Source organism: Streptococcus canis, assembly GCF_900636575.1.
In the GTDB taxonomy this organism is placed as follows: domain Bacteria; phylum Bacillota; class Bacilli; order Lactobacillales; family Streptococcaceae; genus Streptococcus; species Streptococcus canis.
The window spans coordinates 115,344-171,661 of sequence record NZ_LR134293.1 but is presented as its reverse complement, the minus strand read 5'-3'; the positions used below and the strand labels follow the sequence as shown (position 1 = coordinate 171,661).

At 39.9% G+C, this 56,318-nt stretch carries 66 protein-coding genes, 2 pseudogenes and 1 riboswitch (2 of these 69 cut by a window edge); of the genes and pseudogenes, 56 read left to right on the top strand and 12 right to left on the bottom strand.

Annotation, left to right across the window (positions count from 1 at the left end):
- Positions 1-216, bottom strand: the 5' portion of a protein-coding gene (gene rsmG, locus EL097_RS00860) for a 16S rRNA (guanine(527)-N(7))-methyltransferase RsmG (RefSeq protein ID WP_003046751.1). It extends 498 nt beyond the left edge of the window; the window shows 216 of its 714 coding nt (coding positions 1-216); the start codon lies at positions 214-216; the stop codon falls past the left edge of the window.
- Between the two features lie 149 nt (positions 217-365).
- Between rsmG and EL097_RS00855 the strand changes: the two genes are divergently transcribed.
- The 16 genes and pseudogenes from EL097_RS00855 (at position 366) to greA (ending at position 17,644) form a co-directional block, all read left to right on the top strand.
- Positions 366-923, top strand: a complete 558-nt coding sequence (locus EL097_RS00855; RefSeq protein ID WP_003046754.1) for a LemA family protein — start codon at positions 366-368, stop codon at positions 921-923.
- Between the two features lie 47 nt (positions 924-970).
- Positions 971-1,873, top strand: coding sequence for a zinc metalloprotease HtpX (htpX, locus tag EL097_RS00850; protein WP_099982901.1), 903 nt, complete (start codon positions 971-973; stop codon positions 1,871-1,873).
- 274 nt (positions 1,874-2,147) lie between these two features.
- Positions 2,148-2,681 (top strand): YceD family protein, encoded by a 534-nt coding sequence (locus EL097_RS00845; protein WP_003046759.1) that lies wholly within the window; start codon positions 2,148-2,150, stop codon positions 2,679-2,681.
- Between the two features lie 260 nt (positions 2,682-2,941).
- Complete coding sequence (gene covR, locus EL097_RS00840) at positions 2,942-3,628, top strand: two-component system response regulator CovR/CsrR (protein ID WP_003046762.1); 687 nt, start codon at positions 2,942-2,944, stop codon at positions 3,626-3,628.
- A gap of 5 nt (positions 3,629-3,633) precedes the next feature.
- Entirely contained in the window at positions 3,634-5,136 is a 1,503-nt protein-coding gene (locus EL097_RS00835) for a HAMP domain-containing sensor histidine kinase (protein WP_003046765.1), read from the top strand.
- Between the two features lie 218 nt (positions 5,137-5,354).
- Positions 5,355-5,849 (top strand): transcriptional regulator NrdR, encoded by a 495-nt coding sequence (gene nrdR, locus EL097_RS00830; RefSeq protein WP_003046767.1) that lies wholly within the window; start codon positions 5,355-5,357, stop codon positions 5,847-5,849.
- Entirely contained in the window at positions 5,833-7,002 is a 1,170-nt protein-coding gene (locus tag EL097_RS00825; RefSeq protein WP_003046769.1) for a replication initiation and membrane attachment family protein, read from the top strand. The genes nrdR and EL097_RS00825 overlap by 17 nt, the downstream gene beginning before the upstream one ends.
- Positions 7,003-7,905 carry a primosomal protein DnaI gene (gene dnaI, locus EL097_RS00820; RefSeq protein WP_003046771.1) on the top strand — a complete coding sequence of 301 codons (903 nt, stop codon included), beginning with the start codon at positions 7,003-7,005 and terminating at the stop codon, positions 7,903-7,905.
- A gap of 58 nt (positions 7,906-7,963) precedes the next feature.
- On the top strand, positions 7,964-9,274 hold the full coding sequence (gene der / locus EL097_RS00815; RefSeq protein WP_003046772.1) for a ribosome biogenesis GTPase Der: 1,311 nt from the start codon (positions 7,964-7,966) through the stop codon (positions 9,272-9,274).
- Between the two features lie 219 nt (positions 9,275-9,493).
- Positions 9,494-12,586 (top strand): DEAD/DEAH box helicase, encoded by a 3,093-nt coding sequence (locus tag EL097_RS00810; RefSeq protein ID WP_003046774.1) that lies wholly within the window; start codon positions 9,494-9,496, stop codon positions 12,584-12,586.
- 266 nt (positions 12,587-12,852) lie between these two features.
- Entirely contained in the window at positions 12,853-13,455 is a 603-nt protein-coding gene (locus EL097_RS00805; RefSeq protein WP_003046777.1) for a hypothetical protein, read from the top strand.
- 42 nt (positions 13,456-13,497) lie between these two features.
- Positions 13,498-14,829 (top strand): UDP-N-acetylmuramate--L-alanine ligase, encoded by a 1,332-nt coding sequence (gene murC / locus EL097_RS00800; protein WP_003046780.1) that lies wholly within the window; start codon positions 13,498-13,500, stop codon positions 14,827-14,829.
- Positions 14,830-14,874: 45 nt separating this feature from the next.
- Entirely contained in the window at positions 14,875-15,357 is a 483-nt protein-coding gene (locus EL097_RS00795; protein ID WP_003046782.1) for a GNAT family N-acetyltransferase, read from the top strand.
- A gap of 110 nt (positions 15,358-15,467) precedes the next feature.
- Positions 15,468-15,669, top strand: a pseudogene (locus EL097_RS11175) (endolytic transglycosylase MltG); the annotation flags it as partial.
- Positions 15,670-15,908: 239 nt separating this feature from the next.
- Positions 15,909-17,087: pseudogene (gene mltG, locus EL097_RS00790) on the top strand (endolytic transglycosylase MltG); the annotation flags it as partial.
- Positions 17,088-17,161: 74 nt separating this feature from the next.
- Positions 17,162-17,644 carry a transcription elongation factor GreA gene (gene greA / locus EL097_RS00785; protein WP_003046783.1) on the top strand — a complete coding sequence of 161 codons (483 nt, stop codon included), beginning with the start codon at positions 17,162-17,164 and terminating at the stop codon, positions 17,642-17,644.
- A gap of 213 nt (positions 17,645-17,857) precedes the next feature.
- Here the strand turns inward: greA and yidC are convergent, their stop codons facing one another.
- Together yidC and EL097_RS00775 are read right to left on the bottom strand one after the other, a co-directional pair.
- Positions 17,858-18,781, bottom strand: coding sequence for a membrane protein insertase YidC (gene yidC, locus EL097_RS00780; RefSeq protein ID WP_003046785.1), 924 nt, complete (start codon positions 18,779-18,781; stop codon positions 17,858-17,860).
- 82 nt (positions 18,782-18,863) lie between these two features.
- A complete protein-coding gene (locus tag EL097_RS00775; protein WP_003046786.1) occupies positions 18,864-19,142 on the bottom strand; it encodes an acylphosphatase in 279 nt (92 codons plus the stop codon).
- A gap of 319 nt (positions 19,143-19,461) precedes the next feature.
- Here EL097_RS00775 and EL097_RS00770 point away from each other — a divergent pair, with 319 nt between their 5' ends.
- The 26 genes from EL097_RS00770 to EL097_RS00645 all read left to right on the top strand — a co-directional run bounded on the left by EL097_RS00770 (position 19,462) and on the right by EL097_RS00645 (position 37,623).
- A complete protein-coding gene (locus EL097_RS00770) occupies positions 19,462-19,830 on the top strand; it encodes a TlpA family protein disulfide reductase (protein ID WP_003046789.1) in 369 nt (122 codons plus the stop codon).
- Between the two features lie 64 nt (positions 19,831-19,894).
- Positions 19,895-20,632, top strand: coding sequence for a TrmH family RNA methyltransferase (locus EL097_RS00765; RefSeq protein WP_003046791.1), 738 nt, complete (start codon positions 19,895-19,897; stop codon positions 20,630-20,632).
- 38 nt (positions 20,633-20,670) lie between these two features.
- A complete protein-coding gene (locus EL097_RS00760) occupies positions 20,671-21,171 on the top strand; it encodes an HD domain-containing protein (protein ID WP_003046793.1) in 501 nt (166 codons plus the stop codon).
- Between the two features lie 14 nt (positions 21,172-21,185).
- The gene (locus tag EL097_RS00755) at positions 21,186-21,875 is read left to right on the top strand and encodes a Bax inhibitor-1/YccA family protein (RefSeq protein ID WP_003046796.1); all 690 of its coding nucleotides are present in this window, start codon (positions 21,186-21,188) and stop codon (positions 21,873-21,875) included.
- 196 nt (positions 21,876-22,071) lie between these two features.
- A complete protein-coding gene (locus tag EL097_RS00750) occupies positions 22,072-22,314 on the top strand; it encodes a YneF family protein (RefSeq protein WP_003046797.1) in 243 nt (80 codons plus the stop codon).
- A 179-nt stretch (positions 22,315-22,493) separates the two neighbouring features.
- Entirely contained in the window at positions 22,494-23,288 is a 795-nt protein-coding gene (racE, locus tag EL097_RS00745) for a glutamate racemase (protein WP_003046800.1), read from the top strand.
- On the top strand, positions 23,285-24,274 hold the full coding sequence (locus EL097_RS00740) for a nucleoside-triphosphate diphosphatase (RefSeq protein WP_003046803.1): 990 nt from the start codon (positions 23,285-23,287) through the stop codon (positions 24,272-24,274). Before racE ends, EL097_RS00740 begins: the two co-directional genes overlap by 4 nt.
- The gene (locus EL097_RS00735; protein ID WP_003046806.1) at positions 24,250-24,771 is read left to right on the top strand and encodes a metallophosphoesterase; all 522 of its coding nucleotides are present in this window, start codon (positions 24,250-24,252) and stop codon (positions 24,769-24,771) included. Before EL097_RS00740 ends, EL097_RS00735 begins: the two co-directional genes overlap by 25 nt.
- Positions 24,768-25,229 (top strand): cyclic-di-AMP-binding protein CbpB, encoded by a 462-nt coding sequence (cbpB, locus tag EL097_RS00730; protein ID WP_003046808.1) that lies wholly within the window; start codon positions 24,768-24,770, stop codon positions 25,227-25,229. Before EL097_RS00735 ends, cbpB begins: the two co-directional genes overlap by 4 nt.
- Positions 25,226-25,972: a site-specific tyrosine recombinase XerD gene (gene xerD, locus EL097_RS00725; RefSeq protein ID WP_003046810.1), complete on the top strand. Its 747-nt coding sequence runs from the start codon at positions 25,226-25,228 to the stop codon at positions 25,970-25,972. Before cbpB ends, xerD begins: the two co-directional genes overlap by 4 nt.
- Positions 25,972-26,679, top strand: a complete 708-nt coding sequence (locus EL097_RS00720; protein ID WP_003046812.1) for a segregation/condensation protein A — start codon at positions 25,972-25,974, stop codon at positions 26,677-26,679. The genes xerD and EL097_RS00720 overlap by 1 nt, the downstream gene beginning before the upstream one ends.
- Complete coding sequence (gene scpB / locus EL097_RS00715; protein ID WP_003046814.1) at positions 26,676-27,227, top strand: SMC-Scp complex subunit ScpB; 552 nt, start codon at positions 26,676-26,678, stop codon at positions 27,225-27,227. Before EL097_RS00720 ends, scpB begins: the two co-directional genes overlap by 4 nt.
- A gap of 119 nt (positions 27,228-27,346) precedes the next feature.
- A complete protein-coding gene (locus EL097_RS00710; RefSeq protein WP_003046815.1) occupies positions 27,347-28,069 on the top strand; it encodes a pseudouridine synthase in 723 nt (240 codons plus the stop codon).
- Positions 28,066-28,317, top strand: coding sequence for a membrane protein insertion efficiency factor YidD (gene yidD, locus EL097_RS00705; protein ID WP_039994775.1), 252 nt, complete (start codon positions 28,066-28,068; stop codon positions 28,315-28,317). The genes EL097_RS00710 and yidD overlap by 4 nt, the downstream gene beginning before the upstream one ends.
- A gap of 190 nt (positions 28,318-28,507) precedes the next feature.
- The gene (locus EL097_RS00700; protein WP_003046819.1) at positions 28,508-29,053 is read left to right on the top strand and encodes a tRNA (cytidine(34)-2'-O)-methyltransferase; all 546 of its coding nucleotides are present in this window, start codon (positions 28,508-28,510) and stop codon (positions 29,051-29,053) included.
- 413 nt (positions 29,054-29,466) lie between these two features.
- Complete coding sequence (locus EL097_RS00695; RefSeq protein WP_003046823.1) at positions 29,467-29,703, top strand: hypothetical protein; 237 nt, start codon at positions 29,467-29,469, stop codon at positions 29,701-29,703.
- A 3-nt stretch (positions 29,704-29,706) separates the two neighbouring features.
- Positions 29,707-30,012: a hypothetical protein gene (locus EL097_RS00690; protein ID WP_081587253.1), complete on the top strand. Its 306-nt coding sequence runs from the start codon at positions 29,707-29,709 to the stop codon at positions 30,010-30,012.
- 9 nt (positions 30,013-30,021) lie between these two features.
- Entirely contained in the window at positions 30,022-30,294 is a 273-nt protein-coding gene (locus tag EL097_RS00685; protein WP_081587254.1) for a GBS Bsp-like repeat-containing protein, read from the top strand.
- A gap of 90 nt (positions 30,295-30,384) precedes the next feature.
- Positions 30,385-30,509: riboswitch (FMN riboswitch) on the top strand.
- 77 nt (positions 30,510-30,586) lie between these two features.
- Entirely contained in the window at positions 30,587-31,150 is a 564-nt protein-coding gene (locus EL097_RS00680; protein ID WP_093998448.1) for an ECF transporter S component, read from the top strand.
- Position 31,151: 1 nt separating this feature from the next.
- Positions 31,152-31,805 carry a phosphatase PAP2 family protein gene (locus tag EL097_RS00675; protein WP_172636368.1) on the top strand — a complete coding sequence of 218 codons (654 nt, stop codon included), beginning with the start codon at positions 31,152-31,154 and terminating at the stop codon, positions 31,803-31,805.
- A 173-nt stretch (positions 31,806-31,978) separates the two neighbouring features.
- Positions 31,979-32,899, top strand: coding sequence for a TIGR01212 family radical SAM protein (locus EL097_RS00670; protein WP_003046834.1), 921 nt, complete (start codon positions 31,979-31,981; stop codon positions 32,897-32,899).
- Positions 32,900-32,937: 38 nt separating this feature from the next.
- Positions 32,938-33,492, top strand: coding sequence for a tRNA (mnm(5)s(2)U34)-methyltransferase (locus EL097_RS00665; RefSeq protein ID WP_003046836.1), 555 nt, complete (start codon positions 32,938-32,940; stop codon positions 33,490-33,492).
- 131 nt (positions 33,493-33,623) lie between these two features.
- Positions 33,624-34,958, top strand: a complete 1,335-nt coding sequence (locus tag EL097_RS00660) for a hemolysin family protein (RefSeq protein WP_003046839.1) — start codon at positions 33,624-33,626, stop codon at positions 34,956-34,958.
- A gap of 77 nt (positions 34,959-35,035) precedes the next feature.
- A complete protein-coding gene (gene pflA, locus EL097_RS00655; RefSeq protein ID WP_003046843.1) occupies positions 35,036-35,827 on the top strand; it encodes a pyruvate formate-lyase-activating protein in 792 nt (263 codons plus the stop codon).
- A gap of 132 nt (positions 35,828-35,959) precedes the next feature.
- Positions 35,960-36,895 carry a manganese-dependent inorganic pyrophosphatase gene (locus EL097_RS00650; RefSeq protein ID WP_003046847.1) on the top strand — a complete coding sequence of 312 codons (936 nt, stop codon included), beginning with the start codon at positions 35,960-35,962 and terminating at the stop codon, positions 36,893-36,895.
- A 74-nt stretch (positions 36,896-36,969) separates the two neighbouring features.
- On the top strand, positions 36,970-37,623 hold the full coding sequence (locus EL097_RS00645; RefSeq protein WP_003046849.1) for a DUF1803 domain-containing protein: 654 nt from the start codon (positions 36,970-36,972) through the stop codon (positions 37,621-37,623).
- A gap of 46 nt (positions 37,624-37,669) precedes the next feature.
- On the opposite strand, the gene EL097_RS00640 is transcribed toward EL097_RS00645, so the two are convergent.
- From EL097_RS00640 to EL097_RS00620, 5 genes are all read right to left on the bottom strand, one after another.
- On the bottom strand, positions 37,670-38,671 hold the full coding sequence (locus EL097_RS00640) for a FecCD family ABC transporter permease (protein WP_003046853.1): 1,002 nt from the start codon (positions 38,669-38,671) through the stop codon (positions 37,670-37,672).
- On the bottom strand, positions 38,668-39,657 hold the full coding sequence (locus EL097_RS00635) for a FecCD family ABC transporter permease (protein ID WP_039994940.1): 990 nt from the start codon (positions 39,655-39,657) through the stop codon (positions 38,668-38,670). The genes EL097_RS00640 and EL097_RS00635 overlap by 4 nt, the downstream gene beginning before the upstream one ends.
- Before the next feature lie 46 nt (positions 39,658-39,703).
- Positions 39,704-40,642 (bottom strand): iron-hydroxamate ABC transporter substrate-binding protein, encoded by a 939-nt coding sequence (locus EL097_RS00630; RefSeq protein WP_003046860.1) that lies wholly within the window; start codon positions 40,640-40,642, stop codon positions 39,704-39,706.
- Positions 40,643-40,666: 24 nt separating this feature from the next.
- Complete coding sequence (locus tag EL097_RS00625) at positions 40,667-41,449, bottom strand: ABC transporter ATP-binding protein (protein ID WP_003046863.1); 783 nt, start codon at positions 41,447-41,449, stop codon at positions 40,667-40,669.
- Between the two features lie 248 nt (positions 41,450-41,697).
- Positions 41,698-43,143: a UDP-N-acetylmuramoyl-L-alanyl-D-glutamate--L-lysine ligase gene (locus EL097_RS00620; RefSeq protein WP_003046866.1), complete on the bottom strand. Its 1,446-nt coding sequence runs from the start codon at positions 43,141-43,143 to the stop codon at positions 41,698-41,700.
- Between the two features lie 87 nt (positions 43,144-43,230).
- On the opposite strand from EL097_RS00620, the gene EL097_RS00615 reads away from it, so the two are divergent.
- From EL097_RS00615 to EL097_RS00560, 11 genes are all read left to right on the top strand, one after another.
- Entirely contained in the window at positions 43,231-44,865 is a 1,635-nt protein-coding gene (locus EL097_RS00615) for a putative polysaccharide biosynthesis protein (RefSeq protein ID WP_003046868.1), read from the top strand.
- Between the two features lie 199 nt (positions 44,866-45,064).
- Positions 45,065-45,694: a uracil phosphoribosyltransferase gene (gene upp, locus EL097_RS00610; RefSeq protein ID WP_003046872.1), complete on the top strand. Its 630-nt coding sequence runs from the start codon at positions 45,065-45,067 to the stop codon at positions 45,692-45,694.
- Positions 45,695-45,914: 220 nt separating this feature from the next.
- Positions 45,915-46,505, top strand: a complete 591-nt coding sequence (locus EL097_RS00605) for an ATP-dependent Clp protease proteolytic subunit (protein ID WP_093998442.1) — start codon at positions 45,915-45,917, stop codon at positions 46,503-46,505.
- Positions 46,506-46,793: 288 nt separating this feature from the next.
- Positions 46,794-47,240 (top strand): YlbF family regulator, encoded by a 447-nt coding sequence (locus EL097_RS00600; protein ID WP_039994942.1) that lies wholly within the window; start codon positions 46,794-46,796, stop codon positions 47,238-47,240.
- Positions 47,240-47,527, top strand: coding sequence for a YlbG family protein (locus EL097_RS00595; RefSeq protein ID WP_003046884.1), 288 nt, complete (start codon positions 47,240-47,242; stop codon positions 47,525-47,527). Before EL097_RS00600 ends, EL097_RS00595 begins: the two co-directional genes overlap by 1 nt.
- Positions 47,528-48,272: 745 nt before the next feature.
- Positions 48,273-48,908, top strand: coding sequence for a dTMP kinase (gene tmk, locus EL097_RS00585; RefSeq protein ID WP_003046895.1), 636 nt, complete (start codon positions 48,273-48,275; stop codon positions 48,906-48,908).
- A 15-nt stretch (positions 48,909-48,923) separates the two neighbouring features.
- Positions 48,924-49,796 carry a DNA polymerase III subunit delta' gene (locus EL097_RS00580; protein WP_003046898.1) on the top strand — a complete coding sequence of 291 codons (873 nt, stop codon included), beginning with the start codon at positions 48,924-48,926 and terminating at the stop codon, positions 49,794-49,796.
- Entirely contained in the window at positions 49,793-50,593 is an 801-nt protein-coding gene (gene ricT / locus EL097_RS00575) for a regulatory iron-sulfur-containing complex subunit RicT (protein WP_003046901.1), read from the top strand. Before EL097_RS00580 ends, ricT begins: the two co-directional genes overlap by 4 nt.
- Entirely contained in the window at positions 50,586-50,909 is a 324-nt protein-coding gene (gene yabA, locus EL097_RS00570; RefSeq protein WP_003046904.1) for a DNA replication initiation control protein YabA, read from the top strand. Before ricT ends, yabA begins: the two co-directional genes overlap by 8 nt.
- 4 nt (positions 50,910-50,913) lie before the next feature.
- Positions 50,914-51,777, top strand: coding sequence for a 16S rRNA (cytidine(1402)-2'-O)-methyltransferase (gene rsmI, locus EL097_RS00565; RefSeq protein WP_003046907.1), 864 nt, complete (start codon positions 50,914-50,916; stop codon positions 51,775-51,777).
- Positions 51,778-51,804: 27 nt separating this feature from the next.
- Positions 51,805-52,200: a DUF5684 domain-containing protein gene (locus tag EL097_RS00560; protein ID WP_003046911.1), complete on the top strand. Its 396-nt coding sequence runs from the start codon at positions 51,805-51,807 to the stop codon at positions 52,198-52,200.
- 45 nt (positions 52,201-52,245) lie between these two features.
- On the opposite strand, the gene EL097_RS00555 is transcribed toward EL097_RS00560, so the two are convergent.
- The gene (locus EL097_RS00555; RefSeq protein ID WP_003046913.1) at positions 52,246-52,875 is read right to left on the bottom strand and encodes a copper homeostasis protein CutC; all 630 of its coding nucleotides are present in this window, start codon (positions 52,873-52,875) and stop codon (positions 52,246-52,248) included.
- 347 nt (positions 52,876-53,222) lie between these two features.
- On the opposite strand from EL097_RS00555, the gene EL097_RS00550 reads away from it, so the two are divergent.
- From EL097_RS00550 to EL097_RS00540, 3 genes are all read left to right on the top strand, one after another.
- Complete coding sequence (locus tag EL097_RS00550; RefSeq protein WP_003046916.1) at positions 53,223-53,774, top strand: GNAT family N-acetyltransferase; 552 nt, start codon at positions 53,223-53,225, stop codon at positions 53,772-53,774.
- 68 nt (positions 53,775-53,842) lie between these two features.
- On the top strand, positions 53,843-54,340 hold the full coding sequence (locus EL097_RS00545) for a methylated-DNA--[protein]-cysteine S-methyltransferase (RefSeq protein ID WP_003046921.1): 498 nt from the start codon (positions 53,843-53,845) through the stop codon (positions 54,338-54,340).
- Positions 54,337-54,693 carry an arsenate reductase family protein gene (locus tag EL097_RS00540; protein ID WP_003046924.1) on the top strand — a complete coding sequence of 119 codons (357 nt, stop codon included), beginning with the start codon at positions 54,337-54,339 and terminating at the stop codon, positions 54,691-54,693. The genes EL097_RS00545 and EL097_RS00540 overlap by 4 nt, the downstream gene beginning before the upstream one ends.
- A gap of 52 nt (positions 54,694-54,745) precedes the next feature.
- Here EL097_RS00540 and EL097_RS00535 read toward each other — a convergent pair whose 3' ends face one another.
- The 3 genes from EL097_RS00535 to EL097_RS00525 form a co-directional block, all read right to left on the bottom strand.
- On the bottom strand, positions 54,746-55,168 hold the full coding sequence (locus tag EL097_RS00535) for a VOC family protein (protein ID WP_003046926.1): 423 nt from the start codon (positions 55,166-55,168) through the stop codon (positions 54,746-54,748).
- Between the two features lies 1 nt (position 55,169).
- Positions 55,170-55,559, bottom strand: a complete 390-nt coding sequence (locus EL097_RS00530; RefSeq protein ID WP_003046928.1) for a glyoxalase/bleomycin resistance/extradiol dioxygenase family protein — start codon at positions 55,557-55,559, stop codon at positions 55,170-55,172.
- A gap of 96 nt (positions 55,560-55,655) precedes the next feature.
- Positions 55,656-56,318, bottom strand: partial view of a LacI family DNA-binding transcriptional regulator gene (locus EL097_RS00525; RefSeq protein WP_003046931.1) — the 3' portion only. It continues 273 nt past the right edge of the window; 663 of the gene's 936 nt are visible here — the last part of the coding sequence; its start codon lies beyond the right edge, outside the window; its stop codon occupies positions 55,656-55,658.

Genomic DNA, 56,318 nt, shown 5'->3' with positions numbered 1-56,318 from the left:
AACAGGATCGTTAGATAAAAAACCTTGGAGAATAGGAGCGATAGAATCATAGAAGTGTTTAAGGTAAACGTCATTTTCTTCTGTGATAGCTGTTAAATTAATCTTAGTATTCCATTCCACTAGTAATTTGAAGTAGGTGTCAAATTGCTCTTTTTGCTTAAGAGATAAGGAAAAGCCATCTTCTTCTAATGTGTGGTAAAAATCTTGGGGTGTCATCTGTATCCTCTGTCTTTGATTATTGCTACCATTTTACCATAAAATAAAGGATAGTAAAATCCAATAAATCATTAGAAATAGTCCCTCATTACTTGCTATTAGTCTAGAAATTGCTATAATTGAGACACAAAGATTAAAGGAGACACACTATGCCAACAGCTTTGATTATTTTAGTCGTTTTAGGGGTGCTTGCTCTGTGGTTAATGATTAGCTACAATAGCCTGGTTAAATCTCGGATGCACACAAAAGAAGCTTGGAGTCAAATTGATGTGCAATTAAAACGTCGTAATGACTTGATTCCAAATCTTATTGAAACTGTAAAGGGATATGCTAGCTACGAGCAAAAAACATTTGAAAAAATCACTGATTTGCGTGCGCGTGTTGCGAATGCCTCAACTCCTCAAGAAACCATGGCGGCTTCTAATGAATTGAGTAAACAGGTGACCAATTTGTTTGCCGTTGCTGAAAATTACCCAGACTTAAAAGCTAACGAAAACTTCTTGACATTACAAGAAGAGTTGACAAATACTGAAAATAAAATCTCGTATTCTCGTCAACTATATAATTCAACAACATCTAATTATAACCTTCAATTAGAATCTTTCCCAAGCAATATCGCAGGTAAACTATTTGGTTTTAAACCAAGTGAATTCTTACAAACGCCAGAAGCTGAAAAAGAAGTTCCAAAAGTAGAGTTTCATTTTTAAGTGATGTCAGGTCACCAACAAGAATTTTTTTAAGAAAAAGGAGACGCATGCTTTACCAACAGATTTCACGAAATAAGCAGCGCACCGTTGTGTTATTAATTGTTTTCTTCATTCTCTTAGCGCTTATTGGGGCTTCAGCAGGCTATCTTTTAGTGGATAATTACATGATGGGACTAGCTCTAGCTCTTATCATTGGTGCTATCTATGCAGTCAGCATGATTTTTCAATCCACCAGTATTGTGATGAACATGAATTTTGCTAGAGAAGTCAGTGAGGCAGAAGCTCCCTACTTTTATCATATTGTCGAAGATATGGCTCTGGTGGCTCAGATTCCGATGCCGAGAGTTTTTATTATTGACGATCCTTCTTTGAATGCCTTTGCCACAGGTTCTAGCCCTAAAAACGCTGCTGTTGCGGCTACAACAGGCTTACTTGAAGTGATGAATCGTGAGGAACTTGAAGGGGTAATCGGTCACGAAGTTAGCCATATTCGTAATTATGATATTCGTATTTCTACTATTGCAGTAGCCTTGGCTAGCGCTATTACCCTTATTTCTAGTATTGGTGGACGGGCGCTTTGGTACGGCGGTTCTCGCAGACGAAATAGCGATGGCGATAGCAATAGTGACAACGGTTTAGGAATTATTCTCCTATTCTTGTCACTTTTGTCCTTGATTTTAGCGCCGTTAGTGGCAAGCCTGATTCAGCTAGCTATCTCACGTCAAAGAGAATATTTAGCTGATGCTAGTTCAGTTGAACTGACTAGAAACCCTCAAGGAATGATTAAGGCGCTTGAAAAGCTACAGTCATCTCAGTCGGTGAAATATCCTGTTGATGATGCTAGTGCGGCTCTGTATATTAATGAGCCACGAAAAAAAGATGGTCTCAGTTCCTTATTTAGTACCCACCCTCCTATTGAAGAGAGGATTGAACGACTGAAACACATGTGAGCGTTTGGCGTCAGCTCAAGCCTCACTTTTTCTTTTTTTTTTTTCGGTTTTTAATGTTCAGAAAAACAATTGCTTGGATAAGGAAACCATTTTATTCTATTAGTTGATACTGCCAGAATTGTCTGTATGACATCCCTAAAATGAGTAAAACGAAGTTGAAAAATGAGATTATCTAACTTTTGAAATTAAAAAATGTAAGAAAATTGTCATAAATCTATTGACAAATCACGGATATAATAGTAAAAATAGATTAGAGTTTTATTAGGAGAAAATGATGTTAGTTATTTCTGAAATCCGAAAATGCCCAGACGGTCTTTCTTTTGACCGAGTATGTGATGTCAAAGCAAAGTTACTTGAACGTAATCCCCAGATTATTGACCTTAAAAATGTTAGGGTCGTTGGTAATGTTCACCATGATGCTGGTCTTTATTTGTTGCAATATCAGCTTAGCTATGAGCTAACCTTACCTTCTAGTCGATCCATGACTCCTGTCAGTTTAAACGAAGTTCAACAGGTTCAAGAATTATTCATTGAAGCTGCAGATTTGGTAGATAAGCAGGATATGGTGGATGACAATCTGGTTTTGGTTTTAGAAGATGACAAGATTGACCTAGAAGAAAGTATTGTGGACAATATTTTATTAGCCATACCATTGCAGGTCTTGACGGAGGAAGAAAAAAATTCCCAAGACTTGCCAACGGGTCAAGATTGGACAGTCTTGACGGAGGAACAGTATCAGTCACTTAAAGAAGAAAAGCAAAAAGAAAATAATCCGTTTGCTAGCTTGCAAGGATTGTTTGATGAATAAAGCTGAATATTAAAGATGTCTGTAATTTTTATTTGAAAAAAGGACTTTTCTTTGATATACTCTTTAGAGAATGTGGTTATTCACTTGTGTGGGGCATTTGTTGGCCACAAAGGGGTGAAGAAGGTAATACTATCAGAAACTTTCGTACTCATTAGGTGACTATTTGAGCCTTGGAACTCAAATATTATAAAAATTAGATGGACCTCGTGGTTTTCTTTCTGGGAGAGAAAGAGTTCATAAGAGGATAAGGGTTGGTGTAGATGACAAAGAAAATTTTAATTATCGAAGATGAAAAAAATCTCGCAAGGTTTGTTTCACTTGAACTGCAACATGAAGGTTATGAAGTAACCGTTGAAGTAAATGGTCGTGAAGGGTTAGAAACTGCCTTGGAAAAGGATTTTGATTTAATCTTGCTTGACTTAATGCTTCCTGAAATGGATGGTTTTGAAGTGACCCGTCGCTTACAGACTGAAAAAACAACATATATCATGATGATGACTGCACGTGATTCGATTATGGATGTGGTGGCAGGCTTGGACCGTGGTGCGGATGACTATATTGTTAAGCCATTTGCGATTGAAGAATTGTTGGCTCGTATTCGTGCAATTTTCCGTCGTCAAGATATTGAATCTGAAAAGAAACTGCCTAGTCAAGGAATTTATCGTGACTTGGTCTTGAACCCGCAAAACCGTTCGGTTAATCGTGGGGATGATGAAATTCCCCTCACTAAACGTGAATACGACTTGCTTAGCATTTTGATGACAAACATGAACCGTGTGATGACACGTGAAGAATTGCTCTCAAATGTTTGGAAATATGATGAGGCAGTTGAAACAAACGTTGTTGATGTTTATATTCGTTACCTTCGTGGTAAAGTTGACATCCCAGGTAAGGAATCTTATATCCAAACCGTTCGCGGCATGGGATATGTTATTCGTGAGAAATAATTAAGATGGCAAATCAGAAGCAGAAACAAAAGAAATATAAAAAATCGTTACCAAAACGTTTATCCAATATCTTTTTTGTTCTCTTTTTCTGCATTTTCTCTGCCTTCACGCTGATTGCTTATAGTTCAACAAACTCTTTCTTGTTGAAAAAAGAAAAGCAATCGGTCTTTCAAGCTGTAAATATTGTTAGAGTTCGTCTTTCTGAGGTGGACTCTAATTTTACATTAGAGAACTTAGCAGAAGTTTTGTATAAAAATGATAAGACACATCTGAGAATTGATGATAAAAATGGTAGTCGAGTTATCAGAAGTGAGCGAGACATTACCAATACACTTGATGCCAATCAGGATATTTATGTTTACAATGTTGATAAGCAGATGATTTTTACGACAGACGATGAGGAAGCCTCTCCTGGCTTGAGAGAGCCTATTGGTAAGGTTTTTCATGATCATATCGAAGACAAGTATCGTGGTTTTTCCATGACCCAAAAGGTTTATTCTAACCAAACAGGAAAATTTGTTGGTTATGTTCAAGTCTTTCATGACTTGGGGAATTACTATGTCATCAGAGCGCGTCTCTTATTCTGGTTACTAGTAGTTGAACTATTTGGGACCAGTCTGGCTTATTTGATTATTTTGATTGCTACTCGTCGTTTCTTGAAACCGTTGCATAATTTGCACGAAGTCATGCGCAACATTTCTGAAAATCCTAATAATTTGAACCTGCGATCAGATATTTCATCAGGAGATGAAATTGAAGAATTATCAGTTATTTTTGATAACATGTTGGACAAGTTAGAGACCCACACCAAGTTGCAATCTCGTTTTATTAGTGATGTGAGCCATGAGTTGCGAACGCCAGTGGCCATTATTAAAGGACATATTGGTCTTTTGCAACGGTGGGGCAAGGATGATAGTGACATTCTTGAAGAGAGTTTGACCGCGACAGCCCATGAAGCCGATCGTATGGCTATCATGATTAATGACATGTTGGATATGATTCGTGTCCAAGGGTCTTTTGAAGGACATCAAAATGATACAACCGTTTTAGAAAACTCTATTGAAACTGTTATTGGTAATTTTAGGGTGTTGAGAGAGGATTTTGAATTTACCTGGTATTCTGAAAATCCCGAAACCTTAGCGCGCATCTATAAAAATCACTTTGAGCAGGCTTTGATGATTCTTATTGATAATGCGGTGAAATATTCACGTCAAGATAAGAAAATTTCAATTGATCTTAGAGTGAATAACAAGCAAGAAGCTATTGTCCAGGTTCAAGACAAGGGTGAAGGGATTTCCAAAGAGGACATCAAGCATATTTTTGAACGCTTTTACCGTACAGACAAATCTCGTAATCGGACAAGCACTCAAGCCGGGTTGGGGATTGGTTTATCGATTCTCAAACAGATTGTGGATGGCTATCATTTACAGATGGAAGTTGAGAGCGAATTGAATAAAGGATCGGTCTTTATTCTTCACATTCCCCTAGCAACGGCAAAGAAAAACTAGGAATTGCTTTTTAAGCAATCGCTATCCGATAAAGAGTGAACTAAATTTTTGAGTAAGAATGGTATCGCTTGTGGTGCCATTCTTTTTGTTGCTGTTATTTTTAAATAGGAGCAAAAAAGAGACGGGGTGAAAGCTTTCCCTTGACATATTCTTTTGTTATCCTTGAAATTATGGTAGAATAGAGTACTAGATTATTTTGATAGAATTGGGGTGTTTGCGTGCGTTGTCCAAAATGTAATTATAATAAATCGAGTGTTGTTGATAGCAGACAAGCTGAAGACGGCAATACTATTCGTCGTCGGCGAGAATGTGAAAAATGCCATACCCGTTTTACAACATTTGAACGTGTGGAAGAACTCCCCTTGCTAGTGATTAAAAAGGACGGGACGAGAGAACAGTTTTCAAGGGATAAAATTTTGAATGGGGTTGTTCAAAGTGCTCAAAAGAGACCTGTTTCGAGTACGGATATTGAGAATTTGATTTCGCGTATTGAGCAAAGGGTTCGTACCACTTACGAAAATGAAGTCTCAAGTACGGTTATTGGTAATTTGGTGATGGATGAATTGGCAGAGCTAGATGAAATCACTTATGTGCGCTTTGCCAGCGTCTATAAGAGTTTCAAAGATGTCGATGAAATCGAAGAGCTCTTGCAACAAATCACCAATCGCGTGCGAGGAAAAAAGAAGAGTGGTTTAAATGATGAAACCCATTGATACCTTTACCTATCTTAAACGAAACAAGGTTCTTTATGATTCGACCAGCCTAGTTCAGTTGTATTTTCCGATTATCGGAAGCGATGCAGTTGCTGTTTACCAGTACTTTGTTCATTTTTTTGATGATGGTGCCAAGTCACACAAATTTAGTGATGTTTTAAATCATTTGCAATTTGGTATGAAGCGTTTTGAGGACGCTTTGAGAATGCTGACAGCGATGGATTTGATGGTCTTGTATCAACTACCAGATAGCTATTTGATTAAGTTGCAACAGCCGTTAGCTCATGAAGCTTTTCTCAAGCAACCGGTTTATTCTCGGTTGTTGGAACAAAAAATTGGGGATGCAGCTGTGTCAGAGTTACAGGTAACCATTCCTAGTCAAGCAAGAAATATTTCAAAACGCTTTTCTGATGTTTTTGGAACTGAGGGTATTCCTGTTACAGTATCTCAGAGCTCCAAAAAATCATTTGATTTGGATAGTTTTCAACAGTTGATGGTTCGGGATGGGTTACAATTTGAAGACAATCAAAAAGATGTGGTCAGCCTCTACAGTATTGCAGAGCAATACGACATGAACTGGTTTGATACCTATCAATTGGCAAAAGCTACTGCTGTTAATGGGAAAATCCAACCCAAACGCTTGTTGGCTAAGAAAAAGCAGGCAGTTAGGGAACCGAGTAAGGAGCAGTTTTCGCAGGCTGAACAAGTGATCTTGCGAGAAGCTAAGCAAGATAGTGCTCTTGTTTTCTTAGAAAAGATAAAAAAAGCAAGGCGGGCAACTGTTACTAAGGATGAAAAAATCTTATTGCAAACCTTGGCGAAGATGGACTTTCTGGATGATGTTATCAATGTGATGGTGCTTTATACCTTTAATAAGACAAAATCTGCTAATTTACAGAAAAGTTATGTATTAAAAATGGCCAATGATTTTTCTTACCAAAAGGTATCAACGGCTGAAGAAGCTATGTTGACCTTGCGGGCTTTCACAGGTCGCCAAAGTAGTCGTCAAGCAAAAACAGGTCAGAATAATGTGCCTAAGTGGAGCAATCCTGACTATCAAGAAACAACAAGTCAAGAAGAGCAGGCTAAACTGGATCAGTTCAAGCAGGCTGCTTTGAAGAGATTAGAAAACCTCAGAAAGGGTGGTGACTAGATGGAAAAGATTGGAGAAACCATGGCAAAATTGGGTCAAAACAATCGTGTTAATAGTGACCAGTTGATTCAAACCATTTTAGCGGATCCCGAAGTAGCAAGTTTCATCAGTCACCATCACCTATCACAGGAGCAAATTAAGCTTAGCTTGTCCAAGTTCAATCAGTTTTTGGTGGAACGCCAGAAGTATCAGCTCAAGGATGCTTCCTATATTGCTAAGGGGTATCAGCCTATTCTGACGATGAATGAAGGCTACGCGGATGTGTCTTATTTGGAAACCAAAGAATTGGTAGAAGCCCAAAAACAGGCAGCTATCTCAGAACGAATACAACTGGTTAGCCTACCAAAATCTTACCGACACATTCATTTATCAGATATTGATGTTAATAACACCAGTCGTATGGAAGCCTTCTCTGCTATTTTGGATTTTGTGGAGCAATACCCATTAGCAGGGCAAAAAGGCTTGTATTTGTATGGAGATATGGGGATTGGCAAGTCTTACTTGTTAGCTGCCATGGCTCATGAATTATCTGAGAAAAAAAGCGTGTCAACCACTCTTTTACATTTTCCGAGCTTTGCCATTGATGTAAAAAATGCCATTTCAAACGGCTCTGTTAAAGAAGAAATTGATGCGGTCAAAAATGTACCAGTGCTCATTTTAGATGATATTGGTGCAGAGCAGGCCACTTCCTGGGTTCGTGATGAAGTTTTGCAGGTGATTTTACAATACCGCATGTTAGAGGAATTGCCAACCTTCTTTACCTCTAATTATAGTTTTGCGGATTTGGAGCGGAAATGGGCAACCATCAAAGGAAGTGATGAAACTTGGCAGGCCAAACGTGTCATGGAACGCGTGCGTTATTTGGCTAAAGAGTTCCATTTGGAAGGGGCTAATCGCCGCTAGATGAGTGATAAACGTCAAGAAGAATAGCTACACGTGTGAGTGAAAGAAAAGGAGAATCATGGTTTTACCTACCGTTGCCATTGTGGGCCGTCCAAATGTGGGCAAGTCCACCTTATTTAATCGGATCGCAGGAGAGCGCATTTCAATTGTTGAAGATGTTGAAGGGGTTACCCGAGACCGCATTTACGCTACTGGAGAATGGCTTAATCGCCAATTCTCATTGATTGATACAGGTGGTATTGATGATGTTGATGCCCCGTTTATGGAGCAAATTAAGCACCAGGCTCAAATTGCCATGGAAGAGGCGGACGTTATCGTCTTTGTTGTTTCAGGCAAAGAAGGGGTTACAGACGCGGATGAATATGTGTCGAAAATCTTATATCGAACCAATACTCCAGTGATTTTAGCTGTGAACAAAGTGGATAATCCTGAAATGCGTAATGACATTTATGATTTTTATTCTCTTGGTTTGGGTGATCCGTATCCTATTTCTTCTGTTCACGGTATTGGAACAGGAGATGTCTTGGATGCTATCGTTGAAAACTTGCCAGTAGAAGAGGCTGAAGAAAATGATGATATTATTCGCTTCAGTTTAATCGGTCGTCCCAATGTCGGGAAATCTAGCTTGATTAATGCTATCTTGGGTGAGGATCGCGTTATTGCTAGCCCTGTCGCAGGGACAACACGTGATGCGATTGACACGCATTTCACTGATGCTGACGGTCAAGAATTTACCATGATTGACACAGCTGGGATGCGCAAATCTGGCAAGATTTATGAGAACACCGAAAAATATTCTGTGATGCGTGCCATGCGTGCCATTGACCGCTCTGATGTGGTCTTGATGGTTATCAACGCTGAAGAGGGAATCCGTGAGTACGATAAGCGAATTGCTGGTTTTGCACACGAAGCTGGTAAAGGAATGATTATTGTCGTTAACAAATGGGATACCATTGACAAGGATAACCATACCGTTGCCAAGTGGGAAGCGGATATTCGGGATCAATTCCAATTCTTGACTTATGCTCCAATTATTTTTGTATCAGCTTTGACAAAGCAGCGCTTGAATAAATTACCGGAATTGATTAAAGGCATTAGTGACAGTCAGAATAAGCGTATCCCATCTGCTGTCCTCAACGAAGTTATCATGGATGCTATTGCCATTAACCCAACACCAACGGATAAGGGCAAACGCTTGAAGATTTTCTATGCCACTCAAGTGTCAGTAAAGCCACCAACATTTGTTGTCTTTGTTAACGAGGAAGAATTGATGCACTTCTCATACTTGCGTTTCTTAGAAAATCAAATTCGTGCAGCCTTTACCTTTGAAGGGACACCTATTCATTTAATTGCGCGTAAACGGAAATAAGAAACGAGCATCAGCTAAGGTGATAACTAAAAAAGACATTATTAGTTGCTGATAAGGATTGTGTTCTGTATGTTACAGGAGACAATCCTTTTTATGATACCTTTAAGGGTGCAGATGAGGGATTAGTAGCAAACAAAGAAGACAGGAAAAAGGATTTTTACAAGAAATCTCATGTGATTTTTGTTATAATCAAAGGATAAGCAAAAAGGTGGGGAAAATATGGCTAGATTAATTCCAGGACGTGTACGGAATGAGGGGATTGAGCTTTATGAACAAGGTTTAGTCACACTGCTAGATGAAAAAGAAGGGCTTCTTCAAGTGGAAGTTGATCCCTATCAGGTGCAGTATGGTGCTGACGATGAGGATATTACTTGTCAATGTGATACCTTTAAGGCAAGACAATATTGTAAGCATATCGCGGCTGTCGAGTATTTTTTGAAGAATAACCAAGAAGGGAAGCGTTTTTTGGAGCACTTGACTGGTCAAACGGAAACAAAAGCAGAAACTCAAAAAATGACTTCTTTTGGTAGTCTCTTTTTGGATAATTTAGCTATGAATGAAGATGATTCTGTTAAATATAGGCTGTCTGCTCTTGGTAGTCGAAGCCCTTTTTCGTCAGATTACTGGTGGAGTCTGAAAATCAATCGTTTGCCAGATGAGCGTTCTTATGTGATTCGAGATATTAAAGGTTTTTTGCAGCTTGTTAAAAAAGAAGGATTTTATCAAATTGGGAAAAATTATTTTGAACAACTCTCATGGCTGCAGTTTGACCCTTCCAGTCAAGACCTCATTGAGTTTTTATGGCGCCTGGCGTCTGATGCTGACAAAGGGGATAACGATAGCATTTTTCCAAATCATGCAAGGTATTTGCGCTTACCTAGTGGTTTTTTTGAAGAAGGCATTCACCTTTTAACTTCTCTTTATGACTTTACTTTTGAGGGACCTTCTCAAACCTATCATCATCTTTTTGTCCGTCCTTTGGAAGCAGAGGCAGGCCTTTATGAGTTTAAAGTGGAAGTGCACCGCAAATCTATTGAATTGCAAATTACTGAAAAAAATGTGCAATACCTCTTTGATAATGATTATCTTCTTTATCAAGATACCTTTTATCACTTGACGTTAAAGCAACGAAAAATGGTTCAGGCTATTCGTAGCTTGCCCATTGAGGCCGACTTGGCTAAGCATATTCATTTTGACTTGGTTGATCAGGCTAAATTGGCTGCTAGCCTACTTGACTTTAAACAAATTGGAATCGTTCAGGCACCTAAAAGTTTCACCATTCGAGACTTTGATGTAACCTTCCAATTTGACTTGGCAACTCAAGATGAGGTTAGCTGCCAGCTTATGTTTGATTATGGCAATTACCAAGTCAGTGATAAAGCAAGTTTAGCTCATTTGCCTTTTGCCAGTAATTACAAGAAAGAAGAAAAAATCAATCGCTCTCTAAAAGCCTGTGGCTTTTCTCCTCAATTTTATTCTAAAAAACGTCTAGTTAGCACAGAAGACCGGTATGCTTTTTTCGCAGAGATACTTCCTTATTTTGAACGTTTAGGAACTGTGCAAGTCAGTTCAGCCGTACAGGGATTACGATTTAAAGAAACACCTAGAATTGCGATTGAGCGTAAGGGGGGCTTACTGGATATTTCCTTTGATTTTTCCACCATTGTCGAAGATGATATTGATGATGCCTTGACTGCCCTTTTCCAAAATAATCCCTACTTTGTGAGCCAAACAGGGCAACTGGTTGTATTTGATGATGAGACGCAAAAGATTAGTCAGAGCCTGCAAGAATTACGGGCTAGACAATTGAAAAATGGTCACATGCAACTGGATGGCATTGCAGCATTGCAGGTGTCACAGCTCTTTGATGGCATGACTTCTGTGCACTTTTCAAAAGAGTTGGAAGAATTAGCGCATCATTTGCAACATCCAGAAACGTTTGCTGTAAAACCTCCGGCGGTTCAGGCACAGGTGAGGGACTACCAACGTCAAGGAATTCAGTGGTTGTCGATGTTAGACCATTATGGTTTTGGAGGTGTTTTGGCAGATGACATGGGGCTTGGAAAAACTCTCCAAACCATTGCTTTCTTATCAAGTCAGTTAAGACCAGATAGTAAGGTACTCATTTTGTCGCCGTCAAGCCTGATTTACAATTGGTTGGACGAGTGTCAAAAATTCACTCCTCAGCTAGATGTTGTCGTCTCTTATGGGCTTAAACAGGTTAGAGACCAAATCATTCAAGAGGGTCACCAAATAACCATTACCAGCTACTCCTCTTTTAGGCAGGATTTTGAAGCCTACCAAGATTTTCAGTATGATTATCTTATTTTAGATGAAGCGCAACTGATTAAGAATGCTCAGACGAAAATTGCACAATGTTTGCGTGCTTTTAATGCCACAAATTGCTTTGCCCTTTCCGGAACTCCCATTGAAAATAAATTGTTAGAAATTTGGTCCATTTTCCAAATTGTTTTACCAGGTCTTCTTCCAGCTAAGAAAGATTTTTTGAAAATGAGTGCCAAGCAAGTGTCGCGTTACATCAAGCCTTTTATCATGCGTCGTAAAAAGGAAGACGTCTTACCAGAATTACCTGATTTGATTGAAATGACTTATGCAAACGAAATGACCGATAGTCAGAAAGCTATCTATTTGGCACAGTTAAGGCAGATGCAAGATCAGGTTCGTACGGCCAGTGATGCTGATATTAACTGTCGTAAGATTGAAATTCTATCAGGGATTACTCGCTTGAGGCAGATTTGTGATACCCCGAGCCTCTTTATGACTTATGATGGAGAAAGTGGTAAGGTAGACAGTTTGAGAACTTTATTACTGCAAATCAAGGAAAACGGCCACCGTGCATTGGTTTTCTCTCAATTTAGGGGAATGCTGGATTTAGCCAAGCAAGAAATGGACGCTCTAGGATTGACCTCTTATCAAATGACAGGATCTACCCCTGCTAATGAACGACAAGAAATGACCCGAGCCTTTAATAACGGCTCCAAGGACGCCTTCTTGATTTCCCTCAAAGCAGGTGGAGTTGGGCTCAATCTAACAGGGGCGGATACAGTTATTTTGATTGACTTGTGGTGGAACCCTGCTGTTGAAATGCAGGCCATCAGTCGCGCCCATCGTATTGGTCAGGAAAGTAATGTAGAAGTTTACCGTTTGATTACTCGAGGAACAATCGAAGAAAAGATTTTAGAATTACAAGAAAGTAAGCGTCACTTGGTAACCACCGTCTTGGACGGTAATGAGAGTCGCGCAAGCATGTCTATTGAAGAAATTAAAGAAATTTTAGGACTAGAATCCTAGTCAAAAAAGCCAGTTTCGCAGGTAGAAACTGGCTTTTTGTGATGATTTAAATGAGTTGAAAATAAAAAAGTAAAATTTAGCTTTTCAATAGTTCAAATAGCCAAAAAGGGCAGAGTTGTCGATGTCAGTTTGGGAAGACCAGGAATTTCTGACTTGACCATTTTACTAAGTTGTTTGCTGGATAGAATGATATAGGAATACTTTGAAAAATAAGAGTATTTACGTTATAATAGGGAATGCTACAAGAAGGGAGAAGCAAAAAAAGGATGACAAACAATCAATTTCCTCTGGTTGCAGATGGTGTTCCGATTATTGATACAGCTAAGCAAATGGCTTTGTATGACAACGAAGACCTCATCACCAATATCCATGGCTATTATCAAGACAAGGATTATGATGATGTCACCAAAAATTATCAATTTGCGGATCAAATAACCTCTCACCAATCCCTTTCAACTCACCGTCTTCAAACCATTAATGAAGGCCGTAGTTATGCCAAAGAGGCACGTCAAAAAGCAAAGAAAGATCTCAAGAAAAAAAGACAGGCCTACCTTGCAAAAGACAGGCCCTATGTTTCTAAGCAAGTCACTAAGAAAAGCCATTCAATTGAGTCTCCCCTCCCTAAAGAGAAGCCAGTGACAGAAATGAGCCGTTTTACCAATAAGTTTCATCAAGAAAATTATATTTTAGCAGAGCTTCCTCGTGAGTACAAAGAGCCTCAAAATCCGTCACAGCAAGGTTCTGCCAAGAAAAATAATTATGATTTTTTAAAGCGCAGTCAAATTTATAATAGCAAAGAAACTAGAGAACAACGGGAAAAAACAATTGCGCAAGAGCTTAATCTAAGTCGCTTTGAAGACCTTGAATAAAGGGAAATGACTAGGTGAAAGCAGGATAACAAAGGAGTTAAGATGTCAAAAACTTATCATTTTATCGGAATTAAAGGGTCAGGAATGAGTGCCCTAGCCCTTATGTTGCATCAGATGGGACATAAGGTGCAGGGAAGTGATGTGGAAAAGTATTATTTCACCCAGCGTGGTTTAGAAAAAGCTGGCATCACCCTTCTCCCATTCAGTGAGGATAATATCACTGAGGATATGGAACTTATTGCAGGAAATGCCTTTCGTGAAGATAATAATAATGAAGTAGCTTACGCTATTCACCATCACATTCCTTTCAAACGTTATCATGAGTTCTTAGGGGAGTTTATGAAACAATTTATCAGTTTTGGTGTGGCGGGTGCCCATGGCAAAACCTCTACCACTGGTTTATTGTCACACGTTTTAAAAAACATTACAGATACCTCTTACCTCATCGGTGATGGTACTGGTCGTGGTTCGGCTAAGGCCCAATATTTTGTCTTTGAATCAGATGAATATGAGCGTCATTTCATGCCTTATCATCCAGAGTATTCCATCATTACTAATATTGATTTTGACCATCCTGACTATTTTACAGGGATTGATGATGTGCGAAATGCTTTTAATGACTATGCTAAGCAGGTGAAGAAAGCCTTGTTTGTCTATGGTGAAGATGAGGAATTAAAGAAAATCACAGCCGATGCTCCGATTTACTACTACGGTTTTGAAGCTGGAAATGATTTTGTGGCTTTCGACATTACACGTACCACAAATGGTTCAGATTTTAAGGTTAAACACGATGGTAAAGTGATTGGTCTGTTTCATGTCCCTGCCTATGGACGCCATAATATTTTAAACGCTACAGCGGTTATTGCCAACCTTTTTGTCGCTGGGATTGACATGGCTCTAGTGGCAGAGCATCTTAAAACGTTCTCGGGTGTGAAGCGCCGTTTTACAGAGAAAATTATCAATGACACCATTATTATTGATGATTTTGCCCATCACCCAACAGAAATTGTTGCAACGATTGATGCGGCTAGACAAAAGTACCCAAGTAAAGAAATTGTGGCCGTTTTCCAGCCGCATACCTTTACACGAACCATTGCCTTGCTAGATGATTTTGCCCTAGCTTTAAATGAAGCTGACAGTGTTTATCTTGCACAAATTTACGGTTCTGCTCGTGAAGTGGACAAAGGGGAAGTTAAGGTCGAAGACCTAGCGGCTAAGATTATCAAGCCATCTCAGGTAGTGACAGTCGAAAACGTTTCACCTCTACTTGACCATGACAATGCCGTTTATGTCTTTATGGGAGCTGGAGATATTCAGTTGTACGAACGCTCCTTTGAAGAATTACTTGCAAACCTCACCAAAAATAATCAATAAAAATTCCTGCCCCAGGCAGGTTTTCTCGTCCTAAAGGAGTTTAAGATGTTAATTAGACAAGTCCAAGAATCTGATTGGGAAGCCATTAGCGCTATTGAGCATGATAATTTTTCGCCGCAGGAAGCGACTACAAAGGAAGTTATTAGAGAGCGGACCCGGCTTATCCCTGATACTTTTTTAGTGGCTCTTATTGACCAAAAACTTGTCGGTTATATTGAGGGTCCAGCTATTGCTAAGCCAATTTTACAAGATCATCTCTTTCACGGTGTTAAAGAGAACCCACAAAAGGGTGGCTATATTGCCATTACCAGCCTCTCAATTGATAAGGCTTTTCAGCAACAGGGAATTGGAATTGCTCTTTTGGCGGCTATGAAAGATTTAGCAGTAACTCAGGAAAGGGAAGGCATTATTTTGACTTGTCATGATTACCTTATTCCCTATTACGAGATGAACGGTTTTAGCAATCAAGGTCTTTCAGAATCAGAGCATGGTGGTGCCGTTTGGTATCAAATGATTTGGAAACCCTAAATAGAAGTTAGCTTAACTGCTTATTTGTTAAGAATAGGTAACAAACACGTGATTTAATTGCATTTATAGTGCTTTTAAGTTATAATGGCGGTTGATTATATTTAGGAGGATTGGCTTTGACCGATTTTAAGGATGATGAGCAACAAAACCAGCAACGAAGTTTTAAAGAACAGATTCTTGCTGAGTTGGAAAAAGCAAATCAAATCAGAAAAGAAAAAGAAGAAGAGCTTTTTCAAAAAGAATTAGAAGCTAAAGAAGCAGCTCGACGCACAGCCCAGCTTTATGCTGAATATAAAAGGCAAGATTTCTTAAAGAAGAAAGCAGAGACATCGAATACTGCAACAGATGAAAAGCTAACTAAAAAGCTCCCTTTAGAGGATAAGCTGGCTACTCAGGAAGACTTGCTAGCGTCCAGGACAGTTGACTTCAATGAGGATAGGACTAGAGAAGGTCTAGTCGATCAGGAGATGTCTTCTTTAGCAAAAGACAGTGAAACCATTCAGGAAAAAGAGGTTTCTCAAGACATTATTCCTGAAGCCACTCAAGGACAACGAACAACTGAGAAAGGCGATGCCGTGAGACGAACAGCAAACAAACGCCAACAGACCGATCGAATGGCTAAAAAGATTTCAACTATTTTGATTAGTTCAATTATCCTTGCCATCTTAGGTATTGGTCTGGCAGGGACCGTTTATGTTTATAGCGCCCTCAACCCTGTTGATAAAAACAGCAAGGAATTTGTCCAAGTTGAAATTCCATCAGGATCAGGGAATAAATTAATTGGACAGATTCTTCAAAAAGACGGTCTGATTAAAAATAGCACTGTTTTTAGTTTTTATACTAAATTTAAAAACTTTACGAATTTTCAGAGCGGTTACTACAACCTGCAAAAAAACATGAGCTTGGAAGAAATCGCCAAAGCCTTGCAAGAAGGTGGAACAGCAGAGCCTACCAAGCCTTCGCTTGGGAAAATTCTTATCCCAGAAGGCTATACCATTAAGCAAATTGCCAAAGCTGTTGAACGCAACAGTAAAGGAAGAAGCAAAAACGCTAAAACACCATTTCATGAAAAAGACTTCTTGGATTTGGTAACAGACGAAGCTTTTATTCAAGATATGGTGAAAAAACATCCTAGGTTACTAGCAAATATTCCGACAAAAGAAGCTGCAGTTTACCGTTTGGAAGGTTACCTTTTCCCAGCGACTTATAACTACTACAAAGAAACCACAATGACAGATCTTGTAGAAGACATGTTAGCGACTACAGATGCTACTTTAGCCCCTTACTATGACCAAATTGCAGCAAGTGGCAAGACGGTCAATGAGGTGTTGACCTTGGCATCTTTGGTTGAAAAAGAAGGAGCGACAGATGATGATAGACGTCAGATTGCCAGCGTCTTTTACAATCGCCTTAACAATGGCATGGCCTTACAATCAAACATTGCCATCTTGTATGCTATGGGGAAACTTGGCGAAAAAACGACCCTAGCTGAGGATGCGACTATTGACACAACCATCAATTCTCCTTATAATATTTATACCAATACAGGATTGATGCCTGGTCCAGTTGATGCCTCAGGGCTTTCTGCTATTGAAGCGACCCTAAACCCAGCTTCAACGGATTACTTATACTTTGTGGCCAATGTCCATACTGGTGAAGTTTACTACGCAAAAACATTTGAAGAACATTCTGCAAATGTTGAGAAATATGTAAATAGTCAAATTCAGTAAATACAAACATGATGTCTAGGCATCATGTTTGTATTTCTGATTCGTTAAAAAGAAAAAGAAAAGAGAAAACAACCATGGCTGAAAAAACCTACCCAATGACCCTAACCGAAAAAGAACAACTTGAGAAAGAATTAGAAGAATTAAAGCTTGTTCGTCGCCCTGAAGTTGTAGAACGTATTAAAATCGCACGTTCTTATGGGGATCTTTCAGAAAACTCTGAGTACGATGCTGCTAAAGATGAACAAGCCTTTGTTGAAGGTCAAATTTCAACCCTTGAAACTAAAATTCGCTATGCTGAGATTATCGATAGCGATGCTGTCGCTAAGGATGAAGTTGCTATCGGTAAAACGGTTGTTGTTCAAGAAGTAGGCACTACAGATAAAGATACTTATCATATTGTTGGTGCTGCAGGAGCAGATATTTTTTCAGGAAAAATTTCAAACGAGAGTCCAATTGCTCAAGCCTTGATTGGAAAGAAAACAGGGGATAAGGTGAGAATCGAATCACCAGCTGCTACTTATGATGTTGAAATCATCAGTGTTGAAAAAACGAATTAATCACACAAAGTCATTATTTGCCTAACCATTAAGTGTTTTGGCCGCTAATGGCTTTTTTAGTATCTTCAAGTGAGATTAACTTATGGCAAGGCAAGCATTGGTGGCATCAGTGATGAGTCAAGAGGATTACAGGTCAGAGATTGTTTTCAATGATTATTGAAGGACAAGAGAAAAGACCAGCACTTTAACCGTGCTAGTCTTTTTTTACCTTTCTTAACGTTTTCGCTGTTTTCCAGCATTACGGTTTGATTTTGCTTTTTTAGTCATGATCGCTTGTGCCATATCTTGTGAAGGGGTCACATCCTTACGAGGAGCTGTGGCTTGATATGCCTTAGGCGGGTTCTTAGCGTACTCTTCTTCGATTTGCTTATGCAAGCGAGGTTTCAAGAAGTAAGTTGTGATTAACTGCTGAATAATACTAAAGAAACCACCAACTAGCCAGTAAAGGCCAACACCAGCAGGAAGTGAGAAGGACATGAAAATCATCATGATAGGCATGGTGTACATCATCGTCTTCATTTGCTCACGTTGTTCTTCTGAAACAGCCATCATTGATAACCATGATTGGAAGAAGTAAAGGGCAGCAATAATTGCCGTTAAGACTAAACTACGACTACCAAGATCAATTCCCATAAAGGTACTTGTTGAGACACCTTTGGTATACTGAGCGGCAAAATACATGGCAGAAAAGAATGGCATTTGAATCAGAAGTGGCAAACAGCCAATTCCTCCAAGAGGGTTGATGCCATGAGCACGCTGAGCAGTCATTAATTCTGTTTGCGCAGCCATTTTTTCTTCTTGACTACTTGCCTGTTTGATGCGTTTGTTGATTGGTTCAAAGACAGGTTTTAAGAAGGCCATTTTCTCAGATTGATAACTTGCCTTCCAAGATTGGTAAAGTCCCAGAGGTAAGATAAGTGTTCTCACGACAATGGTAACAATGATAATAGCAAGCCCATAACCTAGTCCTGCATTGTTTGCAAAGTAATTAATAAAGTAGGACATGGGTTTTCCAAGAAATTCCCAAACCATACCTTTTGGATTTCCGTGAGCGTCTCTTCCCACACAGCCTGTCAAGGTGAACAGGATGGACAGTGCTAGTCCTGAAAAGAGGATGCGATTTAATTTTAGTTTCAATGTATTTATCCTTTAGTTTTTAATATACTTATCTATTTTACTGTTTTTTTCAGAAATTCACAATAGTTCTGAAGTCCGATTTTTAATTGCCTATTCTAAAATCCTGAAAGTCTTCGAAATTAGCCAAGGTAACATCTACATAAGTGACTTTTGCCCATTTAGATGGTCCTTTACGGACCTCTTGAATAAATTTGGCTATTTTATCTGAATATTGAGATTGGGCTAGAACTTCAACGGTACCATCGCTGTTATTCCAAACACGACCGTAAATATCTCCCATTTCTAAGGCTAAGGCATAGGTGGCATAGCGAAAACCAACTCCCTGAACGCGACCAGAGACCAGTAAGCGAACTTTTTGCATAAGAAGGACCTCCTCGTCATTATTATACCACATGCTTAGCAGGAAATCCCATCTGCTACTTGCTGGCTTTGGTTATTGTATTAGAATAGAGATGCAAAGCAAGAGAGGACCAAGTAGGTATTGTACACTACTTGGCCTTATTTGTAGAAGGCTTTTTATCTTTTTGTCCTATGTTTTCCCAGTCTTTTCTGTTTATTTGAGGTTGTTAGCAGGATAGGTTGGTGAAAAGGCTGGAAAAATGGTTCCAAATTTTCAGGTAAAGACTTCAGATGGACAAGTTGTTAAGCATAGTGATGTCAAGAGGAAAAAGTTTGCATAAATGTTTGGGATAATTTGGGATAATTGGTGTAGGGCTTGTCGCTATGAGATACCCGAATTAGAAAAGGTTTATCAACAGATTAAACAAGACAAAGAGTTGCTCTTTTTATCAGTCACCTTGCCTAAAGATAAGGCATTAAAAAATAAGAAGCCTGCCGATGATACCAAGGCAGCGATTCTAACAGCTGCTAAAAAAGAAAGCATTACTTATCCTGTTTATGTTGATTGTGAAGATAAGGCTATGGAAGAATTTGGTATTAGAGCATCCCAAACGCATATTTTCAGTGATCGCGCTGGCAAACTCGTGTCCCCTGTGCCAGAAGAAGGATTTGGAGGTGGCCTTTTGCATATACTGAAAACATTGAAATAGTTAAGGATTGACCTTCTAAGAAGTTTAAGCTTTCAAATACTGTCGTGTATGATATAATAGGCGCATGGTTATTACATCAAAAGCAAATCAATTAATTAAGCAAACAAAAAAATTATTGCAGAAAAAGCATCGAAAACACTCCTATTTGATTGAAGGTTGGCACCTCTTTGAAGAGGCCAAAAAATCAGGACAGGTTTTTCGCCATATCTTTGTTTTAGAGGAAATGGTGGAGCGTCTAGCAAGTGAGCAAGAGCTAGTTATGGTTAGTTCGGAAGTGCTCAAGGAGTTAACTGATTCTCCTAGTCCACAAGGCATTGTTGCTGAGGTAGAAATGCCAGAGTTGACTCTGCCAACAGACTATCGAGGGAAATACTTGATTTTGGAGGACGTCCAAGACCCAGGGAATCTTGGTACGATCATTCGAACAGCAGATGCCGCTCGGTTCGATGGGGTCTTTCTTTCTGAAAAATCAGCAGATATTTATAATCAAAAAACCCTACGTTCCATGCAAGGTAGCCATTTTCATTTGCCAATTTGGCGAACGGATGTCTATCAGCTTTGTCGAGAGCTGCAAGAATATAAAACGCCTATTCTAGCAACAACCCTATCAAAGGAATCTGTTGATTATAAAAGCCTTCCACATTATGAAAGGTTGGCTTTGGTGATGGGGAATGAGGGAAGTGGCATAAGTGAAGAGATGGCAACTATGGCTGACCAACTGGTGCATATTATGATGCCTGGTCAGGCGGAAAGTTTGAATGTTGCCGTAGCAGCAGGAATCCTCATTTTCAGCTTGATTTAAGCTAATATGGTATAATAATGACGTGAGGTGATTATGTTATGCATTACACAGAAGATAAAGAGTATATGGAACACGTCGGTCATTTGATTGCTCATCCTCGCTTTCAAAAATTGAGTCATATTATTCAGCACCAGCATTCAACGCGCCTTGAACATTCTGTCAATGTCTCTTATTCAAGTTATAAATTAGCCAAGCGATTTGGTTGGGATGCCAAAAGTACAGCCAGAGGCGGCTTGCTTCATGATTTCTTTTATTATGATTGGCGCGTGACCAAGTTTAATAAGGGGCATGCTTGGGTTCATCCTCGTATTGCTGTACGAAATGCGAAAAAGTTAACAGAACTCAATAAAAAAGAAGAGGATATCATTCTAAAACACATGTGGGGAGCGACCATTGCTTTTCCGCGTTACAAGGAAAGTTATATTGTGACAATGGTAGACAAATACTGGGCTGTCAAGGAAGCGGTGACGCCTTTGAGACAAAAGTGGTCCAATCGACGGTTTCTTCGTCGCAAGACTCTCCAAAGTCATAATCGTTAAATAAAGGAGTTATTATGAACAATCAAGTCATTTATACGCAATCAGACGCAGGCCTGAATCAATTTTTTGCAAAAATTTATAGTCTGGTGGGGATGGGAATAGGTCTCTCGGCTTTTGTGTCTTATTTGATGCTCTATCCCTTTAGAGCTAACTTAGTGTCTATTATTACCAACCACCCAATGGTTTATTATGGGGCCGCAATTAGTGAACTGATTTTGGTTTTTGTGGCTAGTGGAGCTGCTCGTAAAAATACACCGGCTGCTTTGCCACTCTTTCTCATTTATTCGGCCTTAAATGGTTTTACACTAAGTTTCATTATTGTTGTTTATACGCAAACAACAGTCTTTCAAGCTTTTGTCTCTTCAGCTGTTGTTTTCTTTGCCATGTCGGTCCTTGGAGCTAAGACCAAGCGTGATATGACTGGTTTAAGAAAAGCTATGTTTGCTGCCTTGATTGGTATTATTGTGGCCAGTCTAATTAATCTCTTCATTGGTAGTGGTATGATGAGTTATGTGATTAGTCTTATTTCTGTTTTGATTTTCTCTGGGCTTATTGCCTCAGATAATCAAATGATTAAGCATGTTTATCAGGCGACAAATGGTCAGGTAGGAGATGGTTGGGCTGTTGCTATGGCTTTAAGCTTGTACTTAGACTTTATTAACTTATTTATCAGTCTTCTTCGTATTTTTGGAAGAAATGATTAATTAAGGCAAGTGAGTGTTTTAACACTCGCTTTTCCTTTACCTCTGTTTAAAAATAACCAAGAGAGGAAGAAAAGGGGCTCTTAGTAGCAAAGACACAACTGACCAAAAAAAGCAGGATAAATAGGTGTTAATTTGTAAACTCTTCCTTTTTTTGATATACTATAAAGGATTAAAAACTAGGAGAATTTAGATAAATATGTCAACAACTATTTGGATTTTATTACTTATTGTTGCCCTTGGATTAGGTGTTTTGGGTGGAATTTTTATTGCCCGTAAACAAATTGAAAAAGAAATTGGTGAACACCCACGTTTAACACCAGAGGCTATCCGTGAAATGATGAGCCAGATGGGGCAAAAACCAAGTGAAGCAAAAATCCAACAGACTTACCGTAATATTGTCAAACAATCAAAAGCAGCCATTGCCAAAGGTAAAAAATAAGGAACAATTGCTATAAGGAACCTTGTTAGTATCGTTTAAGAGTGAACAGTCTTTGATTTTCAATGTTCAGTAGAACTTATCTTATCAGTTAGATTTGTCAACTGTTCAGGGTTTAAAAAAGAACTCAGTTGGCTATTACCAACTGAGTTTTTCATATTGTCAGTAAGGAAGTAATGGTGATGGATACAAGACCAATTGGTTTTTTAGATTCTGGTGTGGGCGGCTTGACCGTGGTTCGGGAATTGATGCGGCAGCTACCACATGAGAAAATTGTCTATATCGGTGATTCAGCAAGGGCTCCTTACGGACCAAGGCCAGCTGAGCAAATCAGAGAATACACATGGGAATTGGTCAATTTTTTATTGACCAAACAGGTCAAAATGATTGTTTTTGCATGTAATACCGCAACAGCAGTAGCTTGGGAAGAGGTAAAAGCAGTTCTAGATATTCCTGTTTTAGGCGTTGTTCTGCCGGGGGCAAGCGCAGCTATTAAGTCAACGACAAAAGGTCAGGTTGGGGTTATCGGTACTCCTATGACCATAACATCTGACATTTACCGTCAAAAAATCCAATTATTAGCACCATCTGTGACAGTCACAAGCTTAGCCTGTCCTAAATTTGCACCTATTGTTGAGTCAAATGAAATTCATTCTAGTGTGGCTAAAAAAGTGGTTTACAAAAGCTTGGCTCCTTTAGTTGGGAAGGTAGATACTTTAGTACTAGGGTGTACTCACTATCCCTTGTTACGACCGATTATCCAAAATGTTATGGGACCGTCTGTTAAGTTGATTGACAGTGGAGCAGAGTGTGTTCGAGATATTTCTGTTTTGTTAAATTATTTTGAAATCAATGGTAGTCGTTGTCAAGAAAAGGTGAAGCACCATTTTTATACGACAGCAAGTCCTGAAACCTTTCAAGCTATTGCCTCAGTGTGGTTGAATCAAAAAATAAATGTGGAGCATATAACCTTATGAGTGATAAAATTTACGAATATAAAGATAGGAATAACTGGTTTATTGGAAAGATGACCGGTCATAATTTAATATCAGGCTGGGGAGTTGATCACACAGTCATCAAAAAAATAGATAATCTTTTAGATGGATTGTCTGAAAAATTAGACTGGGAAAACCTTAAGGGCTATGATGTCACAGTAATTCGTTATCAGTCTCCTTTTGCCCTACTGTCATTTTTGGTGGATATGATAAATCAAGAAACCAAGCGTGACATTAAGGTAGTTCGTCATGCAGGTGCAATCCTACTAACGGAAAAGGAAAATTTGCTGGCGGTTTATCTCCCAGAAGGTGGAGTTTCAACAGCTACATTTTTTGCTACCAGCGAGCAGGGATTTGGGGATACCATTTTAATCGCTACACGAAACGAGGGGAAAACCAAAGAGTTCCGCAGTCTATTTGGTCAGCTAGGGTATCGTGTGGAAAACCTCAATGATTATCCTGATTTGCCAGATGTTGCAGAAACGGGTGTCACCTTCGAAGAAAACGCTCGTTTGAAAGCAGAAACGATTTCACGCCTAACAGGAAAAATGGTATTAGCAGACGATTCAGGACTAAAGGTTGATGCCTTGGGTGGTTTACCTGGGGTTTGGTCAGCTCGTTTTTCTGGTCCAGATGCTACAGATGCCAAGAATAATGCCAAACTCTTACACGAATTAGCGATGGTGTTTGAACAAAAAGATCGTTCAGCACAATTTCATACCACTTTGGTAGTGGCTGCTCCAGATAGAGAGAGTTTGGTTGTCGAGGCGGAGTGGCCAGGCTATATTGCCACACAACCTAAGGGAGACAAGGGGTTTGGCTATGATCCGCTCTTTATTGTTGGAGAAACAGGACGGCATGCAGCTGAATTAGAGGCCGATGAAAAAAATCAATTATCACACAGAGGTCAAGCTGTTCGAAAATTAATGGAGGTCTTTCCATCATGGCAAGTAAAACAATCATTGTAATGAGTGATTCTCATGGTGATCGAGATATTGTGCAAGCTATTAAGGACAAGTATCTAGGTCAAGTTGATGCCATTTTTCATAATGGAGACTCTGAATTGAAAAGTTCAGACCCTGTTTGGGATGGAATTTATGTGGTCGGTGGGAACTGTGATTATGATACTGGTTATCCAGACTACTTAGTAACGACACTAGATACCGTTACCGTTGCTCAGACACATGGTCACTTGTACCACATTAATTTTACTTGGGATAAGCTAGATTATTTTGCTCAAGAAGCCGAGGCTGACCTTTGTCTTTATGGTCACTTGCATCGGCCAGCAGCTTGGCAAGTTGGAAAAACCCTTTTTATTAACCCAGGTTCAGTATCACAACCTCGTGGTGAGATTAATGAAAAATTGTATGCCCGAGTTGAAGTGACTGATGATGTCATTAAGGTTGATTATTTTACTCGAAACCATGACCTTTACCCATTACTATCTAAGGAATTTAAACGATGATTGCAAAAGAATTTGAAACGTTTTTAATTAGCCATTTGGATAGCTATCTGATTCCAGCAGAAGACTTAGCCATTTTTATCAATACTCACAATGCAGACCACGTCATGTTGCTATTGGTCAGCAATGGTTTTTCAAGAGTTCCCGTTATTACGCGGGAAAAAAAATATGTGGGAACCATTAGCATTTCTGATATTATGACCTATCAAGCTAAGAGACAGTTGACTGATTGGGAAATGCGTCAAACAGATATTGGTGAGATGGTGAATACTAAAATTGAAACCATTAGTATCAATGCTAGCTTAACAGAAATCATGCATAAGTTGGTTGACTATCCTTTTTTGCCAGTAGTAGATCAGTCTGACCGCTTTGTGGGCATTATCACTCGAAAATCTATTTTAAAAGCCGTCAACAGTCTTTTGCACGACTTTACAGATGATTATACCATTACTAAAAAATGATGACTTATATTGAAGCCTTTATTGCAAGCAAATCTTTATCTCAGAATAGTCAAAAGGCTTATCGGTATGATTTGCAGCAATTTTATCAGATTATTGGCGACCGAATTAATCAGGATAAATTATCTCTTTATCAGAACGCTTTATTGGATTTAAGCCCGTCAGCCCAAAAACGAAAACTTTCTATCGTTAATCAATTTTTATATTATCTGTACCAAGAACATCACCTGACTCATTATTTCAGGATGACAGACCAGATCAAACTATCTCGAATAGAAAAGCGGCAACCTGTTTTAATTGATCAAGGTCTCTTTTATCAGGAAACTGCTTTTGAAGCAGGGCAGTTAATTGCTTTATTAATTTTAGAATTAGGTCTAACACCTAGTGAAATAGCGGGTATTACTGTAGCTAACTTGAATTTGAGTTTTCAAGTGTTAACATTGCAGACGACAAAAGGTGTTCGAGTGTTGGCTTTACCGAAAGATCTGCTCATTTTTTTAGAAAAGCAAGTAATTGGTAAAGAACAATACCTCTTTGAGCATCAGGGACAGGCCTTTTCTAGGCAGTGGTTCTTTAATCAATTAAAAGCTTTTCTCGAAAGTTTGGGGCGTAGGGACTTAACAGCACAAAAATTACGGGAGCAATTTATTTTAAAGGAAAAATCAAAAGGAAAATCGATTATTGAGCTTAGCGAGCTTCTTGGTTTGAAAAGCCCGATAACTTTAGAAAAGTATTACAAATCATAATGGATATAAAAGTTAAAGATTTTGAAGGTCCCCTTGATTTGCTTTTGCACTTGGTGTCTAAGTACAAGGTTGATATTTATGAGGTTCCTATTGTTGAGGTGATTGAGCAATATCTTGCCTATATTGAAACCTTGCAGGCTATGAAGCTAGAGGTAGCTGGTGAATACATGCTGATGGCGAGTCAACTCATGCTGATTAAGAGCAGAAGATTACTTCCCAAGGTTGTTGAAGAAATTCCCGATGAAGAGGATCTGGAGCAGGACTTGCTAGGTAAACTTGAAGAATATAGTCGCTTCAAGGCCCTTAGTCAGGAGTTGGCTCAGCAGCATGATCAGCGGGCAAAATTCTATTCAAAACCTAAGCAAGAATTGATTTTTGAAGATCTTGTCTTGCAAGAGGATAAGACAGTTATGGATTTATTCCTGACCTTTTCAAAAATCATGACCGCTAAGCGAGAAGCCTTTAAAAATAGTCATACAGTAATTGAACGTGATGATTACCGCATTGAGGACATGATGACTTTGATTGAAAAGCGGTTGGATAAAGACGAGGTGATTAGCCTATCTGCCATCTTTGACGACTGCCAGACCATGAATGAAGTGATTGCCTTATTTTTAGCCAGCTTGGAATTAATTAAGATGCATTTGGCTGTTGTTGAGCAGGCCACAAATTTTGGCCCAATTGTTTTGAGAAAGGAAATGCAATGACTTATTTATCGCAGATAGAAGCCCTGCTATTTGTCGCAGGTGAAGAGGGTCTGAGTTTGAGAAATCTGGCTACCATGTTATCATTGACACCAACGGCCTTGCAACAACAATTGGAAAAACTTGCTCAAAAATATAAAGCAGATCAGGATTCTAGCCTCTGTTTGATGGAATGGTCAAATACTTATAAATTAGTTACTAAGGAGAACTTTGCGCCTCTCTTACGTGACTATGCTAAGGCCCCTATCAATCAAAGTTTGTCTCGGGCTAGTTTGGAAGTCCTATCTATTATTGCCTATAAGCAACCTATTACGCGGATAGAAATTGATGATATTCGGGGGGTTAATTCTAGTGGAGCCCTAAGCAAGTTGCTGGCTTATGAATTGATTGAAGAAGTTGGTAAGAAAGAGGTTCTTGGTCGTCCGAATTTATATGCCACAACAGATTATTTCCTTGATTATATGGGAATTAATCACTTAGATGAATTGGTTGATGTGTCGACCATCGAACTGGTAGATGAAGAAACTGCCCTTTTTAAAACGGAAGATTAGCCTATCAGCTAAATTGATAAGCAAGGTGCTTTAGAGCATGTTCCTTGTCCCGACCAGATAGACTCCTCTCGCTAGTAAGACAGCGACAGCAATTTCCCCAAAAGAAAGAAGAAAACATAATGAGAATTAACAAATATATTGCCCATGCGGGTATTGCCAGTCGTCGAAAGGCTGAAGATTTCATCAAACAAGGTCTAGTTACTTTAAAAGGACAAATGGTCACAGACTTAGCGACCACTGTTAAATCTGGAGATGTGGTTGAAGTAAAAGGAACACCGATTTACAACGAGGAGAAGGTTTACTATTTGCTCAACAAGCCACGGGGAGTTATTTCCAGTGTGTCCGATGAAAAAGGTCGTAAAACGGTATTGGATTTATTGCCTCAGGTTAAAGAGCGGATTTATCCTGTAGGTCGTTTAGACTGGGACACATCAGGTGTGCTGATTTTGACCAATGATGGTGATTTTACGGATACCATGATTCACCCAAGAAATGAGATTGATAAGGTTTATTTAGCGCGTGTGAAAGGAATTGCTACTAAAGAAAACCTTCGTCCTCTAACCCGAGGAGTGGTTATTGATGGAAAAAAAACAAAGCCAGCTCGTTACAATATTATTCGCGTGGAGGCTGACAAGAATCGCTCGATTGTAGAATTAACTATTCATGAGGGTCGAAATCACCAAGTTAAGAAGATGTTTGAATCCGTAGGGCTACTGGTGGATAAATTATCTCGTACCCGCTTTGGGACTCTTGCATTAACAGGTCTAAGACCGGGAGAAGCAAGACGCCTCAATAAAAAAGAAATCAGCCAACTTCATAATTTAGCTAATACAAAGAAATGATTAAAAAACTATTAATGGCACCTGTTAAAGCCTATCAACGCTACATTTCTCCTTTATTTCCGCCAAGTTGTCGTTACAGGCCTACTTGTTCCGCTTATATGTTGACTGCTATTGAAAAGCATGGAGCTAAAGGGGTACTAATGGGGTTGGCAAGGATATTAAGGTGTCATCCCTTTGTTGCTGGTGGTGACGATCCTGTTCCTGATCATTTTAGCTTAAAAAGAAATAAGGAAGCTTTGAAAAAATGAAAAAAGGCGGGACTTTGGCAAAAATGGATTGACATTAATTGTTAAAGTGTTATAATAACAAATAAGCATTCGTTGGTTTAAATCAAACCTGTTATGATTTAAGTTAGCGAGTCACCATCAACCACATTGTTTGCTGAGCATGACTCCGGGCAGTGTGGTTTTTTTAATGAAAAGAATAAGTGAGATTGTTATGAGAAAAGAAATCATCAACCCAACCTATAAAGAAATCAATAGTCGCAACCATGTCGTTTTGTTTCAACCACAGATTCCACAAAATACTGGGAATGTTGCCAGAACCTGTGCAGCAACAAATGCCCCTCTTCATATTATTAAGCCCATGGGTTTTCCTATTGATGATCGTAAAATGAAGCGGGCTGGCTTAGACTATTGGGATAAGCTGGATGTGCGGTTTTATGACAGTCTGGAAGATTTTCTCTCTCAATGCCAAGGCAAACTTCATCTGATTAGCAAGTTTGCAGATAAGGTTTATTCTGAGGAAACTTATCAAGACGATCAGGCTCATTATTTTTTATTTGGCCGTGAAGACACTGGTTTACCAGAAGAATTTATGCGTCAACATGCTGAAAAGGCGCTACGCATTCCTATGAATGATGACCATGTGCGAAGTCTAAATGTCTCAAATACGGTCTGTATGATTGTTTACGAAGCTTTGAGACAGCAAGAATTTAAGGGTTTGGAATTAAGCCATACCTATCAATACGATAAGTTAAAATAGGAAGAGTATGCTCTTGACTCGGTTTACTTGCTTGTTTAAATCATTAATCTTAAGACCAAATTGCCATTTTTTGACAATTTAGGTCTTTTAATTTAATTTGGAAAACAAGGCTGAAAAGATTATTTGCAGGGGACTAATTAAGGAGAGGGAATAATGAGAAGGCGGATGTCTAAAGCTAAGAAATGTTGGGTGGCAGTAAGTGCTTAAACCGTTGTTATTTTAGGACTTAGGGGCAATGTAGCATTTGCAGATACCCTTTTGGAAAATCAATCCTTGGAGCAACCGCCAACTGCCAGCACTCCTCAAGTGCTGTTAGCAGGGCTAGAAGAGAGTAGCCCTAAGGAAGTTATGGCAGGAGCGGAAAAACCTTTTCTCAAAAAGCTGAGGAAGAATTTACTTTTCTTGAGCCAAATATGAGAGCAACACCAAAAAGTCTTGCTCACCTAAGAACGATTCAGTCACGTGCTTTAGTTAGTCAGGCAGAAATTGAAACACTAAATTTGTCTTACCGAAGTCATGTCCAAAATATTGGCTGGCAAGAACTTGTTGCTGGCTCGGAAGATAGTGGAACAGTAACAAATACAAATCAAGTTGAGGCCACTAGTGTTCAAGTGGACAATCCTTCAGGGCTATCAAGGCAGGTGTTTTAGTCAATCTTAGTCTGTGGGCAAGGCTGGGGGGCTGTGGACGCAGATGGTCAAGTAAGTGGAACAGTTGGTACGGACACGTCAATAGAAGTCATTAAGATTCAGTTGGCTGGTGATTTGCAACAGCGATTTGACATTTATTATCGTGTGACTATTGAGGATTTGGGCTGGTTGAATTGGACGAATAATGGTTTAGCCGCAGGGACAAAAGGATTTGGGAACTATCTGCAAGTCTTTGAAGTTAAATTGGTTGAAAAACCTAAAAAGTCCATCGTTATGGTCCAAAATCATCAGCCAAGTCAGGGCGGTTGAGATGTTCTCATTCTTCAAGGAACAAAAGCCAAGGCTATTCAATCTGTTAAGGTAGCTGCTGGGTCTTTGGCTGACCAATTCAATCATTTTGTTTACCAAACTAATCGTGTGATTGGCAGAGAAATACAGGTAGGTATTGACCAAGCCAATCATAAGTATTTGACAGGGGACTATATTGTTCAAGCTTATGCCACCTACCTTGACCATAGTGAAGAAGTTATCCCGGTAGGAACCTACCGTTTGGAAGCACAAAGGAAAACTTATCAAACACTCTATCTATAGTCAGAGAGCTAAGATGGTCAGTACAGACTAGCCCTTTTTTTGAAAAATGGGCAAAGCTATTGCTATCTAGTGTTAAATTTGCTATGCTAGAAGTGTCTTCAGGGCAGGGTGAGATTCCCGACCGGCGGTGACTAGGCAACTAGAAGTCCGTGAGCGAAAGCTGATGTGGTGTGATTCCACAACCGACAGTATAGTCTGGATGAGAGAAGACCGGGCTTTTTGTGAGGGCTTTTTAGGCAACACAATTACAACGGAACTTCTTTCAATTTGGAAAAATTGGAGGAATTTTTTAATGTCAAAAACACATAAACTGGTTATGGTTGCCACTCTTTCAGCCATTTCCTTTATTCTCATGTTATTTAGCTTTGCTATCATCCCAGGAGCTGAATTCTTAAAGATTGAATTTAGCATTATTCCTGTTTTGCTTGGTTTGGTTTTAATGGATTTAAAGAGTGCTTATTTGATTTTACTTTTGCGATCGCTCCTTAAAGTTTTTTTGAATAATCGTGGGGTTAACGATTTTATTGGCCTTCCAATGAATATCATCGCTATTGGCTTATTTGTGACAGCTTTTGCCTTGATTTGGAATCGTAAAAAAGGGGTTGGTCACTATCTCCTTGCTAGTTTAGTAGGAACAGGCTTGTCAACTTTAGGTATGGTTGTTTTAAATGATGTTTTTGCGATACCACTTTATGCTAAGTTTGCCAATTTTGATATTGGTGCCTATATTGGCGTTGCGAAATACATGGTGACAATGGTCATTCCTTTTAACCTAGTCGAGGGGTTCATATTTGCAATTACTTTCTATTTCGTGTATATTGCAAGTAAATCCATTTTAGAAAGATACCGACACTAATATGATGAAAAACAAACAGAACCACTTTTTGATAGCTTCATTTGCTCTACTACTTTTTGTTATGATCGGCTACACGGTCAAATTTTTCCCTGAGAGTTTGACTACTCTTGATAGTAGTATTCAAGCGACTATTAGGGGCAACCTTCCACAAGCGTGGACGCAATTTTTTAAAGGTATCACGGTACTTGGTAATGTCAGTGCCCAGCTTCTTTTGGTTGTTTTGTCGGTGCTTGTTTTGCTTTTGCTGAAATGGAAGATTGAAGCCCTGCTGGTTTTATCTAATGGGGTTGTAGCGGCAGTCTTAATTTCAAGTTTGAAATGGTTATACCAAAGGCCAAGACCTAGTATCGAGCATTTGGTCCATGCAGGTGGTTTTTCCTTTCCAAGTGGCCATTCAATGGGCAGTATGTTGATTTTTGGTAGTCTCTTGATTATTTGTCATCAACGCATCATATCTAGATCCTTGCGATTAGTTGTGGATACTATCTTTATTACCCTTATTTTACTGATTGGTCTGTCTCGTATTTATTTGGGGGTGCATTACCCAAGTGATGTTTTAGCTGGGTTCATTTTAGGGTTTAGCGTTCTTCACTTCCTATACCCATGCTATAATCAAAAACGTTTTGAGTGGCGCTTTCTTTTGAAACAGGATTAGAAGGGCATTTGGAAATACCATATTTTACCTTTAAAAAATGATTGAGAATGTGATTGGGACTTGAAAACTTTTAGTTTTGACCTCTAATCCATTCTTATTTTTTATTGCCTCTTTAAGCTCTTTTCTAGCAGGTGGCTGCTTTGCTAGTTACAATTTATGCTACAATAGAAGTTATGAAGAAAAGATACCAGACCTTGAATGACTACTATCGCCACTTATTTGGCGCCAAGATTTTTAAAGTTCCTATTGATGCGGGATTTGACTGCCCCAACCGTGATGGAACGGTGGCTCGTGGTGGCTGCACCTTTTGTACGGTATCAGGTTCTGGAGATGCGATTGTAGCGCCAGATGCTCCTATTCGAGAGCAATTTTATAAGGAGATTGACTTTATGCACCGCAAATGGCCAGAGGTTAATCAATACTTGGTTTACTTCCAAAATTTTACCAATACCCATGATAGGGTGGAAGTGATTCGGGAACGCTACGAGCAAGCCATTAATGAACCGGGTGTTGTAGGGATTAATATTGGAACCAGACCTGATTGCTTACCTGATGAGACCATTGCTTATTTGGCAGAATTGGCAGAGCGTATGCACGTGACGGTGGAGTTGGGCTTACAAACGACCTATGAGAAGACATCTGAGTTGATTAATAGAGCCCATTCCTACGACCTCTACAAAGAGACGGTAAAGCGGCTAAGGAAGTACCCTAAGATTGAAATCGTATCACATTTGATTAATGGTTTACCAGGTGAGACCCATGAAATGATGTTGGAAAATGTTAGGCGTTGCGTGACAGATAATGCTATTCAGGGAATCAAGCTTCATTTGTTACACTTGATGACCAATACCCGAATGCAAAGGGATTACCACGAGGGGCGCTTGCGATTGTTGAGTCAAGAAGAATACGTTTCGATTATTTGTGACCAATTAGAAATTATCCCTAAGCATATTGTGATTCATCGCATTACAGGAGATGCCCCACGGGACATGCTGATTGGCCCCATGTGGAGCCTAAATAAGTGGGAAGTTCTGAATGCCATTGATCAAGAAATGGAAAACCGGGGAAGTTGGCAGGGCTGTAAAGTTGACTAGCCTGTCTCATTTTGACGGATTTGGATAGGAGAAGAGTGATGATAAAACGCCCCATTCACCTCTCGCATGATTTTTTAGCAGAGGTTGTGGATAAGTCTAGTGTGGTTGTGGATGCCACGATGGGCAATGGACATGATACTGCCTTTTTGGCACAATTGGCTAAAAAAGTTTATGCCTTTGATGTGCAGGAGCAGGCTGTTAAAAAGACAAGTGAACGCTTAGCACAGCTAGGCTTATCCAATGCTGAGCTGATTTTAGCGGGACATGAAGCGGTTGATCAGTATGTGACAGAGCCGGTGCGCGCAGCTATTTTCAACCTTGGTTATTTGCCCAGTGCGGATAAGTCTGTGATTACCTTGCCAGATACCACGCTATTAGCTTTATCAAAAATCTTAAAGCTTTTGGAAGTTGGTGGTCGGGTTGCTATCATGGTTTATTATGGGCATGAAGGTGGCGATAGGGAAAAAGATGCCTTGCTCGATTTTGTGCGGCAGTTAGACCAGCGTCTGGTTTCTGCCATGCTCTATCAGCCACTTAATCAGGTCAACACACCACCTTTTTTAGTGATGTTAGAGAAACTGGTAGTTTTTTAGTTCCGTTTCCCCTGTGAGCGTCGTAGGAAGTCCTGTGATTATTTCTGTGGAAAAAGAAGAAATCCCATAGGCTTTGCCCATAAATGTGATATAATGAAGTCACTATATTATTTTCTAGGAGTTATATTGACATGGAAGACCCTGTGAGTCAGCCTTTAGTGATTCAATTTTTATTGTTACTTGTTTTAACTTTGTTAAATGCCTTTTTTTCAGCCAGTGAAATGGCCTTAGTTTCTCTTAATCGTTCTCGAGTAGAACAAAAGGCGGCAGACGGCGATAGAAAATACGCTCGCTTGTTGCGAGTGTTAGAAGAACCTAATCATTTCTTATCAACCATTCAAGTTGGGATTACCTTTATCAGTCTTTTGTCAGGGGCGAGTTTGTCAGCTTCTCTTGGGAAAGTCATCTCAGGTTGGTTAGGCGGCTCAGCGACTGCACAAACAGCAGGTAGCATCATTTCCTTGATTTTCCTGACTTACGTCTCTATTGTTTTAGGGGAATTATATCCGAAACGGATTGCCATGAACCTCAAAGACAAGTTGGCGATTGTTTCAGCTCCCATTATCATTGGGTTAGGAAGGTTGGTTAGCCCTTTTGTATGGCTATTGTCAGCGTCAACTAACCTGTTGAGTCGTATTACCCCGATGACCTTTGATGATGCGGATGAACAAATGACGCGTGATGAAATTGAATACATGTTATCTAACAGCGAAGCGACCCTTGATGCTGAGGAAATCGAGATGTTGCAAGGAGTGTTTTCACTTGATGAAATGATGGCGCGTGAAGTCATGGTTCCAAGAACAGATGCCTTCATGATTGATATTAATGATGACCCTCTTGAGAATATTCAAGAAATCTTAAAACAAAGTTTTTCCCGTATTCCTGTCTATGATGTGGACAAGGACAAGATTATTGGTTTGATTCATACCAAGCGCTTGTTAGAATCAGGTTTTCGTCAGGGCTTTGAAAACATTAACATGCGTAAAATTTTACAAGAACCGCTGTTTGTCCCTGAAACTATTTTTGTGGATGACCTCTTACGTCAGCTGCGCAATACCCAAAATCAAATGGCTATTCTACTAGATGAATATGGTGGTGTGGCTGGACTGGTCACCTTAGAAGATTTGCTGGAAGAAATTGTTGGCGAAATTGATGATGAAACCGATAAGGCGGAGCAATTTGTGCATGAAATTGGGAAAAACACCTATATCGTTGTTGGTACCATGACCCTAAATGAATTTAATGAGTATTTTGATACGGAATTGGAATCAGATGATGTGGATACCATTGCTGGTTTTTACTTGACTGGTATTGGAACTATTCCAAGCCAGGAACAAAAAGAGTCCTTTGAAGTGGATAGCCACGACAAGCATTTGATCTTGATTAATGATAAGGTTAAGGACGGCCGTGTTACAAAATTAAAATTAATCCTGTCTAATATAGAACAGATTATTGAGGAGGACTAGGCTTCACGCCTAGTCTTTTTTGTGAAAAGTGTTATAATGAAAATGTAAAAACGTTTACAAGGAATGAAGGAGATGCAATGACTGAGATAGATTATGGCCAAGTAACAGGAATGGTGCATTCAACAGAAAGCTTTGGTTCTGTGGATGGGCCAGGAATCCGCTTTATCATTTTTTTGCAAGGCTGTAAAATGCGCTGCCAGTATTGTCATAATCCGGATACTTGGGAAATGGAGACCAACAATTCAAAGCTTAGAACGGTTAATGATGTTTTGAAAGAAGCCCTTCAATACAAACATTTTTGGGGGAAAAAAGGAGGTATTACCGTATCTGGTGGTGAGGCCATGCTTCAAATTGACTTTATTACCGCCTTATTCATCGAAGCCAAAAAATTAGGCATCCACACCACGCTAGATACCTGTGGTTTTGCTTACAGACCCACCCCTGAGTACCATGACGTTTTGGATAAGCTGTTAGCAGTAACTGATTTGATTTTGTTGGACTTAAAAGAAATTGATGAGGAGCAACATAAGATTGTGACGCGTCAGCCTAACAAAAATATTTTACAATTTGCTAGGTATTTATCCGACAAGCAGATTCCTGTCTGGATTCGACATGTTTTAGTTCCAGGTTTGACTGATATTGATGATCATTTGGTACGGCTCGGTGAATTTGTGAAAACTTTAAAAAATGTGGATAAGTTTGAAGTCTTACCTTATCATACCATGGGAGAATTCAAGTGGCGTGAGTTAGGTATTCCTTATCAGTTGGAAGGGGTTAAACCACCGACCAAGGAAAGGGTTCAAAATGCCAAAAATTTGATGCAGACTGAATCTTATACAGAATATATGAATCGGATTCATCAGTCATAGAACGGATAGAGTTGGGATGATTTCCCAGCTTTTTTATCTGCTTAGCTCTCGTTAGGTAGGCATTCTCCCTTTGATTTTAGAGCTTTTTTCTGCTAAAATTAAGGTGAATAAAGAGAATGAGGTAGAATTATTATGTCAAAAATTTTAGTTTTTGGTCACCAAAATCCTGATACGGATGCCATTGCATCATCTTATGCCTTTGATTATTTGTCTCAAAAGGCATTTGGTTTGGATACTGAAGTGGTGGCATTAGGAACACCTAATGAGGAAACTGCATTTGCCCTTGATTACTTTGGTGTTGAGGCACCACGCGTGGTTGGCTCTGCTAAAGCAGAAGGGGCTGAACAAGTGATTTTGACAGACCATAATGAGTTTCAACAATCCATTGCAGATATTCGTGAGGTTGAGGTATATGGTGTGGTTGATCACCACCGTGTGGCTAATTTTGAAACTGCAAATCCGTTATACATGCGTGTGGAACCAGTAGGATCAGCCTCATCTATTGTTTACCGTATGTTTAAAGAAAATGGTATTGCCGTGCCAAAAGCGATTGCTGGAATGCTCTTGTCTGGTTTAATTTCAGATACCTTGTTATTGAAATCTCCAACAACTCATGTGTCTGACCATCGTGTCGCTGAAGAATTGGCAGAGCTAGCAGAAGTGACCTTGGAAGAATATGGCATGTCTCTTCTAAAGGCGGGTACAAACCTTGCAAGCAAATCAGAAGCAGAATTAATTGATATTGATGCCAAAACATTTGAATTAAACGGCAATGCTGTGCGTGTGGCACAAGTTAATACTGTTGACATTGCAGAAGTGTTGGAGCGTCAAGAAGCCATTGAAGCAGCTATTAAAGAGGCCATGGTTGCAGCAGGTTATTCAGACTTTGTCTTGATGATTACGGATATTGTTAACTCAAACTCTGAAATCTTAGCCATCGGAACAAATATGGATAAGGTTGAAGCTGCCTTTAACTTTACCCTTGAAAATAATCATGCCTTCTTAGCGGGTGCCGTTTCTCGTAAAAAACAAGTGGTACCACAATTGACAGAAAGTTTTGGAGCTTAATGAAAAACTCTTTAAAAAAGGCCTTGGTTTTTTGACCAAGCCCTTTTTTAGTCTTCTATGCTATAATAGAAGGTATGATTACAGTATTTCATTCAGATAAGCTCACCAGACAACCTTTTTTCCAAGACCTTATCAATTATCTCGACCAACATGACCACGTTATTTTACGAGACATCAAAAAAGCCTTTCCTAGTATCACAGGCATTGACAAGGCTATCGAAAGTTATGTTCAAGCTGGCTATATTCGCCGTGAAAATAAGCGTTACGGGATCAGCCTTCCCTTGGTGACTTCTGACCAGCAGCTAGCCTTAGATACCATGCTCTTTTTGGACACCTGTTCAGCTAAGTATGAGGATTTTTTAGCAGTCACCTTTGAGACTCAGCTGGCAAACCAGACCAATCAAGTGATTATCAAGGAAAAAACAAGCATTACGAGAGATCATCTGACTCTAGCTAATTATTTTTACCATCTCAAAAGAGGTGAGAAGCCGTCAGCTGAGCAGGCTGACTTGTATGACCTCTTGGGGGATGTGAATCAGGAATATGCCCTTAAATACCTGACAACCTTTTTACTTAAATTTGCACGCAAAGATTTTGTCATGCAAAAACGTCCTGATATTTTTGTAGAAGCTCTGGTTAAATTGGGCTACCTAGAACAAGTGGAGCCTACAACATACCAGCTGCTAATGACTTTGGATAAAGAAAAGCTTACCTTTACAGCACCATAGCAAAAAGAGCTAGGAACAAAGACTGTTCTTAGCTTTTTGAGTGCCTTTATTTTGTTTCTGCCATTAAGTATAGGAAATAAGGAGCCCCGATTAGTGATACTAAGATACCTGTCTGGATATTACTGCCAACGAGATAAACACGTCCAATCGTGTCTGCAAGAAGGAGAACCAACATACCGATGAATAAGCTGGCCGGTATGGTTAACCTGTGATCACTTCCTACAAGACGTTTGCTGGTATGACCTGCCATTAGGCCGATAAAGCTAATATTACCAACCAAAAGCACGCTCAAGGCAGCAAGAGCAGTTGCCAAGGTCAAAGTTAAAAAGCGTTGTTTATTCAAGGCTAGTCCAAGTCCAATAGCGGTATCATCAGATAAGGACATGATGTTAAGGCGATATGCTTGGTAAAAGGTCAGTAGCCAAAGCAGGAGAAGTAAAGGAGCGATGCGTAAAAGTGTTGGCCAGTCATCCCCAGTAATCTGACCACTCAGCCAGTTAATGACTAGATCAACTTTATAGCGATTGACATTGCCAACTAGGGCGACCATTAAACTGGATAACATGGTGGTAACCCCTACACCAGTGATGATCAAGCGGGTTGGATTGATTTGTCTTTGTCTAGTTAATGAAAGCTGATAGACGCTGAAAATCGTTAGGCTAGCCCCCGCCATAGCAAATAGAGGAAGAAGTTGGCTAAGGGTAGTTTGATTGAGGGAGGAAAAAGAGACAAAGATAGCAAGTGTCACCCCTGCTCCTGTATTAATCCCTAAAATGCCAGAATCAGCTAGAGGATTTCGTGTCAAGCTTTGTAGTAAAAGTCCAGATAGAGCAAGTGAACCTCCTCCAACACAAGCCGCTAGAATTCTTGGCAGTCGAATCTTGGTAATGATTAAGGCCATGGCACTGCTGGATTTTCCTAGAATAACTTGAACCACACTTAGAAGAGACATATTGGAATCTCCCATTGATAGAGAAATGAGAATAAGTCCCACTAGAAGAATGAGCAGTGCGACGTAAAAAGAGGCTAATTGTTTAAATGATTTCAATGAGATCCTCCTTTTCTAAGTAGCCATAAGAAACAGGGAAAACCAACTAGACTAACGAGGGCGGATAGGGGTGTTTCATAAGGAGGATTGAGGTTGCGGCATGCAAAATCAACCCAGAGCATGAAACTAGCCCCTAAGAGGACAGAAAGAGGGATAATCTGCCGGTAATTCTTAGCAACAAAGATTTTAATCATATGAGGAATTATCAAGCCAACAAAAGAAATGCTACCAGCAACAGCCACAGCCGCTGATGACAAGACAAGAACCAAAATGATAAAGACTGCGCTAATCAAGTTGGTGTTTTGCCCAAGTGCTGTTGCTTGACAGTCACTTAAACTAAGAATAGTCAGCTGATAAGACAGGAGATGGGCTAGCAAAAGTCCTAGGAGGATTAAAGGAGCGATGTAAGTGACCATCTGCCAGTTGATTCCAACCAGACCTCCAGCCTGCCACCCGATAACAGCATTAGCGAGATGAAAGTAGTTAGTAATGCCTTGCCCCAGTGCAGAGAGCAGTATGGACACCATAGCTCCTGCTAGGACAAGGCGGAGTTGATGGTAACCTTTTCCAGTTTGGTAAGATAAGCCAAAGACTAATGCAGCAGCTAGGCTAGAGCCTAACAAAGACAGCAGAATAATGAGTGAATAATGCAGATGAGGCACAAAAGCGTAAGCTAGAACCAAGGCTAGTCCAGCACCAGAATTAATGCCTAAGAGGCCGGGATCAGCAACAGGATTACGCGTAATTCCTTGCATGATTGCCCCAGAAACAGCGAGGGCAGCCCCAACTAAAGCAGCAGCAATTAGCCGAGGGATACGAATATCAAGAAGGACAGTGGCCTTATGCCCTCCTTGCTTTCCGAGAAAAATACGACTGATGTCCTGATGAGATAGATTAATGGCTCCAAAGCGAAGGTTGCAATAAATGGCAAGGACTAAGCTTAGGCTGATAAGGGCAAAAAGAAGCCAAAAAGTCTGTGACTTGATGACTCTTTGGGTTCTTTGAGTGAGTAAATAGGTTCGGTAAAAGGGCTTATGAATGGTTTTCACTTGAGATAATTGCCTTTCGTAAGGTCTTTAATTGGTATTCCAAAGACAGGGGATCTGTGAAATAAAAGACATTGGCATTTACTTTAATCACATGGTTTTTTTGCACAGCTGGAAGAGATTTCCAGAGATCACTTTCATATAAGGCGGAGCCTGTTTTATCATCTTCGGCAGCGACCACCACATAGTCCCCAATGTAATCAGGAAGAACTTCTTGGGACAATGAAAGGTAACCTTGTTTAAAAACATCATTCTTAACTTTTTCAGGGGCATCGTAATGAAAGGCTTGGTGAATAATCTCACCTCCACGTCCCCAATCTTTACCAAAGAGGTAAATATCTTTTTCGTAGAGGCCCATAATGGTAAAGGTGGCTTTGTCACCTGTCACAGCTTTAACTTCTTTTTCATAGGCTGCTGTCTTGGTTTTCCAGTCTTTTAACCACTGATTTGTCTCTTTTTCCTTGTTAAAGATACGTCCAAAGTCCGAAAAGACTTGGAGATAATCACGTTTACGGTATTCAATCGAAATCACAGGAGCGATTTCTGCTAATTGCTTGATGTTTTCTTCATTAGAGCCTACTACAATCAAATCAGGTTCTAAAGCAGTGATAGCTTCTAAATCAGTAGCAGCTACCTGTTTAGCTTTTTTAACTGTCTGGGCTAAAATAGGATTTTTCTTGTCGTAAGAAGTGACACCAACTAAGTTTAGGTCTAATTTTTTGAGGTAACCCGTATAAGTTGAAGCTAGACTAACCACGCGCTTGGGTTGACTAGGAATATCTCCATAGTAGGTAACACCAGCGATTTTTGGCATGCTTGATAAGTTGTTTGAAGTAACAGTTGCTTTGCTGCTTGTTTGGTTGCCACAGGCAATCAAGGAGCAAGTTGTGAAAAAGAGCGTTAACAGTAGAGCTAGTTTTTTCATGTATTCTATTCTCCTAGAATAAATTTATTGGAGCTGATAGGTCAGCAATATAGGGCGGTTGTGGATAGGATCATCGATGAGTTGCGCCTTGATTTGGAAGATATCTTGAATAATGGCTGGGGTCATGATGTCTCGGACAGTCCCAGAGTACTTGATTTGTCCTTTTTTCATGGCAATCAGATGATCAGAATAGCGTGCTGAGAGATTGAGGTCATGAAGAACCATCACCATGGTTTTGCCAGATTCTTGATTCAATGTTTTCAGTAATTCTAAGATTTCCAGCTGATGGTTCATGTCCAGATAGGTTGTTGGTTCGTCCAAAAAGATGGTATCGGTATCTTGCGCCAAGGCCATGGCAATCCAGACCCGTTGCCGTTGACCACCAGATAGGGCATCAACAGGTTGATTGGCATAGGCTGTTACCTTGGTTGCTTCCATTGCCCAGTGAATGGTCTCTTTGTCGGCTTGGCTAAGTTTACCAAGGTAGGATTGGTGAGGAAAACGACCATAGGAAATTAGTTCGTAAACAGTAGTGCCATCTGTGGCCTCTTGAACTTGGGGCAAGAGGGCAATTTTTTTAGCCACTTCTTTAGTGGCCAGTGTGGCAATGCTTTGCCCGTCTAAATAGACAGCTCCCTTGCTGACAGGTAAAAGCCTAGTCAATCCCTTTAATAAGGTTGATTTGCCGCAACCATTTGCCCCAATAATAGTAGTGATTTGACTTTGGGGAATGTGAAGGGATAGGCCATCAATAATGCTTTTTTTATCGTAGGCAATGGCAATCGCTTCAGCACTAATCTGTGTCATGAGGTTACCTCCTTTCTAAACATAGTCAAAGGGGCAATGAAAGTGCACATTAAGGTACTCATTGGCCCCATTCTAAAACATTTGAGAAGAATCATTTTCTCAAAATCTTCATCATTATAGCATAGAAAAAAGGCCTAAAAAAGCCTTTCTCCCTTTTTTGATTAGATTTTACTAAAAAAGTTTTCTATATTAGAATGATTAAAAAGAGTAGCAATAATCATTCTTGTTAAGTCAGTTTTGTCTAGTAATTAGAGGTAACGTTCAGCGACTGTCAGGTCACCGGCATAAGGTGCCTTTTCCCCTTTAATAATTTGGTAAGCATCTGCGCCTTTTCCAGCGATAATCACAGCGTCTTTCGCCCCTTGGCAGAGGGACATGGCTCTTTTGATAGCTTGTTCACGATCACTGATAATGTCAACAGGGCGCGTGATATGGCTAGCGATTTCTGTGGAAATGTCTTCGGGATTCTCAAAATTAGGGTCGTCGGCAGTGAGGATGACGGTGAGGTTTGGATGCTGGTTAATCACCCTGCCAAAATCAGCTCGTCTGCTCTCACCTTTATTTCCTGGTGCACCTAAAATCAGCATTAATTTACCTGTCTGATGTTCTTCCACCACACTTAGCAATTTTTCCAAGCTGTCTCCATTATGGGCATAATCGACAAAAACTTTGGCATGATTTGACATGGTAAGGACTTCCATGCGGCCCGGAACACGGGTTTTGGCAATTCCCTGTTGAATATCAGCTAGGCTAGCGCCCAAACGACGGCAAGCTAGTCCGGCCGCCATGGCATTTTCTTGGTTAAAACGGCCAATTAATTGAATATCATAATGGCCAGCTAATTGTCCTTTAGCTTCAAAGGAGAAGGCTTGGCTAGAACTGATTTGATTGTCAGACAAGGGACCGTAAAACGCATGCTCTTGGTCAGCGACTTGCTCTGCCAAAAATGAAAAATGATCCATACCGCTATTGATGACTACAGCTCTGCTATTCTCCATTAAGAGACGTTTGTGGTAAAAATAATCTTCAAAAGTTGGGTGCTCGATTGGGCCAATATGGTCAGGGCTAATGTTTAGGAAAACCCCAACATCGAAAGTAAGGCCATACACACGATTGACCAAGTAAGCCTGGCTGGAGACTTCCATAATCAAGTGAGTCATGCCATTAGCCACACACTCAGCCATCATGGCAAAAAGATCCAAGCTCTCAGGAGTTGTGAGTTGTGATTTAAAGAAGGTCTTGCCATCTAAAGTAGTATTCATAGTAGACAGCATGGCAGGTGTATAGGATTCTTTCAAAATGTGGTAGGCAAAATAAGCAGCCGTTGTCTTTCCCTTAGTTCCTGTAAAAGCTAGTAGTTTGAGCTTTTCTTGAGGGTTGCCATAGAAAGCCATGGCAATTAAACTCATGGCTTTTTTGATATTGTTGACCAGAACAACAGGAATACCAAGCTCGTAATCTACCTCTGAAATATAGAGTTGTAATCCCTTAGTGATTGCTTCTTTAAGGTAATCAGCTTTGAAAGTTGTCCCTTTGGCGAAAAAGAGGGTCTTGGCATCTACTTGACGGCTATCGTAACTGAGGCGCTCAAAGCTGAGTCCATGATAATGGTAGTGGTATCCGTCGGCATCAAGAACCTCACGAAAATTATGATCCTTTTTTAAAATGTCTAATAATTGTTCAATGGTTATCATACCCTTATTTTATCCTTAAAGTTCTTGTTTTACAAGTCACAAGCAAAAGTTTATAATAAAGCTAATAGAAACTAGGAAAGAATAGATATGTCGATAGAAAAAAAACAACTGACACAAGAAGAATTGATGGTTCAGGGAGCGGCCTGGTCCACAGCTGGTAATTTTATTAGCCGACTTTTGGGAGTGTTGTACATTATTCCTTGGTACATTTGGATGGGGCAATACGCGATTCAAGCCAATGCTCTTTTCAATATGGGGTATAATGTTTATGCTTATTTTTTATTGATTTCAACCACAGGACTCAATGTTGCTATCGCCAAACAAGTAGCCAAGTACAATTCTATGGGTCAGACTGAGCATAGTTATCAGTTAATCCGAAGTACCCTGAAACTCATGCTTGGCTTGGGTCTTATTTTTTCGGTCATTATGTATCTAGGTTCTCCTTTATTTGCTCGTTTGTCTGGCGGTGATGACAAGCTTGTCCCAATTATGCACAGTCTTTCCTTAGCTGTTTTTGTCTTTCCGGTAATGAGTGTGATTCGAGGTATTTTCCAAGGTCACAATAATATCAAGCCTTATGCAGTTAGTCAGATTGCTGAGCAACTCATTCGGGTTATCTGGATGCTCTTGACCACCTTTTTCATCATGAAGTTAGGTTCTGGAGACTATATTTCAGCAGTTACTCAGTCAACCTTTGCCGCCTTTATTGGAATGGTTGCCAGTATGGGCGTTTTAGGGTATTACCTTTGGAAGCAAGGTCTTTTAGCAGCTATTTTCAGTAAACCAAAACATACGATAGCCATTGACATCAAAGGGTTGCTGATTGAGACCTTAAAAGAGTCCATCCCTTTTATCGTGACAGGTAGTGCTATTCAAGCCTTTCAATTAATTGACCAGTGGTCTTTTGTTAATACCATGAGCCTGTTTACCACTTACAGTCGTTCTCAATTATTGGTTTTATTTGGTTATTTTAATGCCAATCCTGCAAAAATTACCATGGTCTTAATTGCGGTGGCAGCCTCTATTGGTGGGGTTGGTATTGCCCTGTTGACCGAAAATTATGTCAAAAAAGACATGACAGCAGCCGCTCGCCTAATCATTAACAACATTGAAATGTTGCTCATGTTTTTACTGCCAGCCTTGACAGGAGCTATCATTTTAGCTAGACCACTTTATTCTGTTTTTTATGGGGCTAGTGAAGATCGTGCCATTCACCTTTTTGTGGCGGTTCTTTTCCAAACCTTGTTGTTAGCTCTCTATACCCTCTTTTCACCAATGCTTCAGGCTCTTTTTGAGAATCGCAAAGCTATTTACTATTTTGCCTACGGAGTTCTTATCAAGCTTGTTTTACAAGTGCCCTTAATTTACTTCTTGCACGCTTATGGACCATTATTGGCAACAACGATTGCTCTGCTAGTGCCGATTTATTTAATGTATCGTCGCTTGCATCAGGTAACGCGTTTTAATCGGAGTTTATTGAAAAAACGACTGTTATTAACTCTCATCGAAACGATTATTATGGGGTTTATGGTTTTCATGGCTAATTGGCTCTTGGGCTATGCCTTTCAACCGACAGGTCGCTTGACTAGCCTTCTTTACCTTCTCATTATTGGTGGCTTGGGACTGGTGGTTTACGCGGCACTTACCTTGCTAACTCATCAACTTGACAAGTTAATTGGTAGCAAGGCTAGTCGTCTTCGTCAGAAATTAGGCTGGCGCTAAATAGGTCACAAGAGAAACGATTTCACGATGGAATAAATTGCGAAATGGTTTCTTTTTTTGCCATCTTTTTACAAGGAAATCAGGGACAGAAAGGAGGGAGGGAAAGTTAATCGCTAAAAATCATGATTTCTCACACAAAGTGACCAGATTTTTGGTATAATGGTAAAAGTGTAAAAAAGATAGAAGGAAGTATATCAACATGGGAAAATGTCAAGTTATTTCGCATCCGCTCATTCAGCACAAACTCTCAATCTTACGTCGTCAAACCACATCGACGAAAGATTTCCGTGAATTGGTTAATGAAATTGCGATGCTTATGGGATATGAAGTGTCTCGTGACCTTCCATTAGAAGATGTCGACATTCAAACACCAGTTGCTAAAACGGTGCAAAAACAATTAGCTGGTAAAAAACTTGCTATCGTTCCGATTCTCCGTGCAGGCATTGGGATGGTTGATGGTTTCTTGAGCCTTGTTCCAGCAGCAAAAGTTGGTCACATTGGTATGTATCGTGACGAAGAAACTTTAGAACCTGTTGAATACTTGGTCAAATTGCCAGAAGATATTGATCACCGTCAAATTTTCCTTGTGGATCCAATGTTGGCTACAGGGGGGTCAGCTATTTTAGCCGTTGATTCGTTGAAAAAACGCGGTGCAACCAACATCAAGTTTGTCTGCTTAGTAGCAGCCCCAGAAGGGGTTAAAAAACTGCAAGAGGCTCATCCAGATGTTGATATTTTCACTGCTGCCCTTGATGAATGTCTCAACGAGCATGGTTACATTGTCCCAGGTTTGGGAGACGCTGGGGATCGTCTTTTCGGTACAAAATAAAAGACTTATCGTCCTTAAAATTAAGCATCTGGGGTGGAACCCTAATTTGATTTCCTAGAAATCAGAGATGGTTCCTCCCTCTTTTTTAAAAGTAAGTTTATTATTTGACCTTTTTTGACCAAAAGATTATAATAAGGTCAATCATTATAAAAGAGGAGACGAGTGGTGGCTAGTGCCTACAAATTACCACTGTCAATCCTTTGTAGATTGGAGATTTTTTATGATTCCTGTTGTTATTGAACAAACCAGTCGTGGCGAACGTTCTTACGACATTTATTCACGCTTGTTAAAAGACCGTATCATCATGTTGACAGGTCCTGTTGAAGATAATATGGCAAATTCTGTCATTGCGCAGCTTTTATTCCTTGATGCTCAAGACAATACGAAAGATATTTATTTATATGTCAATACACCTGGTGGCTCTGTCTCAGCGGGTTTGGCTATTGTAGACACTATGAACTTTATCAAGGCTGATGTTCAGACTATTGTGATGGGGATGGCGGCTTCTATGGGGACTGTCATTGCTTCATCAGGAACTAAAGGCAAGCGCTTTATGTTACCAAATGCAGAATACATGATTCACCAACCAATGGGTGGTACAGGTGGTGGCACACAACAAACGGATATGGCTATTGCGGCAGAGCACCTCTTGAAAACACGTCACCGTTTAGAAAAAATCTTGGCACAAAATGCTGGAAAAACCATTAAACAAGTTCACAAAGATGCTGAACGTGACTATTGGATGAGTGCCGAAGAAACCTTAGCTTATGGTTTTATTGACGAGATTATGGAAAACAACGAATTAAAATAAAGGCTTGACTTAAAAAACCTGACGTGACCAGTTTCCTCTAATGACTAGGAGAGACTGGTCATTTTGCTTTTCTTGAGCAGATGTTTTCTCAACAGTGATGTTATTGATTTTGAAAGTCATCTTGAAAGCTGTTGCTGACCATTTTATGTTGCCTGTTAGTAGAGTTGTTCTTTTCGTTGTTAATCTGATGGAAACATCAATCACTGTGTGCCTACATTTGTCTATTTTTTTGAAACAGGTCTCTTTCTCCTTCCTTACCTTTTGCTTAAAGTGTGGTATAATCAAATTATGTTAGTCATTAGTGAAGAATTTATCGCCATTGAAGAAGCTGTTGATCAGCTAGTGGCAGATCTTAAAGAAATGCCTCAATACAAGGCTTATGCTGAGGCTAAAGCAGCTGTTGAAGCAGATATGAGTTTGCAAGTTGAGATGAGAAAGTTTCAGAACATCAAACAAAGCTATGCAGCCAGCGAGACCTTACAGGCTTATAGGCCAGAGGTGAGGCAGTTACGCCGAGAGATGCTAGCGCAAAAACGGTCTCTTGATTGTCATCCTCTGGTAGTTGCTATGCGCTTGGCACAGGTTGATTTTCAAGTGATTTTGGCTAACATTTCTGAAGAAATTGCTGGCGCAGTGTCTGAGAGTATTTTTGTGGATACGGGACTTCCCTTAGCATCTAAAAGACCGAGACACTCATCAGGACCATATCAAAATATCAAAGAAAAGGGCTTATAATGTTTCAAAAACAAGAACGCATAGGACTCGTTGTTTACCTGTATTATAACCGAGATGCTAGAAAATTATTAAAATTTGGAGATTTGTATTACCATTCCAAACGCTCTCGTTACTTAGTGATTTATATTAACAAGGATGATTTGGAAACGAAAGTTGAAGAAATCAGTCGTTTGAAATTTGTGAAAGAGGTTAAACCATCAGCTTTTGATGACATTGATCGTCAGTTTGTTGGGAATCTTCACCGCGAAGAAAATAGTACACCAGCTGAAGGGTTAAGTCAGGCTTAATTCTTCAGTCTCTACTCATTCGTTTGTAAGAAGGAGTGCTGGGAAAACAGTCTTTTACTATCCTTAAAAAAGAAGTGGTGCAGCTCACAATGAATGTGTGAACTTGCCCGCTTTTTTTGATTTTAGTTGGACTTGTGACCGAGAAAACTATAGCAGATGCAAGCCTGTCAAAGGCAACAAGCTTATCTAGCGATGAGATGATTTATTTACTCAATAAAGCTAACATTCAGGACATCATGATTCGCTAGATTATGACAGTTGGATCTGATGCTAGTTTGGAAGATACCATTTAGGAAATGATGGCCTACAAAGTGGGTGTCCTACCTGTTATTCAAAACAATCAAGTGGTTTTGGTATTATCACCGACCGTGATGTCTTTAAAGCTTTTTTAGAGGTTTTCGGTTATGGCTTATAAAGTATTTGTCTGGTGCTCTTGGCAGATTGTGTTGTTGGTGTTCTGACCAAAATTGCGGATTGTTTATCACAAGATAACCTTGATGTTCGCCGCATCGTTGTGGCTACTTGTTCTAATGGAAAACAGTGATTGAGATGCAACTAGATGGAACAACCGCACCTAAATGGTTAGCCGAATGGCTGGCAGCGATAGGAGTTACTGTGGCATCTGTCGAAAAAACAATCGCAAAGCCTGAGTTGACATAAAAATCGCGCACTGCTAAGAGAATTGGCAGTGTTTTTTTGGGCAATTTTTGGTAAAATAGAACTAATATAAAACGAAGGAAGTCAGATGATTACAGGAAAACTTATCACGGTCGAAGGACCAGATGGCGCAGGAAAAACTAGTGTTTTGGAACAAGTCGTTCCTCTGTTAAAAGAGCGCATTAGCCAAGAGATTGTGACGACAAGAGAACCAGGCGGCGTTGCCATTTCAGAACATATTCGAGAGCTTATTTTGGATGTCAAGCACACGGCAATGGATCCCAAAACTGAACTCTTGCTTTACATTGCAGCTCGAAGGCAGCACTTGGTGGAGAAAGTATTACCAGCTCTTGAAGCAGGTCAACTAGTCTTTATTGATCGCTTTACTGATAGTTCTGTGGCTTACCAAGGTGCAGGTCGGGGGCTCTCAAAAGCTGACATTCAATGGCTCAACAGATTTGCGACAGACGGCTTGGAGCCTGATTTGACCCTTTATTTTGATGTGCCATCTGAGATTGGTTTGGCTCGTATTGCAGCCAATAAAAATCGAGAGGTTAACCGTTTGGATTTGGAAAAAGAGAACATGCACCAGCGAGTGCGCCAAGGTTATTTAGCCTTAGCCAAAGAGCAGTCAAATCGGATTGTAACCATTGATGCCTCAAAATCGCTAGCAGCAGTTGTTGAGGCTGCCTTGCAGCATGTTCTAGCTTTGTTGGAAACTTAGTAAAGGAGGATAGGAATGGATTTAGCACAGAAGGCTCCCAAAGTCTATCAAGCATTTCAAGAAATTTTAAAGAAGGACCGTCTAAACCATGCCTATCTTTTTTCGGGTGATTTTGCCAATGCCGAGATGGCTCTTTTTTTAGCCAAGGTGATTTTTTGTGAATACACAAATGGTCAAACACCTTGCGGGCATTGTCGCTCCTGTCATTTGATTGATCAAGGTGATTTTGCCGATGTGACGGTCTTGGAACCAACTGGCCAAGTGATCAAAACCGAAACGGTAAAAGAGATGATGGCTAACTTTTCTCAAACAGGTTATGAAGGCAAACGACAGGTCTTTATTATCAAAGACTGTGACAAAATGCATGTCAATGCTGCAAATAGCCTCTTGAAATACATTGAAGAGCCTCAAGGGCATACCTACATTTTTTTATTGACCAATGATGATAATCAGGTACTTCCAACCATTAAAAGTCGAACTCAGGTGTTTCAATTTCCTAAAAACGAAACCTATCTCTTTCAATTAGCCCAAGAGCAAGGCTTGCTAAAAAGTCAAGCTGATTTATTGGCTAAATTAGCTAAGAATACCGACCAGTTGAAAGACTTGGCACAAAATAGTAAGGTGCTGGAGGTGATGGCGCAAACAGAGCGTTTTGTCTTTATTTGGCTGAAAGACCAGTTGCAGGCTTACTTAGCTTTGAATCGTCTGGTACAATTGGCGACTGAAAAAGAGGAGCAAGATTTGGTTTTAACTCTCTTAACCCTGCTTTTGGCAAGAGAACAGTCGCAAACAAGTTGTCAACAATTGGAGGCTGTCTATCAGGCTAGGCTCATGTGGCAAAGCAATGTCAATTTCCAAAACACATTAGAATATATGGTGATGTCATGATAAGCGCAATTGGGATTCGTTATGGGGAATCGGAACTTGTCAAATATGCTTTGACAGAGCAGGATTTTCCCGTGGAAACTTTAGTAGTGGTCAAAGATGGCAAAGGGAGCCATCTAGCAAAAGTTTATCAAGTGAAAAAGGCCTTTTCAGAGACTAGTCTTCCCAAGGGATTACCAACTGTTGTAAGATCTGCTACGCTTATGGATACAAAGGCATTTGAGGACAATGCTAGGTTTGCAGCAGCGTCAAAGGCAGAAGTAGTGGCTTTGATTGCCAAAAATGGGTTGGACATGAAACTTATCGATATTGTCTTTCCTTTGGAGCGCAATTATGTCTTGATTACCTTTTCAGCTGAAGAACGCGTTGATTTTCGGCAACTGTTAAAAGATTTAGCAGCTTATTTTAAGACCAGGATTGAATTGCATCAAATTAATAGTCGTGAGGAAGCTAAGATTTACGGTGGCTTAGGACCGTGTGGTCGTCCACTTTGTTGTTCGAGTTTTTTGGGAGAATTTCCAACAGTTTCTATTAAAATGTTGAAAAATCAAGGACTCTCTCTCAATTCTGGCAAATCAACAGGCTACTGTGGTCGTCTCTTATGTTGTCTCCAATATGAGGATAGCTTTTATCAGGAAAACAAGAAAAAATTTCCTGATTATGGTACCATAGTAGAGACAAGTGATGGTCCTGCAACAGTAGCAGCCATTGACATTTTTACGGACACTATTAAGGTGCGGTTGAAAGACCAGTTGACCTTGGTAACTTACGCTTTAGAGGAGGTTAAAGTAGGTGAATAAAAAAGAATTATTCGATGCTTTTGATGGATTTTCACAAAATTTAATGGTTACTTTAGCTGAAATTGAAGCTATGAAAAAACAAGTCCAATCATTGGTAGAAGAAAATACCATTCTTCGCCTAGAAAATACAAAATTACGAGAACGCTTGAGTCAATTAGAACAGGAGAATTTGGCAAAAAATCCTTCCAAACAAGGGAAAGATCATTTAGAAGGAATCTATGATGAGGGCTTTCATATCTGTAATTTTTTCTACGGGCAGCGTCGTGAGAATGATGAAGAATGTATGTTTTGTAGAGAATTATTAGATAGAAAGTAAGGGCATGCAAGTTCAAAAAAGTTTTAAAGATCAAAAAACAAGCGGAACCTTGTATTTGGTTCCAACCCCGATTGGCAATTTGCAAGACATGACCTTTAGAGCAGTCGCAACCTTAAAAGAAGTTGATTTTATTTGTGCTGAAGACACCCGAAACACGGGCCTTCTGTTGAAACATTTTGATATTGCTACCAAGCAAATCAGCTTTCATGAACACAATGCCTATGAGAAGATTCCTGATTTAATTGATTTATTAATATCAGGACGGTCACTGGCTCAGGTTTCTGATGCAGGAATGCCCTCTATTTCTGATCCTGGGCATGATTTGGTCAAGGCCGCCATTGACAATGCTATTACGGTGGTTGCTTTACCAGGAGCATCAGCAGGAATTACAGCCTTGATTGCTAGTGGGCTTGCTCCCCAACCTCACGTTTTTTATGGATTCTTACCCAGAAAAGCAGGGCAACAAAAAACATTTTTTGACCATAAATGTAGCTATCCAGAAACACAAATTTTCTATGAATCGCCCTATCGGGTTAAGGATACCTTGACCAATATGTTGGCTTGCTACGGTGACCGTCAAGTGGTGCTTGTCAGAGAATTGACCAAGCTTTTTGAGGAATACCAGCGGGGGTCGATTTCAGAAATCTTGACCTACCTTGAGGAAACCCCTCTTAAAGGGGAATGTCTGCTGATTGTGGCTGGAGTTAATCCAGAGGAAAAGATAGAACAGACAGATGATGTGGACCTCATTGCTTTAGTTCAAAAAGAAATTCAAGCAGGTGCCAAGCCTAATCAGGCTATTAAAACAATTGCTAAAGCTTACCAGGTTAATCGCCAAGAGCTTTACCAACACTTCCATGACTTATAAGTCATCTTACATATAGGAGAAAAACTAATGACAGAAGATCAGGCAGCAGTTCTTGTTTTAGGAGTATACGGAATGATATTGGCTTTATTACTATTATCAGCTTTATTATGCCTTATCGCTAACTGGCGACTCTTTAAAAGAGCGGGTTATAAAGGATGGTATAGCCTCATTCCTTTTTATGCAGGCTTTATCAAACACAAAATCACTTTTTCAGAAGATAATAAATGGTTTTACTTTATTGGTTGGGTCATTGCTATTTATTATTACTATGTTCACTTTTGCTATGTCCGTGCTTTTGGAGGGTCAAAGGGTCTAGCAGTATTTGGTTTGTTTTTCCCAGGTATTGCTACCTTGATAGTGGCTTTTGGAAAAGCTTATACGGCAGAAGAATACCATCCTATGCCACATCTTTTGAACTCATAGAAAAAAGACCATCAATAAATCTCCAATTGATGGTCTTTTAGGTGGTTAAATGATTTTAGTCCCGTGGACAATGGCCGTTCCAGTGAGTTGACTCAAACTTTGGCAATTCTCAGCAGTGACACCTCCTCCAATCATGATTTCAATACGTTTGTTGGCATAAGTCACAAGGTTTTTAAGGTGTGCTACATTGTCTGCAATAGGAGTAGCTTCAGGTGAACCATGGGTCAAAACACGTACAAAGCCGTAATCAATCAGTTGGTCAAGGGCTTGATGCTGTTGTGCAGTCGGAATGAGGTCAAAAGCCATGTGGAAAACCAGTGGCAAGCCTTGTGTAGCAGGTAACAGGTGTTCGATGGCCTCGGTATCCAGTTGATTTTCTGCGGTTAGCATTCCCAAGACAAGCGCATCTGAGCCAGCTTCAATGGCTTTGATAATGTCTTCTTCCATAGCCTTTAGTTCGAGGTCGTTATAGATAAAATTGCCACCACGAGGGCGAATCATGGTTGCTACACTGATGTTTTTATCGTGTAAAAGCTGGCAGGCTTCTTTGATGACACCATAAGATGGCGTAGTGCCTCCGACAGCCAGGTTGTCACAAAGTTCCACACGACTGACTTGACTAGCGTTAAGGGTTGGAAGTAGTGTTAGGTTCTCAGCACAAAATTCTTTAATCATTTTTAAATCTCCTTTATCTCTCATTATTATACCATGAATTAATGTAGCAGGTGGGGAACATCTTTGTCAAATCAGGTACATTATGCTATACTCACTAGTATTATAGAGAGGTGCTGTATGAGTAAGTCCTTATCTATTTTCTATTGACCCTTCTATCTTACCAAAATCTGTTTTAGAACAAGCCAAGCTCAAGAACTTTATGACTGATAAGGACACCACAGTGTGGGAGAAATGTGAGCTATTTTTGACAAGGCTTTTCTCAAAGAGGGCGGGCTTGCTCTGATTGACGATGATAGCAGCATTTGACTCCAAATACCAGTAATGAAACCAAGAAAAGAGGAATGACAATGGACATTAGACTAGCCTTTCCAAATGAAGTGGCTCAAGTGATGAACGTGATTGAAGATGCTAAGAAGGTGATTGCTACTTATGGGAGTGACCAGTGGCAAAATGGCTACCCAAATGAAGACGTGATCATTGATGATATTTTAAAAGGTCAAGCTTATGTGGCTCTAAATGATGAAGGGACGATTGTAGCCTACGCGGCAGCAATTTATGGTAATGAAGAAGCTTACAATGCTATTTACGATGGGCAGTGGCGAACGCCAAATCAAGCTTATGTGACCTTTCATCGTATTGCGGTATCTAAAAACCATCAGGGGCAAACCATTGCACAAACTTTTTTACAGGGCTTAATCGAAGGCTTTGATCAAAAGGATTTTCGCTGTGATACTCATGAAAAAAATAAGATCATGCAGCATATTTTAGAGAAATTAGGTTACATTTATTGTGGCAAGGTTATTGTTGAAGGAGAACGCTTGGCCTATCAAAAGCTCAAAAAGAGTCATGAACAGGCTGACTATCAGGAAATAGACGAAGATAGCCGCTATGGCTTATAGAGAAGGATCGCTGAATCCTGTTTAGCCACTGTCTTTGCTAGATGTTTGAAACGAAGAAAGCACAACTTATGACCTTAACAGAATTTTATTACAATAGTCCATTAGGAAAAATATCTTTGGTGGCATCAGATCAAGCTTTGGTGGGGGCTTGGTTTGTAGGACAGGCTTATTTCCAAGCGGGCCTTGCTTCCCTTCCTCAAAAAGGAACGAATTTTATACTGCAGGAGGCTGCCAGTTGGTTAGATACTTATTTTGAAGGAAGTCCAACTGCTATTTCCATTAATTTAGCCCCAAAAGGAACTCCTTTTCAACAGAACGTTTGGGAAGCCTTGTGCCAGATTCCTTATGGGGAAACGATAACCTATGGACAACTAGCAACGCAAGTTGCCTGTCAATCGGCCCAAGCTGTTGGTGCAGCTATTGGCCGTAATCCTCTAAGTCTCTTTATTCCCTGTCACCGTGTGATAGCAGCAGATGGACAGCTTAGAGGTTATGCCGGCGGCCTAGATAAAAAAGCTTGGTTACTCAAGCATGAAACATCACTAGTAACAAAGGAGAAAAAATGATTACTATCTACCAATACCCAAAATGCAGTACCTGTCAAAGAGCCATGGCTGAATTAAAGCAACTGGTTAGTGACTTTGAAGCCATTGATATTAAAGCTAATCCACCCAAAGCTCAGGACCTCAAACACTGGATGGAAACATCTGGTTATACCGTCAAAAATTTCTTTAATACCAGTGGTAACAGCTACCGTGAATTGGGACTTAAAGATAAGATAGACAAGCTTAGCCTTGACGAAGCTGCTGAACTCTTAGCCGTAGATGGTATGCTAATCAAGCGGCCTATTCTGATTAAGGACGGTCAAGTCTTACAAGTTGGCTATCGCAAGCCTTACCAAGGCTTAAATCTCTCTTAAAAGGAGTATAAAAAAGAGACACCCCCTTAAAGATGGAGGACTGTCTCTTTTTTTAATGTTCTGTTTTTAATTCGGTATTTAATTGCCACATCATTCCAAATTGATCGGTAATATTAGCATAGGCAGGGCTCCAGAAGGTTTCTTGGAGGGGAAGGTTGATTGCCTTAGCATTGATGATCAACTTATCGTAAATGCGCTGGGCTTCTTCGATGCTACCTACCATAATAGAAGCCGTCATATTGACACCAGCTTGATAATCCACATCAGGATTTTCATCTGAGAGATCCAAGCGAATACCATCAATATCTAGTTGAGCGTTGAGGACAAGATGTTCATGCGTTTTCGGGCAATCAGGAACACCATCTTTCCATAAGAGCAGATTAACCACTTTTGCTTGAAAAACCTCTTGGTAGAATGCGACAGCCTCTTGACCGTTACCATCAGTAACGAGATAAACATTAATGGCAGTAACCATACTAAGCTCCTTTACCTGATTTTGATTGACGAACAGCGATATAATGACCTTCATTATCAGAGAAGGTGAAATGAATCATGCCTTGGTATTCCATAATAGGATTGGTTGTTATACCAGCAGCTGTTAGGCGCTCGTATTCTGCCTGAAGGTGATCTGTTTCAAATAAAAGAGATGGAAAGCCTAGATCCATATCAGGATTAGCAGCAGCCACGACTTCCTTGTTGTGTAAGCCAAAGCTTATAGCTGATTCCTTATTTGGGGCAACCTCATAGGAGGAAGTTCCTTCTTGTTGCGCTTGATCAATTAAGACAAAGCCCACTTGTTCAGTCCAGAATCGTAGGGCGGCCTCTGTGTCTGTGACGTAAAGCATTGTTGTTGATTTTGTAATCATTTCTCTCTCCATTATTAATATTTAGTGATAAATAATTATACCCTTCCCTTCTCTAAAGAACAAGTAAAAGGTCTCTAAAAAAGGATAGGGGGAGTACTACCTATTTTTGAAAAATTGTGAAGGGAGAGTTAGGTGCGCTACACGTGTCCCAGTTGCTAACGAAAAAGCATGCTTCCCTAATTGAAAACGGTTGTTATCGATACTTGGAAGGTGTAACAATTGACCAGAACGTTGTTTGTCTTGGCTGACAACAAGAGGAGGTTGGAGCTGATGTTCTTGATAGTAGGTCAGGATACCTGCGGCAACATCGTCACCGTTTGCAACAATAGCATCAAAACTGGTATCTTGACTTAATGTAGCCGCTAATTGATAAGCTTCTTCATAGGTTGAGACCTGACCAAAGCTTTCATAAGGGTGTTGATTGCCTAAGTTTGCTTTGAAAGCTGAGAGCGTAGCCTTGAAAGTCGAACTGGTTACTTTATTTCGACTAAATAGTAGGGCACATTTGCCAACATTATAACCAGCTAACCACTGAAATAACTCTTGTAAACCCTGATGTCGATCAATAGAAACACTAGAAATTTTCTTAGACGTGCAGTGTTCTAATAGGACAATTTGACCGTAATCAGCATACCTTTTTACAAGCCTTAGAGGGATTTTACGGGAGGTGAAAATAAGACTATCAAATGCTTTTCCTTTTAGCTGTTCCAGATAGTCTCGCTCAATCTCTTGCTTGTAATCAGAAGGTAGAAAAAGAAG

Coding starts and splice junctions, on each gene's coding strand:
- dnaI (WP_003046771.1), top strand. CDS start 7,003: ATGGAAAAGATTGGAGAAACCATGGCAAAATTGGGTCAAAACAATCGT.
- EL097_RS00805 (WP_003046777.1), top strand. CDS start 12,853: ATGACAAACAATCAATTTCCTCTGGTTGCAGATGGTGTTCCGATTATT.
- EL097_RS00740 (WP_003046803.1), top strand. CDS start 23,285: ATGAGTGATAAAATTTACGAATATAAAGATAGGAATAACTGGTTTATT.
- EL097_RS00595 (WP_003046884.1), top strand. CDS start 47,240: ATGTTTCAAAAACAAGAACGCATAGGACTCGTTGTTTACCTGTATTAT.
- EL097_RS00550 (WP_003046916.1), top strand. CDS start 53,223: ATGGACATTAGACTAGCCTTTCCAAATGAAGTGGCTCAAGTGATGAAC.
- rsmI (WP_003046907.1), top strand. CDS start 50,914: ATGCAAGTTCAAAAAAGTTTTAAAGATCAAAAAACAAGCGGAACCTTG.
- EL097_RS00625 (WP_003046863.1), bottom strand. CDS start 41,449: ATGACACAGATTAGTGCTGAAGCGATTGCCATTGCCTACGATAAAAAA.
- ricT (WP_003046901.1), top strand. CDS start 49,793: ATGATAAGCGCAATTGGGATTCGTTATGGGGAATCGGAACTTGTCAAA.
- EL097_RS00620 (WP_003046866.1), bottom strand. CDS start 43,143: ATGATAACCATTGAACAATTATTAGACATTTTAAAAAAGGATCATAAT.
- EL097_RS00670 (WP_003046834.1), top strand. CDS start 31,979: ATGAAGAAAAGATACCAGACCTTGAATGACTACTATCGCCACTTATTT.
- EL097_RS00695 (WP_003046823.1), top strand. CDS start 29,467: ATGAGAGCAACACCAAAAAGTCTTGCTCACCTAAGAACGATTCAGTCA.
- EL097_RS00700 (WP_003046819.1), top strand. CDS start 28,508: ATGAGAAAAGAAATCATCAACCCAACCTATAAAGAAATCAATAGTCGC.
- EL097_RS00735 (WP_003046806.1), top strand. CDS start 24,250: ATGGCAAGTAAAACAATCATTGTAATGAGTGATTCTCATGGTGATCGA.
- EL097_RS00760 (WP_003046793.1), top strand. CDS start 20,671: ATGCATTACACAGAAGATAAAGAGTATATGGAACACGTCGGTCATTTG.
- EL097_RS00645 (WP_003046849.1), top strand. CDS start 36,970: ATGATTACAGTATTTCATTCAGATAAGCTCACCAGACAACCTTTTTTC.
- EL097_RS00825 (WP_003046769.1), top strand. CDS start 5,833: ATGATGAAACCCATTGATACCTTTACCTATCTTAAACGAAACAAGGTT.
- EL097_RS00630 (WP_003046860.1), bottom strand. CDS start 40,642: ATGAAAAAACTAGCTCTACTGTTAACGCTCTTTTTCACAACTTGCTCC.
- EL097_RS00750 (WP_003046797.1), top strand. CDS start 22,072: ATGTCAACAACTATTTGGATTTTATTACTTATTGTTGCCCTTGGATTA.
- EL097_RS00765 (WP_003046791.1), top strand. CDS start 19,895: ATGGTTATTACATCAAAAGCAAATCAATTAATTAAGCAAACAAAAAAA.
- EL097_RS00650 (WP_003046847.1), top strand. CDS start 35,960: ATGTCAAAAATTTTAGTTTTTGGTCACCAAAATCCTGATACGGATGCC.
- EL097_RS00775 (WP_003046786.1), bottom strand. CDS start 19,142: ATGCAAAAAGTTCGCTTACTGGTCTCTGGTCGCGTTCAGGGAGTTGGT.
- EL097_RS00560 (WP_003046911.1), top strand. CDS start 51,805: ATGACAGAAGATCAGGCAGCAGTTCTTGTTTTAGGAGTATACGGAATG.
- EL097_RS00770 (WP_003046789.1), top strand. CDS start 19,462: ATGTTTGGGATAATTTGGGATAATTGGTGTAGGGCTTGTCGCTATGAG.
- EL097_RS00845 (WP_003046759.1), top strand. CDS start 2,148: ATGTTAGTTATTTCTGAAATCCGAAAATGCCCAGACGGTCTTTCTTTT.
- EL097_RS00835 (WP_003046765.1), top strand. CDS start 3,634: ATGGCAAATCAGAAGCAGAAACAAAAGAAATATAAAAAATCGTTACCA.
- EL097_RS00665 (WP_003046836.1), top strand. CDS start 32,938: ATGATAAAACGCCCCATTCACCTCTCGCATGATTTTTTAGCAGAGGTT.
- tmk (WP_003046895.1), top strand. CDS start 48,273: ATGATTACAGGAAAACTTATCACGGTCGAAGGACCAGATGGCGCAGGA.
- EL097_RS00545 (WP_003046921.1), top strand. CDS start 53,843: ATGACCTTAACAGAATTTTATTACAATAGTCCATTAGGAAAAATATCT.
- EL097_RS00680 (WP_093998448.1), top strand. CDS start 30,587: ATGTCAAAAACACATAAACTGGTTATGGTTGCCACTCTTTCAGCCATT.
- EL097_RS00530 (WP_003046928.1), bottom strand. CDS start 55,559: ATGATTACAAAATCAACAACAATGCTTTACGTCACAGACACAGAGGCC.
- EL097_RS00535 (WP_003046926.1), bottom strand. CDS start 55,168: ATGGTTACTGCCATTAATGTTTATCTCGTTACTGATGGTAACGGTCAA.
- covR (WP_003046762.1), top strand. CDS start 2,942: ATGACAAAGAAAATTTTAATTATCGAAGATGAAAAAAATCTCGCAAGG.
- cbpB (WP_003046808.1), top strand. CDS start 24,768: ATGATTGCAAAAGAATTTGAAACGTTTTTAATTAGCCATTTGGATAGC.
- htpX (WP_099982901.1), top strand. CDS start 971: ATGCTTTACCAACAGATTTCACGAAATAAGCAGCGCACCGTTGTGTTA.
- EL097_RS00540 (WP_003046924.1), top strand. CDS start 54,337: ATGATTACTATCTACCAATACCCAAAATGCAGTACCTGTCAAAGAGCC.
- EL097_RS00720 (WP_003046812.1), top strand. CDS start 25,972: ATGGATATAAAAGTTAAAGATTTTGAAGGTCCCCTTGATTTGCTTTTG.
- EL097_RS00675 (WP_172636368.1), top strand. CDS start 31,152: ATGATGAAAAACAAACAGAACCACTTTTTGATAGCTTCATTTGCTCTA.
- EL097_RS00855 (WP_003046754.1), top strand. CDS start 366: ATGCCAACAGCTTTGATTATTTTAGTCGTTTTAGGGGTGCTTGCTCTG.
- EL097_RS00605 (WP_093998442.1), top strand. CDS start 45,915: ATGATTCCTGTTGTTATTGAACAAACCAGTCGTGGCGAACGTTCTTAC.
- EL097_RS00660 (WP_003046839.1), top strand. CDS start 33,624: ATGGAAGACCCTGTGAGTCAGCCTTTAGTGATTCAATTTTTATTGTTA.
- racE (WP_003046800.1), top strand. CDS start 22,494: ATGGATACAAGACCAATTGGTTTTTTAGATTCTGGTGTGGGCGGCTTG.
- EL097_RS00795 (WP_003046782.1), top strand. CDS start 14,875: ATGTTAATTAGACAAGTCCAAGAATCTGATTGGGAAGCCATTAGCGCT.
- EL097_RS00615 (WP_003046868.1), top strand. CDS start 43,231: ATGTCGATAGAAAAAAAACAACTGACACAAGAAGAATTGATGGTTCAG.
- EL097_RS00755 (WP_003046796.1), top strand. CDS start 21,186: ATGAACAATCAAGTCATTTATACGCAATCAGACGCAGGCCTGAATCAA.
- scpB (WP_003046814.1), top strand. CDS start 26,676: ATGACTTATTTATCGCAGATAGAAGCCCTGCTATTTGTCGCAGGTGAA.
- EL097_RS00710 (WP_003046815.1), top strand. CDS start 27,347: ATGAGAATTAACAAATATATTGCCCATGCGGGTATTGCCAGTCGTCGA.
- EL097_RS00810 (WP_003046774.1), top strand. CDS start 9,494: ATGGCTAGATTAATTCCAGGACGTGTACGGAATGAGGGGATTGAGCTT.
- der (WP_003046772.1), top strand. CDS start 7,964: ATGGTTTTACCTACCGTTGCCATTGTGGGCCGTCCAAATGTGGGCAAG.
- EL097_RS00580 (WP_003046898.1), top strand. CDS start 48,924: ATGGATTTAGCACAGAAGGCTCCCAAAGTCTATCAAGCATTTCAAGAA.
- greA (WP_003046783.1), top strand. CDS start 17,162: ATGGCTGAAAAAACCTACCCAATGACCCTAACCGAAAAAGAACAACTT.
- yidD (WP_039994775.1), top strand. CDS start 28,066: ATGATTAAAAAACTATTAATGGCACCTGTTAAAGCCTATCAACGCTAC.
- pflA (WP_003046843.1), top strand. CDS start 35,036: ATGACTGAGATAGATTATGGCCAAGTAACAGGAATGGTGCATTCAACA.
- xerD (WP_003046810.1), top strand. CDS start 25,226: ATGATGACTTATATTGAAGCCTTTATTGCAAGCAAATCTTTATCTCAG.
- upp (WP_003046872.1), top strand. CDS start 45,065: ATGGGAAAATGTCAAGTTATTTCGCATCCGCTCATTCAGCACAAACTC.
- murC (WP_003046780.1), top strand. CDS start 13,498: ATGTCAAAAACTTATCATTTTATCGGAATTAAAGGGTCAGGAATGAGT.
- EL097_RS00555 (WP_003046913.1), bottom strand. CDS start 52,875: ATGATTAAAGAATTTTGTGCTGAGAACCTAACACTACTTCCAACCCTT.
- EL097_RS00600 (WP_039994942.1), top strand. CDS start 46,794: ATGTTAGTCATTAGTGAAGAATTTATCGCCATTGAAGAAGCTGTTGAT.